The organism is Serratia sp. MMO-28 (genome assembly GCF_037199905.1).
GTDB lineage: Bacteria > Pseudomonadota > Gammaproteobacteria > Enterobacterales > Enterobacteriaceae > Chania > Chania oryzae.
This window is the reverse complement of the sequence record NZ_JBBCVB010000012.1, coordinates 1-57,671: the sequence shown is the minus strand read 5'-3', so window position 1 is coordinate 57,671 and position 57,671 is coordinate 1. Positions and strand designations below refer to the sequence as shown.

The 57,671-nt window shown below is 54.5% G+C and carries 53 protein-coding genes and 1 pseudogene (1 of these 54 running past the window's edge); 29 read left to right on the top strand and 25 right to left on the bottom strand.

Going from position 1 to position 57,671, the window contains the following annotated elements; genetic code table 11:
- On the bottom strand, window positions 1-416 hold the beginning of the coding sequence (astA, locus tag WG891_RS12475; RefSeq protein WP_076941678.1) for an arginine N-succinyltransferase. 619 nt of this gene lie to the left of the window's left edge; 416 of the gene's 1,035 nt are visible here — the first part of the coding sequence; it begins with the start codon at window positions 414-416; its stop codon lies off the left edge, out of view.
- Window positions 417-526: 110 nt separating this feature from the next.
- Entirely contained in the window at window positions 527-1,741 is a 1,215-nt protein-coding gene (locus WG891_RS12470; protein WP_337263018.1) for an aspartate aminotransferase family protein, read from the bottom strand.
- Window positions 1,742-2,404: 663 nt separating this feature from the next.
- Here WG891_RS12470 and WG891_RS12465 point away from each other — a divergent pair.
- On the top strand, window positions 2,405-3,379 hold the full coding sequence (locus tag WG891_RS12465) for an alpha/beta hydrolase (RefSeq protein ID WP_337263017.1): 975 nt from the start codon (window positions 2,405-2,407) through the stop codon (window positions 3,377-3,379).
- A gap of 1 nt (window position 3,380) precedes the next feature.
- Here the strand turns inward: WG891_RS12465 and WG891_RS12460 are convergent, their stop codons facing one another.
- Window positions 3,381-4,799 carry an aminotransferase-like domain-containing protein gene (locus WG891_RS12460; RefSeq protein WP_337263016.1) on the bottom strand — a complete coding sequence of 473 codons (1,419 nt, stop codon included), beginning with the start codon at window positions 4,797-4,799 and terminating at the stop codon, window positions 3,381-3,383.
- Between the two features lie 145 nt (window positions 4,800-4,944).
- Between WG891_RS12460 and WG891_RS12455 the strand changes: the two genes are divergently transcribed.
- Genes WG891_RS12455 through WG891_RS12445 form a run of 3 tightly spaced genes read left to right on the top strand, consistent with a single transcriptional unit; the run spans window position 4,945 to window position 7,504 of the window.
- Entirely contained in the window at window positions 4,945-6,345 is a 1,401-nt protein-coding gene (locus WG891_RS12455) for a cytochrome ubiquinol oxidase subunit I (protein WP_337263015.1), read from the top strand.
- Window positions 6,346-6,347: 2 nt separating this feature from the next.
- A complete protein-coding gene (gene cydB / locus WG891_RS12450; protein WP_337263014.1) occupies window positions 6,348-7,355 on the top strand; it encodes a cytochrome d ubiquinol oxidase subunit II in 1,008 nt (335 codons plus the stop codon).
- Complete coding sequence (locus WG891_RS12445; RefSeq protein WP_337263013.1) at window positions 7,355-7,504, top strand: DUF2474 domain-containing protein; 150 nt, start codon at window positions 7,355-7,357, stop codon at window positions 7,502-7,504. The genes cydB and WG891_RS12445 overlap by 1 nt, the downstream gene beginning before the upstream one ends.
- 31 nt (window positions 7,505-7,535) lie before the next feature.
- Here WG891_RS12445 and WG891_RS12440 read toward each other — a convergent pair whose 3' ends face one another.
- The 3 genes from WG891_RS12440 to WG891_RS12430 form a co-directional block, all read right to left on the bottom strand.
- Complete coding sequence (locus tag WG891_RS12440; protein ID WP_337263090.1) at window positions 7,536-8,555, bottom strand: NAD-dependent epimerase/dehydratase family protein; 1,020 nt, start codon at window positions 8,553-8,555, stop codon at window positions 7,536-7,538.
- Between the two features lie 589 nt (window positions 8,556-9,144).
- Window positions 9,145-10,098, bottom strand: a complete 954-nt coding sequence (gene cbl / locus WG891_RS12435) for an HTH-type transcriptional regulator Cbl (RefSeq protein ID WP_337263012.1) — start codon at window positions 10,096-10,098, stop codon at window positions 9,145-9,147.
- Window positions 10,099-10,402: 304 nt separating this feature from the next.
- Window positions 10,403-11,098, bottom strand: coding sequence for a gamma-glutamylcyclotransferase (locus WG891_RS12430; protein WP_337263011.1), 696 nt, complete (start codon window positions 11,096-11,098; stop codon window positions 10,403-10,405).
- Between the two features lie 356 nt (window positions 11,099-11,454).
- Between WG891_RS12430 and WG891_RS12425 the strand changes: the two genes are divergently transcribed.
- The 3 genes from WG891_RS12425 (at window position 11,455) to WG891_RS12415 (ending at window position 15,162) form a co-directional block, all read left to right on the top strand.
- A complete protein-coding gene (locus WG891_RS12425) occupies window positions 11,455-12,273 on the top strand; it encodes a siderophore-interacting protein (RefSeq protein ID WP_337263010.1) in 819 nt (272 codons plus the stop codon).
- A 422-nt stretch (window positions 12,274-12,695) separates the two neighbouring features.
- The gene (gene chaA, locus WG891_RS12420; RefSeq protein WP_156294284.1) at window positions 12,696-13,802 is read left to right on the top strand and encodes a sodium-potassium/proton antiporter ChaA; all 1,107 of its coding nucleotides are present in this window, start codon (window positions 12,696-12,698) and stop codon (window positions 13,800-13,802) included.
- Between the two features lie 94 nt (window positions 13,803-13,896).
- Complete coding sequence (locus tag WG891_RS12415; protein ID WP_337274581.1) at window positions 13,897-15,162, top strand: MFS transporter; 1,266 nt, start codon at window positions 13,897-13,899, stop codon at window positions 15,160-15,162.
- Window positions 15,163-15,272: 110 nt separating this feature from the next.
- On the opposite strand, the gene WG891_RS12410 is transcribed toward WG891_RS12415, so the two are convergent.
- Complete coding sequence (locus WG891_RS12410) at window positions 15,273-15,617, bottom strand: type II toxin-antitoxin system HicB family antitoxin (RefSeq protein ID WP_241680058.1); 345 nt, start codon at window positions 15,615-15,617, stop codon at window positions 15,273-15,275.
- Complete coding sequence (locus WG891_RS12405; protein WP_176984467.1) at window positions 15,614-15,868, bottom strand: type II toxin-antitoxin system HicA family toxin; 255 nt, start codon at window positions 15,866-15,868, stop codon at window positions 15,614-15,616. Before WG891_RS12405 ends, WG891_RS12410 begins: the two co-directional genes overlap by 4 nt.
- A 488-nt stretch (window positions 15,869-16,356) precedes the next feature.
- Here WG891_RS12405 and WG891_RS12400 point away from each other — a divergent pair, with 488 nt between their 5' ends.
- Complete coding sequence (locus WG891_RS12400) at window positions 16,357-17,400, top strand: Fic family protein (RefSeq protein ID WP_337263008.1); 1,044 nt, start codon at window positions 16,357-16,359, stop codon at window positions 17,398-17,400.
- Here WG891_RS12400 and WG891_RS12395 read toward each other — a convergent pair.
- From WG891_RS12395 to putP, 7 genes and pseudogenes are all read right to left on the bottom strand, one after another.
- Entirely contained in the window at window positions 17,397-17,585 is a 189-nt protein-coding gene (locus tag WG891_RS12395; protein ID WP_337263007.1) for a hypothetical protein, read from the bottom strand. The genes WG891_RS12400 and WG891_RS12395 overlap by 4 nt on opposite strands.
- Before the next feature lie 299 nt (window positions 17,586-17,884).
- Window positions 17,885-18,843, bottom strand: a pseudogene (locus WG891_RS12390) (replication endonuclease); the annotation flags it as partial.
- 180 nt (window positions 18,844-19,023) lie between these two features.
- Window positions 19,024-19,812 carry a phosphate starvation-inducible protein PhoH gene (gene phoH, locus WG891_RS12385; RefSeq protein WP_337263006.1) on the bottom strand — a complete coding sequence of 263 codons (789 nt, stop codon included), beginning with the start codon at window positions 19,810-19,812 and terminating at the stop codon, window positions 19,024-19,026.
- A 646-nt stretch (window positions 19,813-20,458) separates the two neighbouring features.
- Window positions 20,459-21,763: an iron uptake transporter deferrochelatase/peroxidase subunit gene (gene efeB, locus WG891_RS12380; protein ID WP_337263005.1), complete on the bottom strand. Its 1,305-nt coding sequence runs from the start codon at window positions 21,761-21,763 to the stop codon at window positions 20,459-20,461.
- An 11-nt stretch (window positions 21,764-21,774) separates the two neighbouring features.
- Window positions 21,775-22,899 carry an iron uptake system protein EfeO gene (gene efeO / locus WG891_RS12375; RefSeq protein WP_337263004.1) on the bottom strand — a complete coding sequence of 375 codons (1,125 nt, stop codon included), beginning with the start codon at window positions 22,897-22,899 and terminating at the stop codon, window positions 21,775-21,777.
- Window positions 22,900-22,917: 18 nt separating this feature from the next.
- Window positions 22,918-23,763: an iron uptake transporter permease EfeU gene (gene efeU / locus WG891_RS12370; protein ID WP_337263003.1), complete on the bottom strand. Its 846-nt coding sequence runs from the start codon at window positions 23,761-23,763 to the stop codon at window positions 22,918-22,920.
- Between the two features lie 235 nt (window positions 23,764-23,998).
- Window positions 23,999-25,483, bottom strand: a complete 1,485-nt coding sequence (gene putP / locus WG891_RS12365) for a sodium/proline symporter PutP (protein WP_337263002.1) — start codon at window positions 25,481-25,483, stop codon at window positions 23,999-24,001.
- 700 nt (window positions 25,484-26,183) lie between these two features.
- On the opposite strand from putP, the gene putA reads away from it, so the two are divergent.
- The 4 genes from putA to WG891_RS12345 all read left to right on the top strand — a co-directional run bounded on the left by putA (window position 26,184) and on the right by WG891_RS12345 (window position 32,293).
- The gene (gene putA / locus WG891_RS12360) at window positions 26,184-30,155 is read left to right on the top strand and encodes a trifunctional transcriptional regulator/proline dehydrogenase/L-glutamate gamma-semialdehyde dehydrogenase (protein ID WP_337263001.1); all 3,972 of its coding nucleotides are present in this window, start codon (window positions 26,184-26,186) and stop codon (window positions 30,153-30,155) included.
- A gap of 433 nt (window positions 30,156-30,588) precedes the next feature.
- Window positions 30,589-31,257 (top strand): CsgG/HfaB family protein, encoded by a 669-nt coding sequence (locus tag WG891_RS12355; protein ID WP_337263000.1) that lies wholly within the window; start codon window positions 30,589-30,591, stop codon window positions 31,255-31,257.
- 20 nt (window positions 31,258-31,277) lie between these two features.
- A complete protein-coding gene (locus WG891_RS12350) occupies window positions 31,278-31,640 on the top strand; it encodes a DUF4810 domain-containing protein (protein WP_337262999.1) in 363 nt (120 codons plus the stop codon).
- On the top strand, window positions 31,637-32,293 hold the full coding sequence (locus WG891_RS12345; protein WP_337262998.1) for a DUF799 domain-containing protein: 657 nt from the start codon (window positions 31,637-31,639) through the stop codon (window positions 32,291-32,293). The genes WG891_RS12350 and WG891_RS12345 overlap by 4 nt, the downstream gene beginning before the upstream one ends.
- A gap of 191 nt (window positions 32,294-32,484) precedes the next feature.
- Here WG891_RS12345 and tcyN read toward each other — a convergent pair whose 3' ends face one another.
- From tcyN to WG891_RS12315, 6 genes are all read right to left on the bottom strand, one after another.
- Window positions 32,485-33,237, bottom strand: coding sequence for an L-cystine ABC transporter ATP-binding protein TcyN (gene tcyN / locus WG891_RS12340; protein ID WP_076941342.1), 753 nt, complete (start codon window positions 33,235-33,237; stop codon window positions 32,485-32,487).
- 3 nt (window positions 33,238-33,240) lie between these two features.
- Window positions 33,241-33,903 (bottom strand): cystine ABC transporter permease, encoded by a 663-nt coding sequence (tcyL, locus tag WG891_RS12335; RefSeq protein WP_076941343.1) that lies wholly within the window; start codon window positions 33,901-33,903, stop codon window positions 33,241-33,243.
- A complete protein-coding gene (gene tcyJ, locus WG891_RS12330; RefSeq protein WP_337262997.1) occupies window positions 33,903-34,703 on the bottom strand; it encodes a cystine ABC transporter substrate-binding protein in 801 nt (266 codons plus the stop codon). The genes tcyL and tcyJ overlap by 1 nt, the downstream gene beginning before the upstream one ends.
- A gap of 153 nt (window positions 34,704-34,856) precedes the next feature.
- Complete coding sequence (locus WG891_RS12325) at window positions 34,857-35,843, bottom strand: D-cysteine desulfhydrase (protein WP_337262996.1); 987 nt, start codon at window positions 35,841-35,843, stop codon at window positions 34,857-34,859.
- Between the two features lie 202 nt (window positions 35,844-36,045).
- Entirely contained in the window at window positions 36,046-36,555 is a 510-nt protein-coding gene (gene fliZ / locus WG891_RS12320; RefSeq protein ID WP_337262995.1) for a flagella biosynthesis regulatory protein FliZ, read from the bottom strand.
- Between the two features lie 15 nt (window positions 36,556-36,570).
- Entirely contained in the window at window positions 36,571-37,806 is a 1,236-nt protein-coding gene (locus WG891_RS12315) for a FliC/FljB family flagellin (protein WP_337262994.1), read from the bottom strand.
- Window positions 37,807-38,083: 277 nt separating this feature from the next.
- Here WG891_RS12315 and fliD point away from each other — a divergent pair, with 277 nt between their 5' ends.
- The 4 genes from fliD (at window position 38,084) to WG891_RS12295 (ending at window position 41,413) form a co-directional block, all read left to right on the top strand.
- Window positions 38,084-39,490 carry a flagellar filament capping protein FliD gene (gene fliD, locus WG891_RS12310; RefSeq protein ID WP_337262993.1) on the top strand — a complete coding sequence of 469 codons (1,407 nt, stop codon included), beginning with the start codon at window positions 38,084-38,086 and terminating at the stop codon, window positions 39,488-39,490.
- A gap of 25 nt (window positions 39,491-39,515) precedes the next feature.
- Window positions 39,516-39,926 carry a flagellar export chaperone FliS gene (gene fliS, locus WG891_RS12305; protein ID WP_337262992.1) on the top strand — a complete coding sequence of 137 codons (411 nt, stop codon included), beginning with the start codon at window positions 39,516-39,518 and terminating at the stop codon, window positions 39,924-39,926.
- Entirely contained in the window at window positions 39,926-40,288 is a 363-nt protein-coding gene (gene fliT / locus WG891_RS12300) for a flagella biosynthesis regulatory protein FliT (protein ID WP_337262991.1), read from the top strand. Before fliS ends, fliT begins: the two co-directional genes overlap by 1 nt.
- A gap of 309 nt (window positions 40,289-40,597) precedes the next feature.
- Window positions 40,598-41,413 (top strand): helix-turn-helix transcriptional regulator, encoded by an 816-nt coding sequence (locus tag WG891_RS12295; protein WP_337262990.1) that lies wholly within the window; start codon window positions 40,598-40,600, stop codon window positions 41,411-41,413.
- A 1,315-nt stretch (window positions 41,414-42,728) separates the two neighbouring features.
- Here WG891_RS12295 and fliE read toward each other — a convergent pair.
- Window positions 42,729-43,043, bottom strand: a complete 315-nt coding sequence (gene fliE, locus WG891_RS12290) for a flagellar hook-basal body complex protein FliE (RefSeq protein WP_337262989.1) — start codon at window positions 43,041-43,043, stop codon at window positions 42,729-42,731.
- A gap of 257 nt (window positions 43,044-43,300) precedes the next feature.
- Here fliE and fliF point away from each other — a divergent pair, with 257 nt between their 5' ends.
- The 13 genes from fliF (at window position 43,301) to fliR (ending at window position 54,300) form a co-directional block, all read left to right on the top strand.
- Window positions 43,301-44,983: a flagellar basal-body MS-ring/collar protein FliF gene (gene fliF, locus WG891_RS12285; protein WP_337262988.1), complete on the top strand. Its 1,683-nt coding sequence runs from the start codon at window positions 43,301-43,303 to the stop codon at window positions 44,981-44,983.
- Window positions 44,980-45,972 (top strand): flagellar motor switch protein FliG, encoded by a 993-nt coding sequence (gene fliG / locus WG891_RS12280; RefSeq protein ID WP_337262987.1) that lies wholly within the window; start codon window positions 44,980-44,982, stop codon window positions 45,970-45,972. The genes fliF and fliG overlap by 4 nt, the downstream gene beginning before the upstream one ends.
- Window positions 45,965-46,663: a flagellar assembly protein FliH gene (fliH, locus tag WG891_RS12275; RefSeq protein ID WP_337262986.1), complete on the top strand. Its 699-nt coding sequence runs from the start codon at window positions 45,965-45,967 to the stop codon at window positions 46,661-46,663. Before fliG ends, fliH begins: the two co-directional genes overlap by 8 nt.
- A complete protein-coding gene (gene fliI, locus WG891_RS12270; RefSeq protein WP_337262985.1) occupies window positions 46,663-48,024 on the top strand; it encodes a flagellar protein export ATPase FliI in 1,362 nt (453 codons plus the stop codon). The genes fliH and fliI overlap by 1 nt, the downstream gene beginning before the upstream one ends.
- A gap of 18 nt (window positions 48,025-48,042) precedes the next feature.
- The gene (fliJ, locus tag WG891_RS12265) at window positions 48,043-48,489 is read left to right on the top strand and encodes a flagellar export protein FliJ (RefSeq protein WP_337262984.1); all 447 of its coding nucleotides are present in this window, start codon (window positions 48,043-48,045) and stop codon (window positions 48,487-48,489) included.
- Window positions 48,486-49,655 carry a flagellar hook-length control protein FliK gene (locus WG891_RS12260; RefSeq protein ID WP_337262983.1) on the top strand — a complete coding sequence of 390 codons (1,170 nt, stop codon included), beginning with the start codon at window positions 48,486-48,488 and terminating at the stop codon, window positions 49,653-49,655. Before fliJ ends, WG891_RS12260 begins: the two co-directional genes overlap by 4 nt.
- A 170-nt stretch (window positions 49,656-49,825) precedes the next feature.
- Window positions 49,826-50,314, top strand: a complete 489-nt coding sequence (fliL, locus tag WG891_RS12255) for a flagellar basal body-associated protein FliL (protein WP_337262982.1) — start codon at window positions 49,826-49,828, stop codon at window positions 50,312-50,314.
- Window positions 50,315-50,320: 6 nt separating this feature from the next.
- Window positions 50,321-51,325, top strand: a complete 1,005-nt coding sequence (fliM, locus tag WG891_RS12250; RefSeq protein WP_337262981.1) for a flagellar motor switch protein FliM — start codon at window positions 50,321-50,323, stop codon at window positions 51,323-51,325.
- A complete protein-coding gene (fliN, locus tag WG891_RS12245; protein WP_337262980.1) occupies window positions 51,318-51,734 on the top strand; it encodes a flagellar motor switch protein FliN in 417 nt (138 codons plus the stop codon). The genes fliM and fliN overlap by 8 nt, the downstream gene beginning before the upstream one ends.
- On the top strand, window positions 51,734-52,138 hold the full coding sequence (gene fliO, locus WG891_RS12240) for a flagellar biosynthetic protein FliO (RefSeq protein WP_337262979.1): 405 nt from the start codon (window positions 51,734-51,736) through the stop codon (window positions 52,136-52,138). The genes fliN and fliO overlap by 1 nt, the downstream gene beginning before the upstream one ends.
- Window positions 52,135-52,869 (top strand): flagellar type III secretion system pore protein FliP, encoded by a 735-nt coding sequence (fliP, locus tag WG891_RS12235; RefSeq protein WP_337262978.1) that lies wholly within the window; start codon window positions 52,135-52,137, stop codon window positions 52,867-52,869. Before fliO ends, fliP begins: the two co-directional genes overlap by 4 nt.
- 376 nt (window positions 52,870-53,245) lie before the next feature.
- Window positions 53,246-53,515, top strand: a complete 270-nt coding sequence (gene fliQ / locus WG891_RS12230; protein WP_337262977.1) for a flagellar biosynthesis protein FliQ — start codon at window positions 53,246-53,248, stop codon at window positions 53,513-53,515.
- 2 nt (window positions 53,516-53,517) lie between these two features.
- Window positions 53,518-54,300, top strand: a complete 783-nt coding sequence (gene fliR / locus WG891_RS12225; RefSeq protein ID WP_337262976.1) for a flagellar biosynthetic protein FliR — start codon at window positions 53,518-53,520, stop codon at window positions 54,298-54,300.
- Between the two features lie 58 nt (window positions 54,301-54,358).
- Here fliR and flgL read toward each other — a convergent pair whose 3' ends face one another.
- The 3 genes from flgL to WG891_RS12210 form a co-directional block, all read right to left on the bottom strand.
- Window positions 54,359-55,321, bottom strand: coding sequence for a flagellar hook-associated protein FlgL (flgL, locus tag WG891_RS12220; protein ID WP_337262975.1), 963 nt, complete (start codon window positions 55,319-55,321; stop codon window positions 54,359-54,361).
- A gap of 18 nt (window positions 55,322-55,339) precedes the next feature.
- A complete protein-coding gene (flgK, locus tag WG891_RS12215) occupies window positions 55,340-56,992 on the bottom strand; it encodes a flagellar hook-associated protein FlgK (RefSeq protein WP_337262974.1) in 1,653 nt (550 codons plus the stop codon).
- A gap of 469 nt (window positions 56,993-57,461) precedes the next feature.
- Window positions 57,462-57,671, bottom strand: a 210-nt coding sequence (locus WG891_RS12210; protein ID WP_337262973.1) for a hypothetical protein, incomplete at its 5' end; no start/stop codon positions are given.

Genomic DNA, 57,671 nt, shown 5'->3' with positions numbered 1-57,671 from the left:
AGTTTGCCGTTCTCGCCGTGACGATAGTCAGGATCGAGGAACAGCGTGCACAATTCCGAATGACCGGTATGATCGTTGCTCAAAAATAGCGTCGGCACCGATTTATACACGTTAAGCTGTTTTGACGCGTGTACCTGCGTACCCACGCGGAAACTGTACCAGGGCTCAGACAGCCCCACCGCCACTTCGATGGCGCTGACGCCAACCACCTGTTGGCGTTCGGTATCTTCCAGGGCAAACAGGTAACACTGTTCACTTTTCGGCAGTTCGCCTTGCCAGGTTTTTAACGCCCGCTCAATACGTGCCGACAGCGTGTCCTCATTCTGCGGCAGGGAAGTCAAACCAATACCGGATTTACCGGCAAGCGTCAGTAAGTCAGCCAAATCGCGACGCGCTATAGGGCGGATAATCATCATGATGCGAACCTCGAAAGTCATCTACCCCGCGTTTTCCAAGCTATCGGAATAGTCATTATGGCTTGGAACCCGCTGGGTATCGGCTGCACCACCCGGGTGCAGCCGCTTTATTAACTGCAGATCCGCGCGACAGCACGCGCGAATCGCGCCAGCCCCTCTTTAACATCCTGTTCTGGGATGATCAGCGAAGGGGTGAAGCGCACCACGTCTGGGCCGGCGATCAGGGCAATCACCCCTTCCTCGTTGGCCAGTTGCGTGATCTGTTTAGCCTTACCCGCATAATCCTTGCTTAATACACAGCCAATCAGCAGACCGCCACCGCGGATTTCCGCAAAGATCGGATACTGTTGATTGATTTTATTCAACCCATCGATAAACCACTGGTGACGCTGTTTTACCCCGTCCAACACGTCTGGCGTGTTGATCAGCGAGAACACCGCACCGGCTACCGCCGTTGCCAGCGGGTTGCCACCGTAGGTGGTGCCGTGCGTACCGACGCCCAGCGTTGGTGCCAGTTTATCGGTGGTGATCATCGCCCCGATCGGGAAACCGCCGCCCAGCGCCTTGGCGGTGGTCAGCACATCCGGCACCACGCCATATTGCATATAGGCATACAGATGCCCGGTGCGGCCCACGCCGGTTTGTACTTCATCAAAAATCAGCAACGCACCGTGGCGATCGCACAGCTCACGCAGCCCCTGCAGGAACAGCGGATCGGCGGGCAGTACCCCGCCCTCGCCCTGGATCGGTTCGACGATCACCGCGCAGGTGCGCTCATTAATCACGGCCGCCGCCGCGGCCAGATCGTTAAACGGCGAATGCAGGATCCCGCCAGGCAGCGGCGCAAAATCCTGCGAATACTTCGGCTGGCCACCGGCTGAAACGGTAAACAGCGTGCGGCCGTGGAAAGCATTGTTGAACGCCACAATCTGGTTCTTTTCGCTGCCGCTGTGGTCCAGCGCATATTTGCGCGCCAGCTTCAGCGCAGCTTCGTTGGCTTCTGCCCCGGAGTTGCAGAAAAACACTTTTTCAGCAAAGGTGGCATCGATCAGCTGTTTTGCCAAACGCAGCACCGGTTCGTTGGTATAACCATTGCCCAGGTGCCACAGCTTGCCAGCCTGTTCAACCAACGCCGCTTTAACCTGCGGGTGCGCGTGCCCCAGCGCGTTCACGGCAATGCCACCGGCAAAGTCGATATAACATTTGCCCTGCTGATCCCAAACGTGCGATCCCTCTCCGCGCACCAGAATAAAATCAGCGGGTGCGTACACCGGGATCATCCAGTCATCAAAAGACTGGCGGGTAACTGCGATTGGCTGTTCCATAATGACCTCATGACTTCAGCAAAGGCTGAATTTTGACTGTAAGGGCCGTTCCTGCGCCGGAAGTAATACAACACGACAAAAAACCGTCTTACTGGCGATATTCTCTGGCCGACGATAATGCTCCTTATCAACGGCCATTCAGCTACAAATCTGTTACATAAAATCGGTTTTTCGCTATATCTGTCGCATTTAGCACCCCGGAACGGGGAATAAATGTTAACGAGTAGTTAAAATACATGTCGCTTCATAAAGAGTGTAGAGCAGCTATCGTGCCAAATTGGGTTTTTCAGCGCTTTTTGGAATTTTTTTCGGTAAAACAAACAGTTATATTGCATAAATATGCAATATTTATGCATTGGTAATGAATAATGGTAAAAATACGGAATGAAATCATCGTTGGCCGCGAAATCCTATTCAATCGTAAAATTCTTCTGTTTTTCTGATCGTGCTCGCAAAAATAATTTGGCCTGCTAGCGGTTTTCTCACAGCGCCGCACCACTTTGGGACATTAAGCGCACTCAATTGAGGCAAACCAGCGCGCACATCAGCAATGACGTGGCCTGACACATTTTTTACTCACTCGTTACCAGACAAAATAAGCACATTGGCTACACTTTGATTGCGCCAGTTCACGCTTCCCTCCGCCACCCTTGAGGTTCCAGCATGTCTAAAAAAACCTTTGATCCTAGCCAGCCGCTTGCGGAACAGCACACTGCCGCCTTTTTGCAGGCACTGAATACCCGTATGAGCAAACCCATTGAGCATATGAAGCCGAAAGAGGCACGCAAGGTGCTGGAAGCGCTGCAGCGCAGCGTCGAGGTGCCGCTGCGTGACGTTGAGATTGAGGAAAAGGTTATCCGTGTCGCAGGCAACGATCTCCTGCTGCACATCGTGCGCCCGCCCAGAGTGAAGGGGAAGTTACCGGCGTTTATGTTCTTCCACGGTGGCGGCTGGGTGCTGGGTGATTTCCGCACTCATGAGCGGCTGGTGCGCGATCTGGTTTACAGCTCCGGCGCAGTCGCCGTGTTCGTCAACTACACGCCGTCACCAGAAGCACATTACCCCAGCGCCATTCATCAGGCCTATGCGGCCACCGCCTGGGTGGCGGAGTTTGGCGAGAAAATCAACGTCGACGGCACGCGTCTGGCCGTTGTCGGCAACAGCGTTGGCGGCAATATGGCGGCGGTGGTCAGCCTGCTGGCCAAAGAGCAGGCTACGCCCGCGCTACGCTGCCAAATCCTGCTGTGGCCGGTCACCCATGCCAGTTTTGATACCGGGTCATATCACCAATTCGCAGAAGGCCATTTCCTGACGCGCAATATGATGAAAGGATTCTGGGACCATTACGCCCCTGATAAAGCCTTGCGCAAGGAGATCCACGCTTCGCCGCTCAATGCCACACTGGAACAACTGAAAGGCCTGCCGCCAGCTCTGATCCAAACGGCAGAGCTGGACGTATTGCGTGACGAAGGCGAAGCCTATGCCCGCATGCTGAACGCCGCGGGCGTGGAGGTCACGGCCACCCGCTACAACGGCCTGATCCATGATTACGGCCTGCTGAACCCGCTGGCCCACGTCCCTGCGGTGCATTCCGCCCTCCACCAGGCAGGGCGAGCGCTAAAACATTATTTAACCTGACTCACCCCACCGGCTCCAGCTCGCGGATGAGTCTGGCTAAGGTCTTGATCGCCGTTTCAAACTTGTCACACCATTCAAAAGAGGCGTTTAAACGGAAGCAATGGTTGAAATGGTTGCCGGTGGTAAACATCCGCCCAGGTGCAATACTCACGCCTTCAGCCAATGCCCGCTGATACAACACCATGGCAGACAGTGCCGGATCGAGCTCGAGCCAGAGAAAATAGCCACCGTCCGGTTGGCTCACCTTGACGGTGGACGGAAAGTGATGGGCGATCGCCTGACGCATCGCACTCTGACGCTGGGCCAGTAAACGGCGCAGGCGGCGCAGGTGAGTATCGTAACCACCGTGCAGCAGATAATCGGCAATCGCCATCTGGGTCGGCACGCTGGTGGATACCGTACTCATCAGTTGCAAACGCTGGATCTGCTGCGCATAACGCCCTGCGGCCACCCAGCCCACGCGGAACCCCGGTGCCAGGCATTTGGAAAACGACGAGCAGTGCAGGATCTGCCCGCCGCTGTCCAGCGCCTTGGCGGGCAGCGGTTGTTCAGCGCTGAAATACAGTTCGCCGTACACGTCATCTTCAATCAATGAGATTTGGCGCTCGCGCAGCAACGTCACCAGCCGCTGTTTGTTCTCCTGCGGCATGGTGGCACCCTGCGGGTTCTGAAAATGAGTCATCAGCCAGCAGGCCTTGATCGGATACTGTTCCAGCGCGTGCTGCAACGCATCCAGATCGATACCGTCCTGCGGGTGGGTGGCAATCGCCACCGCCTTCAGCCGCAGGCGCTCCAGCGCCTGCAACGCGCCGTAAAATGCCGGGGATTCGATCGCCACATAGTCGCCCGGTTGCGTCACCGCCTGCAGGCTGAGGCTCAATGACTCCATGGCACCGGCAGTGATCACAATCTCGTCCGGAGCCACCTGCATGCCACTCAACGCATAACGCTGGGCAATATGGCGGCGCAAGGCATCATTGCCCGGCGGTAGGTTGGCCAGCGAACTGTGCGGGGTGAATTTACGCGCCACGCTGCTCAGCGCTCGCGCCAGCTTCGGTTGCATAAACAGCGTGGCATCAGGAAAAGCGGAGCCAAAAGGCACAATGTCCGGATCTTTACACGCCTGCAACACCTCAAAAATGAAGGCGTTGATATCGACCTGTTCACTCAGCAGCAATCTTTCCTTGCGTATCGGCTGTGGCAAAGGCTGCGGGCGAGCGGCAACGTAATAACCAGACTGTGGCCGGGCGACAATCCAGCCCTGGCTCTCCAACAGCTGGTACGACTGCACCACCGTCATCAGGCTCAATCCTGCGCGTTTGCCGCTTTCACGCAGCGAGGGCAGTTTGTCGCCAGCACGCCACACGCGATTCTGAATTTGCTCGCGGATCTGCTGAGCAAGCTGTTCGTATCTGGTCATTCGCACCCAACTGTTATAGATAAATATAAAATAATTGTCACTATTATAGCCACTGTACTCCGTGCTCTACTGAATACCAAGCGTTGGTTTGGAAAATTAGAGCTATACTGGAGAGGTCGATTTATGTACAGCAGCAGGAGGCGTCATGTTAGGCTTTGACGCGTTGGAATTAGCACGTATTCAGTTCGCCTTCACCGTATCCTTTCACATCATTTTCCCCGCCATCACCATCGGTCTGGCCAGTTATCTGGTGGTGCTGGAAGGATTATGGCTAAAGAGCGGCGATGGTACCTATCGCGATCTGTACCATTTCTGGTCAAAAATCTTTGCCGTTAACTTCGGCATGGGGGTGGTTTCCGGCCTGGTGATGGCCTATCAATTTGGTACCAACTGGAGCTTTTTCTCTGAATTTGCCGGCAGCATTACCGGCCCGTTGCTCACCTATGAAGTGCTGACCGCCTTCTTCCTTGAAGCCGGTTTTCTGGGGGTGATGCTGTTTGGCTGGAACCGCGTCGGCCCTGGGTTGCACTTCTTTGCCACCTGCATGGTGGCACTCGGCACGCTGATTTCCACCTTCTGGATCCTGGCTTCCAACAGTTGGATGCAAACCCCACAAGGGCATGAAATCATCAACGGTGTGGTGGTGCCGGTTGACTGGCTGAAGGTGATCTTCAACCCGTCGTTCCCTTACCGCCTGCTGCACATGACCACGGCGGCGTTCCTCTCTTCGGCCTTCTTTGTCGCGGCTTCCGCCGCCTGGCATCTGCTGCGCGGGCGTGACACCCCTGCTATGCGCAAGATGCTGTCAATGGCCATGTGGATGGCGCTGATCGTGGCTCCGATCCAGGCAGTCATCGGTGATGCCCACGGCTTGAATACGCTGAAGCACCAGCCAGCAAAAATCGCGGCAATGGAGGGCCACTGGGAAAACCGCCCAGGCGAAGCCACGCCGCTGATCCTGTTCGGCTGGCCAGATATGCAACGTGAAGAGACGCGCTTTCAGCTAGCGGTTCCTTACCTCGGCAGCCTGATCCTGACTCACAGCCTGACCGGGCAGGTGCCGGCCTTGAAATCCTTCCCGCCGGAAGATCGCCCTAACGCCACCGTGGTGTTCTGGTCGTTCCGCATCATGGTAGCGCTGGGCATGCTGATGATCCTGGCTGGCGTCTGGAGCCTGTGGCTACGCTGGCGCGGCAGGCTCTATCACTCCAGGCCCTTCCTGCACTTTATTCTCTGGATGGGGCCGTCTGGCATATTGGCCCTGCTGGCAGGCTGGTTTACCACCGAGATTGGCCGCCAGCCCTGGGTCGTCTATGGCTTGTTGCGCACCAAAGACGCCGTCTCTGCCCACGGTGAACTGCAGATGAGCATCAGCCTGCTGGCCTTTATCGTCGTCTACTGCTCGGTGTTTGGTGTCGGTTACTCCTACATGATGCGCCTGATCCGCAAAGGCCCGCAGGAACACGAGGGTGACGAACCCAACAGCAATGGCACGCCGTCTCGTCCGCTGTCGGCGGTCAAAGAAACCTTGGACGACAGGAGCTGAACATGGGTATCGATCTTCCGCTGATCTGGTTTGTGATTATCGTGTTCAGCACCATGATGTACGTGGTGATGGACGGTTTTGATTTAGGCATCGGCATTCTGTTCCCCTGGGTGAAAAACAGCCGCGATCGCGATGTGATGATGAACACCGTCGCCCCTGTTTGGGATGGTAATGAAACCTGGCTGGTGCTCGGCGGTGCGGCACTGTTTGGCGCTTTCCCGCTAGCCTATGCGGTGATCCTCGAAGCGTTGGCTATTCCGCTCACGCTGATGCTGTTTGGCCTGATTTTCCGTGGGGTCGCCTTTGAGTTCCGTTTCAAGGCGAAACCGGAACAGCGCCATATCTGGGATAAAGCCTTTATTGGCGGATCGATTTTCGCCACCTTTAGCCAAGGGGTGGTAGTGGGAGCGATCCTCAACGGCTTTGCGGTAGAAGGCCGTGCCTATGCGGGTGGCGCGCTCGACTGGTTAACGCCGTTTGCGCTGTTCTGCGGGCTGGGGCTGGTAGTGACCTATGCTTTGCTCGGCTGCACCTGGCTGGTGATGAAAACGGCGGGCGATCTGCAAGCACGCATGTATCGTCTGGCGACTCCGCTGTTAATCATTCTGCTACTGGTGCTGTTGGTGGTCAGCCTGTGGACCCCTATCGCACATCAGGCCATTGCCGCCCGCTGGTTCAGCCTGCCAAACCTGTTCTGGCTACTGCCGGTGCCGCTGCTGGTGCTGCTCAGCGCCTGGGGGATCTGGCATGGCGTGCGTCAGGGGGCCCATTATTCGCCATTCCTGCTGACGTTACTGTTGGTGTTTCTCGGCTTGAGCGGCCTAGGGATCAGCCTCTGGCCACTGCTGATACCACCATCCATTACGCTGTGGCAGGCCGCCGCACCGCCGCAAAGCCTGGGCTTTATGTTGGTTGGCGCGCTGTTCATTATCCCAATCATCCTGGTTTATACCTTCTGGAGTTATTACGTGTTCCGCGGCAAAGTCAGCCATGAGGATGGGTATCATTGATGATGAAAAAGACGATGGAGCATAAAGCGCCTTGGTGGCAACGCCTCGGCTGGCTGGTGGTTATCTGGAGTGCCAGCGTGCTGGGGCTATTTCTGGTTGCGACGCTGTTTCGCCTGCTGATGGGCATGGCAGGCATGAGAACGCATTAAAGAAAGCTGGCGGCTCTCTGGAGCCGCTACTTCAGTCCTTCGCCTCCAGAACGCCCTGCTGCTTCAGCCACTGCCCTGTTTGCTCAATCCCCTGCTCCATGCTGTACAGCGGCCGATACCCCAGTTCCTCAATCGCTCGGGTGTTATCCAGCGTCATATCGAAATGGATGGCCGCCATGCCATGACGCGTCAGAAGTGGCTCTTTGTCAGTGATAAACGCCACTATTTCCATGGCACATGCCAATGACAGCAACAGCGGATAAGGCACCGCCTGCACGCGATATTGCCAGCCGAGTTGCTCAATGAGTAACTGCTGCAACACATCCGCCAACGGCTGCGGTTGTTGGTTGGTGATGTTGTAAATACTGCCGGAGGTTAAATGCTCCTTACGGCTGGCCAGATCGAGCGCATGCACTACGTTGAGCACAAAGGTCGGATCCACACACACCCTGCCGCCTTCAGGCAGGCGCAGCACTCCTTTGTCACGCCGCAGCAGAGCCAGGATCCTCGGCACATTCACCCGATCATACGGGCCAAACAGGCCACGAGGCCGCAGGATAAGATAGGTGGTTTGCGGGTAAAGATGCAGCAACGCTGCAATACTCTGCTCGGCGGCAAACTTGCTGGCGGCATAATGGTTGACAAAGTTATCCGCAAACTCACTTTCCGCAATATTGTATCGGTGCTGATAATCAAAATAGACCGCAGACGTTGAAATATAAATGAACCGCCGCACCCCGCAGCGCCCGGCCACCTGAGCCAGTTTATCCGTGACGTAGGTATTGACCTGATAAAACACCGAGCGTCTCCCCCAAGAGGCATATTTGGCAGCACAGTGCCAGACCACCTCACAACCAGCCATCAGTTGCTCGCACTGCTCCACGCCTGCGCGGGTCAAGTCCAGCGCGGTGAACTTCGCGCCCAACGCCACCAACGCCCGCCCGACAGCCTCGTCCCGCCCGGTGGCATGCACCTGGTGCCCGGCAGCCAGTAACCACTCAACAGCGTTGCGCCCCAGCCCACTGGTTGCCCCTGTCACCAGCACCCTCATGGCAGGCATACCGGTAGAGCAAACCGCAGCGCCGACAATGCAGCATAAGGTGATGACAATGCCGCTTTAGCGGCAAAAAATTTAAGCAAAAGTGCGGTATAAGGAAGAGTTTCAGTCGTCATTTTAGGTATTCAGTCTGCTTATCCATAATTCGGCCCAGCGAAAATCGAGCGTTATTTATAAAAAACAATACGCTAACTTTTGCTAACCCCTTGATTGAAATCAGAATAAAAAAAACTGCAAGTATTTTTTACTGATCGATTCCGTTCATTTAACTAATACGGCAAACAACGCCTTTTCTGAGCGCGCGACAGCGTAAATCAACGACGAAAAGAGATCTATAGGTATGCGCTAAGTGTGTTCTTAGTCGAAGAACACACTGCAGCCCCCACAGCTGCAGAGTCAATAAATGTTGACCCCAATGAAAGAATAGTGAAAACAATAACCAGATGGGAAATTTTTTCTTAACAACGCAGATATTAACGGCTGTTGCCAATGCCAGATATCATTGTTTTTACAAAAGCGCTGGGGGGGAACTGGGGCAACTCCGCGCCCCGCACTACGCTCCGTATAGTAAACGCAGCCTGCATCAAATCTGATAATCGATCACCTGTTCCAACTGGGCCGAAAAAACTTTCTCTTTGATTTCCGTCAGCGAAAGCGTAGGGTTACAGAGCTGGATAAACGTCCATGTATAGTTACGTTGTAACTGGCTGCGTTTCAGCCCCAGCCAGACGGTATTGGTTTCAAACAGATGCTCGGCGTTGAGGCAAACCAAGCCACGGTCGCGCTCTTGTTCAAAAGAGATGTCGGCTAACACCCCCACGCCCAATCCCAGTTCAACGTAGGTTTTTATTACGTCGGAATCCTGCGCACTCAGAGCAATATCTGGCGTTAACCCTGCAGCCTTGAAAGCAGCATCCAGCCGCGAGCGCCCGGTGATCCCCTGGCGATAGGTAATCAATGGCAAGGTGCTCAACATCTCCAGCGTTACCTGCGGTTGACGCGTCAATTCATGCCCTTCTGGCACCAGAATGGCATGGTGCCAGCGGTAATAAGGAAAAGCCGCCAGCGACTCATCATTCATCAGGCGTTCGCTGGCGATGCCGATATCCGCCTCGCCGGAAGCCAGCATCGACACGATCTCTTCTGGGCTCCCCTGATTGAGAACCACCCGCACGCGCGGATACAGCGCTCGAAACTCTTTAATGACTCCCGGCAGGCTATAGCGTGCCTGAGTGTGGGTCGTAGCAATATGCAGTTGGCCAGCGTCATTGTTGCTGAAAACATTCGCCAGGCGACGAATATTATTGGCATCGTTCAGGATACGTTCGGCGACAACCAGCAGTTCTTTACCCGGCTCCGTCATGCCTAATAAGCGTTTCCCACGGCGGATAAATATCTCAATACCCAGCTCTTCTTCCAGTTCCCGAATATGGCGGCTGACTCCCGACTGGGACGTAAATAACGTGTTGGCAACCTCCGTCAGGTTGTAGTTGCAACGCGCTGACTCACGGATAATTTTTAACTGCTGAAAGTTCATCCAATACTCTCTTTCCACCTATGTCGTTAACAATATTGATACGGACTCTGCACAGGAGGAACAAATAAGAAATAATCTTTACTTATACCTTTTAATGCTAAATGCCTTTTTTCATGGCTGATTCCCCCTCATGATTTAGCAGCATGAGGATAATGGCTTTATAATCAATGAGGTAGATGTTCACAAGAATAATAGGGTTTAGAGGGCATGCAAAGCCAGGTTATTAAATAGAGGGATTTGTTATATCAGCGATGAGATAAAAACAAGCATGGCACCCTCCTGGGCACCATGCGAAAGGCACAGACTAGGCCGTAGCTTCACTCCCGGCCGAACCAGAGCTGTTCTGTTGTAACCACTGGCGCACCGTGTTGACCAAATCACCGATGCAGTCATCTTTCATGCCGTAGTTTTTTAATTCATTATCCAAGGCGAACAGATACTGCGCATTGGTGCCCAACGGGCCGCTGGCGCTGGCGATCAGCGGTGCAATCACCTGATGGCGGGTATCTTCCTCAAACAACGGGTGCTGCGGGTTCATCACGAACACCAGCGCAGTCACCATTCTGCCATCTTCCAGCGTCAGATCGCACCAGGTTGGCAGGTAGCAACCGGTGATCATCTCGCGTTTCCACAACAACTCCAGCTCTTCACGCAGCGTGTCTTCCGGCAACCGAAACGCCAGGCCTGTGGTTTGCCCACCTTCGCTCAGCGCCAGCATGCGCCCAGGCTGATGCAGAGTGCCACGCCCGGCGGTCAGCCGCAGGCAGAAAGCACGATGCCACCCCTGCAAGGTGGCAGGTTTGACCTCTTCAGATTCAAATACCGGGTTCCACATTAATGAACCGTAGCCAAATATCCACACCGGGCTATTGTCTGGCCGACGCGACAACGTACATGCCAATGATGCCATACGCTGTTCTGGTGTCAGTAACAGCGACTCTTCAATTGTGCCGAATGCCGTTTTGCAATCTGCCTTTTGTAGAAAATCTCGTGTTAACACCTAATACAACCTCCTGGGAATAGGATTGCCCTAATCCCATTTGCCACTACGTCTTTGAAATTGAGTTTGCGGAATTTATTAATTTAATAACCCCGCAGTTATATTAATAACCTTATTCGGTTCTGGCAGAGTAATCAAGTTTACCGGCAGATTTAGTGTGAAAAAGTATTTATCTGTAACAGCGATAATATGAGTCAGCGTAATTTTTACCTCTTTATTCCTCGCTCAAACATTTTCTTAACCGAGGCTACGCATAAAACCCCCTCTTAACTGACAGGTTTCACCCACCACAATCAAACGATTCTCATTATCATATGGAATGGTATACTCGGCGCAGAATGATAAAGGAGAACACCGTGACCACAGAGACCCCACGCAGCCGCGCGCCCTATTTGATCGAAGTCACCCGCCTGCGCGATATTACGCCGCACCTACGCCGTATCACCTTCAGCGCCGCGGATTTGTGCTATTACCCGGCGAATGCCGCCGCTGCACACATCAAAGTGTTTTTGCCACATGCGGGCCAAACCCAGCCGGACCTGCCAACGCTCAGTGACAATGGGCCGGTATGGGCTGCCGATGCAGTGCGCCCGTTGATCCGCACCTATTCCATACGTGCCGTTCGGCCACAGCAGGCTGAAATTGACATTGAGTTCGCATTGCACGATCACAGCGGCCCGGCGGTGAACTTTGCCCGTCAGGCCAAACCGGGCGATAAGATCGGTATCAGCAATCCCGGCGGCCCCAAACCCATGCTGCCAGCTGCAGACTTCTATTGCCTGGCTGGCGATCCGTCGTCGCTGCCAGCGATCGCCGCGCTGCTGGAAAACCTGCCTGCGCACAGTACCGGATGTGCATTTATTCGCGTCGACACACCGGCAGACCTGCTCGATCTGCAAAAACCCACCGGCATTGAGCTACGCTGGATTATTGGCGACACCGAAAAAACCGCAGAACTCATTACCCAATTCTGTGCGCAACCCTTGCCGCAAGCAGGCACCCAGTTCTGGTTGGCCGGTGAAGATCGCCTGGTGGTCGAACTGCGCCGTCACGTGCGCCGCGTGTGGAAATGCGATCGTAACCAGCTTTATGCGGTGCCTTACTGGCATGAAGGGCTAAATGAAGAGGGTTATCATGATAAAAGGCATGAGATCATGGATAATATTGACTCCTGATGGCTAATTTCTGCCTGATTTAATAAGAAAATGTGGTACTAAATCGATTTTATGGCGCTTTAGCATAAAAAAAGTACTTTATTACGTAAAAGTTCGTAAAAAAAACCGCATAAACTGCGGTTTTTTTGCTACGCTTGTCACATAAAGCAACCCATTGCTTTCCCTAGTTAAAACAACATCACATCATTACCCGGCATCATGCGCAGGGTGTATCCTATTATTATTATCCCCTTCGCTTTTCAAGCTGCGGAGGTTGGTAGCCCTCATAGGCTCTAGACCCAGTTTGTCGGGAGCCGCTGAGTGGGTGCCTACCTGTGGCCTGAATCCTTCGGGGTATAACAACTTCTGGATACGCAGAACGGCCACTCTGTGCCAGCTCTGCGATGACGGGGCCATGCAGTTTGAGAAGGAGAATCACCGAAATGAAGTCGCACAACGATCCTGGCCGATCCAAATCCCGCCATACCGAGTATTCATTGATTTTTGCTATTGCGGCACTGGTTGTGCTCAATCTGTGGGGCGGTACCGGCAGTTTTCCGCTGATCGTCGGTATAAATATTGTGGCGCTGGTGGGGATCCTCAGCAGTGCATTCAGCGTAGTACGCCATGCCGATGTACTGGCCCATCGGCTGGGTGAACCCTACGGCTCGCTGATCCTCAGCCTGTCGGTGGTGATTCTGGAGGTCAGCCTGATTTCGGCCCTGATGGCAACCGGCGACGCCGCTCCTGCACTGATGCGTGACACGTTGTATTCGATCATCATGATTGTCACCGCTGGCCTGGTGGGCTTTGCCCTGCTGCTTGGCGGGCGCAAGTTTGCCACCCAGTACGTTAACCTTGGGGGCATCAAGCAGTATCTGATGGCCATTTTTCCGCTGGCGATCATCGTGCTGGTATTGCCCAGCGCGTTGCCGGGCGGTAATTTCAGCGTGGGCCAGTCGCTGCTGGTCGCGGCTATTTCGGCGGCAATGTATGGCGTATTCCTGCTGATCCAGACCAAAACACACCAGAGCCTGTTTGTGTATGAACACGAAGATGACGGTGACGATGGCGATCCGCACCACGGCAAGCCCTCTTCTCACAGCAGCCTGTGGCATGCAGTCTGGCTGGTCGTACATCTGGTGGCGGTTATCGCCGTGACCAAGTTCAACGCCAATCCGTTGGAAGGGTTGTTGACCAAGCTGAATGCACCGACGCAGTTCACCGGCTTCCTGGTCGCGTTGCTGATTCTGTCACCGGAAGGGCTGGGAGCGCTGCGTGCGGTGCTGAACAACCAGGTGCAGCGCGCCATGAACCTGTTCTTCGGCTCCGTGCTGGCGACGATCTCGCTGACGGTCCCTGCGGTCACGATCATCGCCACCCTGACCGGCCAAACGCTGATCTTCGGCCTGCAGGCACCGCATATGGTGGTGATGTTGACGGTGTTGATCCTCTGCCATATCTCCTTCTCAACCGGCAGAACCAACGTGCTGAACGGCACCGCGCACCTGGCCCTGTTTGCCGCTTATATGATGACTATTTTCGCCTGATGCCAGGCTGCGGCCGTAAATAACATCCCCAAATCAGGCGGTGCAGATACTCCGCCTGATTTTTTATATCATCGCAAACCAAAGGATGCCGACTGTGGAGCAGGCAAGCGTGAAAACAGGGACAGACGCGTACCAGGCGCAAACCAAGCGCTATATCTATTTGCTATTTGCCCTGCAGGCGATCGGGGCCTCTTCACCGCCGATTATTATCTCGCTGGGTGGATTGGTGGGCGAAACCTTAAGCAGCAACAAAACCTTATCCACCCTGCCAGTCAGCCTGTTTAACATCGGCCTGGCGTTGTCCGTCTTACCCATCGGCTTCCTGATGGCTCGCATTGGCCGCGTTAATGCTTATACCCTTGGTGCGCTCAGTGCGTTACTCGGCGGTGCCATAGCCTCCTGGGGAGTGATCAGCGGTTCTTTCGGCCTGTTCTGTTTGGGCTGCCTGCTGGCAGGGTGCTATGCGGCATGCGTACAGAACTATCGCTTTGCCATAACGGACTATGTCGCTAGACCAGAACAACCCATGGCGATCTCACGTATTATGCTCGGCGGGCTGCTGGCAGCGCTGATTGGCCCACAGTTGGTGATTTGGACGCAAAATCTCTTACCGGTGCCGCTGTCCGCCAGCTTTCTCAGCCAGTCTTTATTAGCCCTGATCGCCCTGCTGTTTTTATGGCGCATGCGGCGTATGACGGCACAGTTAGCGGCCCAGCAGCGCCATCTTTCCGAGCAACTGCATCAACACGAAACGCTGCTGGCCCCTCCCCGCTCCCTGAGAGAAATTGCCAGCTCATTCCGCTTTATTGCTATCGCGGTGGCAGGCCTGGTCTCTTATGGATTGATGACGTTTATGATGACCGCAACCCCGCTGGCCATGCTGCATAGCGGCCACAGCCTGTCTACCGCAACGCTGGGTATCCAGTGGCATATTCTGGCGATGTATGCGCCGGGATTTGTTACCGGCAGGCTGATGACACGTTTTGACCCGCGTAAAATCTGTGTCACCGGGCTGTTGTTAACGGCCTGTGCCGCTGCGGTTTCCATGGTTGGTAACGAGGTGATCTGGTTCTGGAGCGGGCTCATCCTGCTGGGCGTGGGCTGGAACTTTGGCTTTGTCAGCGCCACGGTGATGCTCAGTTCCTGTTACACCCACCAGGAACGGCTGAAAACGCAATCCCTGAACGACACCTTTGTCTTTGGCACCACCGCATTAGCCTCACTGTTATCCGGGCAGATGCTGCATACCATCGGCTGGTTCTGGCTCAATATCCTGGTATTCATACCGGTGACGATCGCGTTAGGGCTGTTATTTATTCAGTACTTGTCGGAAAGAAACCAACTGGCACCAGCCCAATAAAGGAGAAAGGCCACGCAAGGTGGCCTGAAATATTTATTAGCGTGGCACGCATTGATCACACGTTGAAAATAACCCCAATTCTCCGGGTAATAACAGTTTTTTGCGCGGAATCAGGAGTGTTTTTCGATAACCAGGTCAACGCCTTCATTAAGCAATTCGTTGATGGATTGCCCGGTCGCCTGTGCCGCTACCGCTAACGCCTGATGGCGTTCTGGCGAGAGGCGGGTAGTTACTTTGCCGCTGTAGGCTTTATAGGGTGCAATCCCGTCTTGACGGCACTCGTCCAAAAAGATCGCCAGTGAGGTGGCCCCTTCTTTCTTGAGTTCTTCCACGCTGTAGGCGTAAAAGTCTGCCCCACCATTCAACCCAATAAACTCACCCCGAAACATTTCGATCTCCGGGTCAAAGCTGATCACGGCAATATGGCCGTCGATCTTCAGTGTGTTATTCATCATGGTTTAATTCCTAAACTGTCCAACCAGATCCTGATGGAGTTGACCGCCCCCTTGTCAGTGGTAGGTCTGGGGTGGGGCCGATGAAAGATGCGTTTCTCACCCTTCAGCAGCACCGCGATCCTAGAACCTTCCCTCTCGTGAATCTCCGCCCCTAATGCGGTAAAAAGCGCCTCAATATCAGACCACTTTATAGAACCGTTGACAGGCCGGGCAAACACATCTGACAGCGTTTTTTGGTGTCGTTTGTTCATGGAGTTCATAGTATCACTTTATGACACCATCGCAAGACGTAGAGGATTCATTTCTTATGCTTATCAGGATGACTTGAGGAACAACATAGGCCGAACGCCCTGCCACGCTCTGAGAGCGTCGCTATCGCACCACATCAATGTGATGTGTCACGCTGAGGATTTAGACGCGATGATAAATCGCCGTAACTAGCCGCTGACAGCGATTTTTAAATGACGTAAAACACCGACTGCGCGCAATGCTATCCCCGCCACACCTGCCCGCTTCATGAGTAGGTTTTAATGCAGTTGCATGAGTCAATACAAATCGCTCCAGTACTAGTGTTATTCAACTTTAAGGGGATAGTATTTTGCATGCAAAATCATGCAACCCAAGACAACAACTCCTTTAAAATCAAAATGATGATTTTCATCTCGATAATAAAAAAAAGTTGTGTCGCTTGCCTTTTTTATATAATAGAATAATATAACACTTCTTTGAGTAAATTTAAATGTCAAAGTTCATTACCAAACAACCTAAAAACAATCGTTTTGAAATAACAATCTCAATTTGTGATGATGATATTATACATATCAAAAAAACAAAACGAGGAAAAAAAGAATGTAATTACTTTTGGAATAACAAAACAAAAGAGGTTTTCTGTGGAAATAGTAAACTAAAACTCAAAAAGAACATACCCTCAGTTTCACACCTTCTTAAGTATAAAGAATCCACTTCTGATTTAACTCGAACCGAGATTCAAATAGGTGATTCAATTGGTGTTTTATTCAACACCAGCGTCACACTATTTCTTTTTGGAACTATCGTAGGGGTAGACTTTAGGAAAAAAAACAGATACTTACACGTCCTTCCTCACCACCATGAGTTCCCATACACCGTCGATAAAGTAATAAAAGTAAAATATGAAAGCAAGAAAATATTTCTTTTAAACGACGGTGTAAATCTAAGATATGAAAAAATGGCAATACCTAACTTAACATTTGCAAAATATAATTATGAAGTGGCTTTCGCTGAATTAATTATGTCGTATATGAGGAATTTTAAATTAATTGAAAAATATGCAAGAAACAAAGCATTACCTATTGGAGAGACAACTCTTCAAGAATGTCACCTTGCCTTATTCAACGGAATCTATGACTGGGCAGGGAAATATCGTAACCATCCTGTAGTTGTTGGTGATAAAGAAAGGCCTACTATGGAAGCTGAGGATATTAAGCGTTCTATAAAACTTTGCTTACGAGCATGCAATAGAACCGAACTCTCGAAAATTAAAAACAAAAGCGAATTAGTAAAAAAATTAGTGACATTACATGCGGAACTCGCTTGGATTCACCCGTTTCAGGATGGAAACGGTAGAACTATAAGATTATTTCTTCAGATAATATCTATAACTATGGGTTATGATTTAGCTATTGAGATGTTAGATGGTTCAACAAAGAACAAAAAAGCGTACCATTATGCGGTTAGAAGGGCTATTCATGATGATAAAAGAAACCTGATCGCCCTGTTTAGTAGGGCGATCAATGAAATTTAAACAACCCTAGTCAGATATTGGGACACAGAATTCATTTTAGCCCAGGTGGTGTCATTGACATTCTGCCCCTCCAGCGAAAAAGATGCGCGCAGAGAACGATTAGCACTTTCTTCAAGTTTAGAAGAGGGAACCGTCTTAACAGTACGGTCGCCTCTAACTTGGATAGCGATCATTTTCTTGCTCATTTTAGTCTCTCTTAGTTCGGTTGCTGCAAAAATCCACTACACTTTATGTAGTCTTTTCAGGACATACTTGTCCAACCCCACTCAGCTGCGCACATGTACACTATTGGCATTGGCGCATGTCAGACCGTACATCTTAGCCTTCTCAATCCACTCCATCAACTGTAATTTTAACCCAGAAATGAGTATTTACCACTATCAGAAACAGATAAGCCCACTCCCTTTTGATTTATAGGGAAAGTCGTCCTCTAGACCTTGCCACATACTTTTTGCAATTTATTACGTTTTTTGACCGACCCGCAATTGGCCTTTGATGCTTGCCTACATATCGCCTCTCTCAGCGCCTTAGCGACGTCTGGATCATCCCAACTAACATCCCCGCTCCCAATCAAATTCATCACCGCTGTGACGTACTCAGGCGGTGTAACAGTCAATACTGGCTCCAGTTCTCGCTCAACCTCCCCACAGTTATTGACAGGACTCCGAGGCGCGCCAGAGGCGCTTTTAAAGTCAAAGGCTCAACGTCAACAGCTTTACGGACAATGCGCCATTCTGTTGTACGGGTTTCAAATACATGACCGGCACCAAGATGCGGCGCGAAGATACCGACCACCTTCTGCACCTCTTCGTCATAGGCGTTCGGCTCATCGGCCACCTTGCGCGCCACACGCACCGTCTGAACGTCACGCGGGACGTTTGCACCACCCTGCCCGTCAATGTACGCCGCAAAGTCACCCGCAGAAGCAGCCGCGCGAACCGCTTCGACTCGCTCGTCAAACGTCTCGGCCAAGCTAATCCGGCGTAAACAATCAGCACGGCACTCGCGGTAAGCGCCCATGGTTGGCACACCGAGAGATTTAAACTGCGGAATACGCCACGTAGACGCCCAGGCAGTAACAGCGGCGGCCATATCCCTCAGTGGCTTACCGGTATCGTGATCGATCTCGCCATCAAGCGCATAGCCGTCGATATTTTTGGCAATGTATTTAGCGATGTAGCCAGCGGCCCCGCCTTTGTTCAAGTGCTTACAGTCAAAGCGGTTCTTTGCCGCGCCGCGTTCGTCACCATCTTCTTTCAGTGCATACCGGCGCATGATGTCGATGATCGGCTGGCGCTGCTGGCGTTCGCAAAACAGCATCATATGCCAGTGCGGCGTCCCGTCATGGTGCGGCTCAACAACACGCATACCGTAAACGCTCAGGCCACGGTCTTTAAACGCGGTGCGGATCTTGCTCCAGACTTTCTGCAAGATGCGATTGCCTACAATCCATTAAGGGGGAAAGCAAGCGTAGAGGCGTCCACATAGTGTCCACACTTGAGTTGCTTTTAGAGGTTTACAGATGTCTACAATACAGCTTAACTCTCTGTTTTTAATTGCACTCCACGTAGTCCGGGGCGTAAGAAAGGCCACCGCAGTGGCCTTTCATAAAGTTCAACGATCTCAATCGTAAGCATTAAGCGTGTGCTGGCAAAGTGCCGAGCGGACGCAGTCTTGTTTGTCAAAGCGGATGATGCCCACCATTTCGTCCTCTTCGAAGCGCTCCAACGCGTCGCTAAGGCCGGATATCACGCCGCGCGGTAAATCGCACTGGGTGATATCGCCATTGACGATCACCGTAACGTTTTCACCCAGGCGCGTCAGGAACATCTTCATCTGGCTGGCCGTAACGTTCTGGGCTTCGTCCAGGATCACTACCGCATTTTCAAAGGTACGCCCGCGCATATAGGCGAAAGGCGCGATCTCTACCTTGCCGATTTCCGGGCGCAGGCAGTATTGCATAAACGACGATCCTAAACGGCGCAGCAGCACGTCATACACCGGCCGGAAATAAGGGGCGAATTTCTCAGAGATATCCCCAGGCAAAAAGCCGAGGTCTTCATCCGCCTGCAGAACCGGACGCGTCACTATAATCCGATCCACCTCTTTATGTATTAAGGCTTCTGCCGCCTTGGCGGCGCTGATAAATGTCTTACCGCAGCCGGCTTCGCCAGTGGCAAATATCAGCTGTTTATTTTCTATCGCTAATAAGTAATGACCCTGAGCTTCGGTTCTCGCCTCAATGGTAGAAGTATCTCGGCTGTCACGTGCCATGCCGATAGACTCAACCCCTCCCATTTGCACCAGAGAGGTCACGCTTTCTTCTTCACGTTGACGATGGCTACGTGCGTCACGGCGAATAACGCGTTTAGCTTCACGACGTGCTTTGATCACTGCTTTCTGTCTTCCCATGGTGGCACCTTACAGTTTGTTTCACCTACCGCAGCGGCATCAGATGCCGTACGATTATGTTTCACACACGTATTAGGTTTTGGCTTCCTTTAGAGCCAATATAAGCCGATGAATAACGTGAATACGCGGCAGCAGGGTAATGCACCGTTTCTTCACAGGACAACGCGAGGGTGGGTACGCAATAAGAGAGTGTGTCAGCCAGATTGCGGCGCAAGAAAAGCCAAGAATTGTTGAGAAATTGAGAGTCGGAGGGAGAGCCCTCGTTATAACGAGAAATCAGGGAGGTGATGTTATTTGTCTTTTGTAGCCCAACCAAGGACTTTACCATTAGCGATCCCCGCAGTGATATTTACAGCATTAAGCTGTGCACCGAGTGAAACTACCGCCAGATGATTACAGTATAATGACATTCAAACTTGCCGTGTTACTAAAATGTAAAAATTTTTAATATTCGCTGTTTTCAGATCGTGCAAAAACACTATATCATGCCGCTCATGCCATTCCAGATAAATTTTTTATCACTTTAAATCAATTAGTTATCATTAAAAATCAGCAATGACATTTTGATTGCCAGATTAAAATAGCAGCAAGCAAAAAGGCACAACCTGCGCTGTGCCTTTAGTAGACAGCTCAACATTTCAGCACTTCAGGTTTGCAACAAACCGCTGGCCAAATAATCACCGGCCTCTTTGACACCCGGTAAAACAAAGAAATACCCGCCACCAATCGGCTTAACGTATTCTTCCAAGGCTTCACCATTCAGCCGTTTCTGCACCGTTAGAAACGCTTTTTCCAGGTCGGACTGATAACAGACAAACAGCAAGCCCATTTCTAATTGGCCAGAATTAGAGACACCCAGCGAATAACTGTAGCCACGGCGCAGCATCAGGCTGCTTTGGGTTTGCGGCGTGCGCGGGTTAGCCAGCCGAATATGCGCGTCCATTGGGATCATTTTCCCCTCTGGGTCTTTGGCATAGTCTGGTTCATCATGCTCGTGCTTCATCCCCAGCGGCGCACCGCTGTGTTTTTCTCGGCCAAAGAGGCTTTGCTGTTCCTGCAGAGGGGTACGATCCCAGAACTCCACGTGGAAACGGATAATGCGCACGGCCTGATAGCTGCCCCCCACCGCCCAGGCAGGTTCACCCGCGTTGTCCCCCACCCACACCACCTGATCCATCAACGGCTTATCGCTGGTTTTCGGGTTAGCGGTGCCGTCTTTAAAACCAAGCAGGTTGATCGGGGTCTCTTTGCCTTTACTGCGCGCCGCATGGGCAGAGATAAACCCTTCACGCTTCCAGCGCACGCTGAGCAAGTCCGGTGCATGCTTGATGATATCGCGCAGCGCGTGGATCACGGTTTCATTGGTATTGGCACAGATTTGCAGCAGCAGATCGCCATGGCATAACGCAGCATCCAGCGAATCGTTCGGGAAGCGCGTCATTTTCTGCAAGCGCAACGGTTTATACGCCTGCAGGCCGAAGCGTTCATCAAACAGCGAAGCACCGACAGACAGGGTGATCGTCAGGTTATCCGGGTAAATTTCCGAGCCCATGATGCCAGAATCCAACGGAGGCAGTTTGGGATCGATCTCCGGCGCTTTTCCCCCGCGGGTGAGAAACGCAATGCGCGTGGTCAACAGGCGGAATAAGCGCTCAAGATCCGTTTTATTGGTGGCCAACACGTCGAAGGCCACCAGCATCATAGCCGCCTGCTGTGGGGTGAGAATACCGGCCTGATGCGCACCATAAAACGGCTGTTTCTGCCAGCGTTCATCCTGCGGCTGCGCCAGGGGTTCTTCGGTTTTATTTGCCGCCTGTGCCAAAGAATTCCCACCCAGCACCAAAGCTCCGCCGATCATGCCCAACCCCTGCAGCAAACGGCGGCGTGATGGCGAGGGCGTGCCTTCTTCCTGAGTTAACGGCCCAGCTTCCGGGCCGAAATGATGACTCATAATACGCCGCCTTAATCCAGACCCAATACGCCGCGCAACTGCGCTAAATCTTCCGCCAGCGCGGTGATCGGCCCTTTCATGGCATTACGATCCGCAGCGGTCAGCTTCTCGTAAGATTCATAACCCTCTGCGGTTTTATACTTCGCCAGCACGCTATCCACCGTTTTAAAGTTGGCATCGATCTTTGCCAGCAATGGCTGATTGGCTTTTTCCAGCAGCGGCCGCAGCAGATTGACGATCTTCTGCGCGCCATCCACGTTGGCCTGGAAATCCCACAGGTCGGTACGGCTGTAACGGTCTTCTTCACCGCTGATCTTGCTGGCCGCCACTTCTTCGATCAGGCCCGCAGCACCGCCCACCACTTTGCTCGGCGGGAAGGTCAGTTCGCCAATGCGTTTTTGCAGTTCAAGCGTGTCGCTATAGAGACGCTCGGCATAGTGCCCCATGCCTTGAGTGCTGTTATCAGCGAACAGCGCTTTTTCAAGACGGTGGAAACCGGTGAAGTGCGGATCTTGCGCCTTGTTCTCATAGTCGTCTTCACGGGCATCAATGCTGCCATCCAGATCGGAGAACAGTTCAGCAATAGGTTCGATACGCTCATAATGCTGGCGGGTTGGCGCATACAGCTTGCGCGCCTGCGCCACATCACCAGCCTTGATCGCCTCGGTGAACAGTTTGCTCTGCTTGACCAGCCCTTCCACCTCTTTGGTAACGTAGACTTTATATTCAGCAATCGGGCCGACCAGATCCAACGCATTCGGTTTGCCATCGGTTGCTGCAGCGGCGGCGGTCACCGTCAGCTTGCCTTTCGGGTTGCTTAACAGGCCACAGGTCATGTCATATTCACCCGGTTCCAGGTTAGCCGTCATTTTCTGGCTGAAGCCCGGCGCGATATTTTCACGCTCCTCCACCACCATTACCCCTTTAAGGATTTCCCACTCCAGGTTCTTCTGGCTGGCGTTGTGCACCACAAACTGGGTCTTCCCTGCCGCAACGGTCAACTGCATGGGCTCACACTGCTGGTCATTAACGGTGACTTTCACCTGCGGCACGTCCGCCGCCAACGCATTGAGGCTGAATGCCAATGCCGGAGTGGCTAACCACAGAGCCTTACGGCGGAATAACGGAGTAGACATATGAGATCCCCTATGAAATCAATGATGAATTTTATGTTGCGCCGGGAACACTGCGGGCCCCGTACGCTGCGGGCGGAAAAAGAAAACCAATGCGGGGATCAGATAAAGGAAATAGACCACCACTTCGCTGACGCTTGGCGCTTCCTGGTAACCGAACATCCCCTCCAGAAGCGTCCCAAGCAGCGAATGCGTCGACAGCGTATTGCTGAGATCGAAGGCGATCGCCTGGAAGTGATTCCACAGGCCCGCTTCGTGGAAAGCGCGGATCGCCCCCGCCGCCAACCCGGCCGCGACGAACAGAATAAACAGGCTGGTCCATTTGAAGAACTTAGCCAGATGCAGCTTCACGCCGCCCCAGTAGATCAGCATACCGACCACGATGGCGCTTCCTAACCCCAGAAGCGCACCGATCGGCGCTGCGCTGCCGACATCCTGCTGGAACGCCGCCAAGAGGAAAAACACCGACTCCAGCCCTTCGCGGGCAACGGCAAAAAACACCATCGCCACCAGCGCCCAGCCTTGGCCCTTGCCGGAGTTGAGCGCGTGATCGATCGCCCCTTCCAGATGCACCTTGACCGACTTGGACACCTTCCGCATCCAGAACACCATATAAGTGAGGATGCAGACTGCCACTATCGCGACCAGCCCTTCGAACAGCTCTTGCTGCTTTTGCGGGAATTCGCCGGTGGTTTGATTGATGAAGATGCCCAATGCCAAACACAGCGCAACGGCAACGATCACACCTATCCACACGATGCCGAGCCATTGGCCCCGTTGAGTACGCTTCAGATAGCTGGCGATCAGGCTGACGATCAGCGCGGCCTCCAGCCCCTCACGGAACATGATAAGAAAGGGAACGAACATAAATAAGTAACCCCTGAAAAGGTGCTGGCACGCGAGCAACCCAGCCGCAAGCAATGTAAAGAAAAGTAAACAAGAACGATAGTGATTATCATTATTGAAAAAAGAAATACAAGAGAGGGGCGCGTGATTTTTACTAATCAAATGTCGCCAGTTGTTACAGCAGGGAGAAAAGCAGGCCAGGAAGGGAGTGATGTTGCAGCCTCCTCCCGATCGTCAGGAGGAGGCTAAACAGGCATTACACCGTTTTAAACTCGGCTTCAGCCAGGTCAAAACGCTCGGTCATGGTCGCCGAAGGCTTGCGCCCCATCAGGCTGACCAGCACGATGGCGATGCTGCCAAACAGGAAGCCAGGGATGATTTCATACAGGTCCAGCCAGGCATACTGCTTCCAGACGATCACGGTGATCGCCCCCACCAGCATACCGGCCAGAGCGCCGTTGCGCGTCATGCGTGACCACATGACCGAGATCAGCACCACCGGGCCAAACGCAGCACCGAACCCTGCCCAGGCATAGCTAACCAGGCCCAATACACGGTTTTCCGGATTGGCGGCCAGCGCGATCGCGATCAGTGCCACCAGCAGCACCATGGCACGCCCCACCCACACCAGCTCACGTTGGCTGGCACCTTTACGCAGGAAGGCTTTGTACAAATCCTCGGTAATCGCGCTTGAACACACCAGCAACTGGCAGCTCAGGGTACTCATCACCGCCGCCAGAATCGCCGACAACAGAATGCCCGCGATCCAAGGGTTGAACAGCAACATGGCCAGCTCAATAAAGACCCGCTCGCCATTCTGTGACACATTCCCCGCCTGTTCCGGGTTATTGGCAAAATAGGCGATGCCGAAGAAACCGACCGCAATGGTGCCGGTCAGGCACAGGATCATCCAGGTCATACTGATCCGGCGTGCGCTGCGGATAGTGCGGTGGGAATCTGCCGCCATGAAGCGCGCCAGAATATGCGGCTGGCCGAAATACCCCAGCCCCCAGCCCATCAGCGACAGAATGGCGACAAAATTCAGCCCTTTCATCATGTCAACGTTGGCCGGGTTTTTAGCGGCAATCACCAGCATCGACGTGTCGATCCCGCCAACGGCGAAAATCACGATCACCGGCGTGAGGATCAGCGCAAAAATCATCAGGCTGGCCTGCACGGTATCGGTCCAGCTCACCGCCAGGAACCCGCCGATAAAGGTGTAAAGGATGGTGGCTGCCGCACCGGCCCACAGCGCCGTGCCGTAGCTCATGCCGAAGGTGCTTTCAAACAGACGCGCACCGGCCACAATGCCCGAGGCACAGTAGATGGTGAAAAACACCAGAATGACGATGGCGGAAATCACCCGCAGCAGCTTGCTGTTGTCTTCAAAACGGCTGGTGAAATAGTCTGGCAGCGTCAGGGCGTTATTGTTGGCTTCGGTATGCACGCGCAACCGGCCAGCCACCAGCTTCCAGTTCAGGTAAGCGCCAATCGTCAGGCCGATGGCGATCCAGCTTTCTGAAATACCGGACAGGAAGATCGCCCCCGGCAGGCCCATCAGCAGCCAGCCGCTCATATCGGATGCCCCGGCGGAAAGCGCGGTCACCACGCTACCCAGGCTGCGGCCGCCCAGAATATAGTCATCAAAGTTGTTGGTCGCCCGGTAGGCGAGTAAGCCGATTAACACCATCCCAAAAATGTACACCAGGAAGGTCACCAGCATCGGTGTGCTCATTGTCATTCAACTCTCCACTTTTATTATTCCCTTTATCTTTCAGACGGCCACGTATTGGCAGGCAGCTGAAATGCATCGGGTATTTTTATGTCATGTATTTCACCCGCCAAGTGCCGGAACGTGGCGCATTGCGATAGGCAGCGGGTAAAGATAGTTTCTGCCCGGCATGGTCTATACCTAAATAATTCGAGTTGCATGCAGGCGGCCAGTTCGAGAGCCGCCAGGAGCATAGAAAACTCTGCGACGGGTGCGAGCAGACGTAGCCAACACCGATGCAACTTGAAGTATGGCGTGTATAAACGCGGGCTATCCTAGATGAGGCCCCCCGCAGCCAACAAGATATTTAACAATAAAGTTACACAAAGTTCACCCTGCGTCACATTTAACCACCCAATAGGTTGCACTCATCCATCATAAAATGAGTTGCACCTCTCCATTATCCCTGTTTAATGCAGGGAAATACGGCCCTGGATAACCGGCAGCCGCAGATGCCCGCAAGATCCGTACCGTAGTTCGATGTTAAAAAACCGATTGAAATCACACTTCAATCACGGCCCTGATTTAACAAGGTTGCACAAAGTTGCAACATGCTGGATATTGTCCGCATTAATAACACAACCTAGCTACGAACCTATCCCAGCAGGCTTATCTGCACGCTCTCTGTATGCCTGATGGGATAGGTTCTAAACACAGGAGTTGGACTGGCATGGGCACTACCACTATGGGCGTGAAGCTTGATGAAGCCACACGTGACCGGATTAAAAGCGCGGCACAGCGCATCGACCGCACGCCGCACTGGCTAATCAAGCAAGCCATTTTTAATTACCTCGAGCGTCTCGAAAGCGGTTCCGATCTTCCCGAACTGCCTGCGCTCGCCGCCGCCGGGCTGGCCGAAGCGGACGACATTATGCCGCAAACCCATGAAGAGTCCCACCAGCCATTCCTGGATTTTGCCGAACAGATCCTGCCGCAGTCCGTCACCCGCGCTGCCATTACCGCCGCCTACCGCCGCCCGGAAACCGAAGCGGTGCCGATGCTGCTGGAACAGGCGCGTCTGCCTGCCGATCAGGCCCAGGCGACCCACAAGCTGGCGTATGGCATCGCCGAGAAGATGCGCAACCAAAAAACGGCCAATGGCCGTGCTGGCATGGTGCAAAGTTTACTGCAGGAGTTTTCGCTGTCTTCACAAGAAGGCGTGGCGCTGATGTGCCTGGCGGAAGCGCTGCTGCGTATCCCAGACAAACCGACGCGCGATGCGTTGATCCGCGACAAAATCAGCAACGGTAACTGGCATTCGCACCTTGGCCGCAGCCCATCGCTGTTCGTCAACGCCACGACTTGGGGCCTGCTGTTTACCGGCAAGCTGGTGTCTACCCACAATGAAACCAACCTGTCGAGTTCGCTGAACCGCATTATCGGCAAGAGCGGCGAACCGTTGATCCGCAAAGGCGTGGATATGGCCATGCGCCTGATGGGCGAGCAGTTTGTCACCGGTGAAACCATCGCTGAAGCGCTGGCCAACGCCCGCAAGCTGGAAGATAAAGGGTTCCGTTATTCTTACGACATGCTGGGCGAAGCGGCGCTGACCGAGGCCGACGCGCAGGCGTATCTGGTGTCTTATCAGCAGGCGATCCACGCCATCGGCAAAGCCTCTAACGGCCGCGGCATCTATGAAGGCCCAGGAATCTCGATCAAGCTTTCAGCTCTGCACCCGCGCTACAGCCGGGCACAATACGATCGCGTAATGGACGAGCTGTATCCGCGCCTGCTGTCGCTGACATTACAGGCACGCCAGTATGATATCGGCATCAACATTGACGCCGAAGAAGCCGATCGGCTGGAGATCTCGCTCGATCTGCTGGAAAAGCTGTGCTTTGAACCACAATTGACGGGCTGGAACGGCATTGGCTTCGTGATCCAGGCTTATCAGAAGCGCTGCCCGTTTGCCATTGATGCGGTGATTGATATGGCAAGCCGCAGCCGTCGTCGCCTGATGATCCGCCTGGTGAAAGGCGCCTACTGGGACAGCGAGATCAAACGTGCCCAGATGGACGGCCTGGAAGGCTACCCGGTTTATACCCGCAAGGTGTATACCGACGTTTCCTATCTGGCCTGCGCCCGTAAGCTGCTGGCCGTACCGAACCTGATCTACCCGCAGTTTGCCACCCACAACGCCCATACCCTGAGCGCCATCTATCATCTGGCCGGTAATAACTACTATCCGGGGCAGTATGAGTTCCAGTGCCTGCACGGCATGGGTGAACCGCTGTACGAACAGGTGGTTGGCAAAGTGGCCGACGGCAAACTGAACCGCCCTTGCCGCATTTACGCCCCGGTAGGCACGCATGAAACCCTGCTGGCTTATCTGGTGCGTCGCCTGCTGGAAAACGGGGCTAACACCTCATTTGTTAACCGTATCGCCGATGCCACACTGCCGTTGGATGAACTGGTGGCCGATCCGGTCAGCGCCGTTGAAGTGCTGGCGGCCAGCGAAGGCCAGATCGGCCTGCCGCATCCACGCATTCCGTTGCCGCGTGAACTGTACGGCGACAAACGCGTCAACTCCAACGGTTTGGATCTCGCCAACGAACATCGCCTGGCCTCGCTGTCCAGCGCGCTGCTCACCAGTGCCGCACAGCCATGGCGCGCCGAACCTATTATCGATGCCGCGCTGGATCAGGGCGTGGAACAACCGGTGCTCAACCCAGCAGAACCGGGGGATATCGTCGGTTACGTGCGTGAAGCCACCGCGGGCGAGGTCAGCCGGGCGCTGGACGCCGCGGCCGCGGCCGGGCCAATCTGGTTTGCCACCCCTCCGGCTGAACGCGCGGCCATTCTGGAGCGCGCGGCTGAACTGATGGAGGGCCAGTTGCAGAACCTGCTGGGCATTCTGGTGCGTGAAGCGGGCAAAACGTTCAGCAACGCCATCGCCGAAGTGCGTGAGGCGGTTGATTTTCTGTACTACTACGCTGGCCAGGTGCGTGACGACTTTGCCAACGACAGCCATCGCCCGCTCGGCCCGGTGGTGTGCATCAGCCCGTGGAACTTCCCGCTGGCGATCTTCACCGGCCAGGTTGCTGCCGCGCTCGCCGCAGGCAACAGCGTGCTGGCCAAACCGGCGGAGCAAACGCCGCTGGTGGCCGCGCAGGCGGTGCGGATCCTGCTGGAGGCCGGAATACCGCAGGGTGTCTTGCAGTTGCTGCCAGGCCAAGGTGAAACCGTGGGATCGGTATTGGTTAACGACGCCCGCGTGCGCGGCGTGATGTTCACAGGCTCTACCGAAGTCGCCGGTATTCTGCAACGCAGCATCGCTGGCCGCCTGGATCCGCAAGGCCGCCCAACGCCGTTGATCGCCGAAACCGGTGGCCTGAACGCCATGATCGTCGACTCTTCCGCACTGACCGAACAGGTAGTAACCGACGTGGTGGCTTCGGCCTTCGACAGCGCGGGGCAGCGCTGCTCTGCACTGCGCATCCTGTGTATTCAGGAAGATGTGGCGGAACACACGCTGCAAATGCTGCGCGGAGCCATGGCCGAATGCCGCATGGGTAACCCAGAGCGCCTGTCGACCGACATCGGCCCGGTCATCGATATTGAAGCCAAAACCGGTATTGAGCGCCATATTCAAGCCATGCGCGCCAAGGGCCGCAAGGTTTATCAGGCCGCCAAAGGCAACGGGCAGGACGAGAAAGAGTGGGCACGCGGCACCTTTATCAAACCCACGCTGATCGAACTGGACAGCTTCGATGAGCTGCAGAAAGAGATCTTTGGCCCAGTGCTGCACGTGGTGCGTTATCAACGTGCCAATCTGGATAAGCTGGTTGAGCAGATCAACGCCGCTGGCTATGGCCTGACGTTAGGCATTCATACGCGTATTGATGAAACCATCGCCCGCGTGACCGGCAGCGCCAAGGTCGGCAACCTGTACGTTAACCGCAATATGGTCGGCGCGGTGGTTGGTGTGCAACCGTTTGGTGGCGAAGGCCTGTCCGGCACCGGCCCGAAAGCTGGTGGGCCGCTCTATCTGTACCGTCTGCTCGCTAGCCGCCCAATGGATGCAGTGCAGCGCACCCTGAACCGCCAAGATAGCGAACGCCCGCAGGAAGCAACGGCGCGCCCGGCTCTACTGGCACCGCATCAGGCGCTGGAGCAGTGGGCCGTGGCCGAAAAGCAGCACGACCTGGCGGCGCTGGCGCAACAGTATGCCGAACTGGGCCAAGGTGGGATCGTGCGGCCTCTGCCGGGGCCGACCGGGGAGCGCAATACTTACGCTCTGCTGCCGCGTGAACGCGTGCTGTGCCTGGCCGATAACGATGCCGATGCGCTGGCTCAGTTGGCGGCAGTATTGGCCGTGGGCAGCCAGGTGCTGTGGCCGGAAGCAGAGTTGCAGCGCACGCTGTTCCGCCGCCTGCCCGCCGCCGTGCAGGCGCGCATCAGCTTCAGCAAAGACTGGCAGCAGGATAAGGTGGCGTTTGATGCCGCGATCTACCACGGCGATGCCGATCAGCTACGCACCCTGTGCGAGCACATCGCTCAGCGCAGCGGTGCCATTGTCTCGGTGCAGGGCTTCGCCCGCGGTGAAACCCATATTCTGCTCGAGCGCCTGCTGATTGAACGTTCATTGAGCGTCAACACCGCCGCCGCAGGGGGCAACGCCAGCCTGATGACGATTGGCTAACCTGTGCAAATAAAGCAGCGTCATTAATTTTCAGGATGAATAAATAGAAATCCCCAGAAGCTCAGCAAACTGAGTGACTGGGGATTTTTAAAAGATATTTATCCCGCTATACCCAAAATAATTCGAGTTGCTTGTAGGCGGCAACTGAGCGAAGCCCCAGGAGCTTACTCAGGTAAGTGACTGGGGTGAACGAAGGCAGCCAACACCCAAGCAACTTGAAGTATGAAGGGTATATACGGTAGAAATCTCATAGTAAAGTGTGCAGCCTTATCCTTTACGAAACGTGTTTCTGTTAGGATACGCGGCGTGAATCTATCTCACTGAGAAAAGCGCTCTGATACTTCACTTAAATATACATTAGATAAATACCTATCCTGTAATTATACATGAAGGTTATTTCCTGAATTCGTCATCATGGAGAGATTTCATTCCGATGAAAAAATCACTCATTGTGTGTTCTATTACCCTTACTACCCTCTTGGCGGGTTGTGCTACCGAATCTTCGCGTTCGCTCGAGGTGCCAAAGGTTGCCTCCTACAATACGGCGTATCAAGGCGTGCGTAGCCCGATCGCCGTCGGCAAATTTGATAACCGTTCCAGCTATATGAACGGGGTGTTCTCCGATGGCGTTGACCGCTTGGGTAACCAGTCAAAAACCATCCTGATCACCCATCTGCAGCAGACTGGCCGTTTCAACGTGCTGGATCGCGCCAATATGGATGAGCTGAAAGCCGAAGCGGGTATCAAGGGCCAACAGCAAACCCTGAAAGGTGCAAACTATGTGATCACCGGTGATGTTACCGAGTTCGGTCGCAAGGAAGTGGGCGATCAGCAACTGTGGGGCATTCTGGGCCGCGGTAAATCACAGGTCGCTTATGCCAAAGTCAACCTGAACGTGGTTAACGTGCAAACCTCTGAAGTCGTTTACTCCAGCCAGGGCGCAGGAGAATACACCTTGTCGAACCGCGAAGTGATCGGTTTTGGTGGCACGGCAAGCTACGACTCAACCCTGAACGGCAAAGTGCTGGATCTGGCCGTGCGCGAAGCGGTTAACAACCTGGTTGCAGGGATCGAAAGTGGTGCCTGGCGCCCAACCAACTAACGGATTATAAAAAAAGAATCATGATGATTAATAAAAAAATTGGTGGAGTGCTGCTGGCAGCAACTCTGTTAGGCGGCTGTGCTGCGCCACAAAAACCTCTTTACAACTGGGATGGTTACCAGAAAACGGTATACCAATATTATCAGCAGGACGCTTCTAGCCCGGAAGAGCAGATCGCCGCGTTAAAAGAAAGCCTCGAAAAATCCCGTGCGAAAGGCCAAGCTGTTCCACCGGGCTTACATGCTCATCTCGGTATGCTGTACGTTAAAACCGGGCGCACCGAACTGGCGATGGCTGAATTCAACACTGAAAAATCCCTGTTCCCGGAATCAGCGCCGTTCATGGATTTCCTGATGAGCAAAGATAAAGGGAGTTTCAAATGAAACGTGCATTAGGTCTTTTGGCTGCGGTTGCAGTACTGCTGCTGGCGGGTTGCGCCAAGAAACCCGCTTATGACTACACCGCCTTCCACGCAAGCAAGCCAAAATCGATCCTGGTTTTGCCGCCAACCAGCCAATCTCCTGACGTCAAAGCCAGCCACAGCGTGCTGTCTACCGCGACCTTACCGCTGGCAGAAGCGGGTTACTACGTGCTGCCGGTCGCCGTGGTGGAAGAAACTTTCCAGCAGAATGGGTTGACCAATGCCAACGATATCCGCGCGGTCAGTACTCAGAAGCTGCATAAGATCTTCGGTGCTGACGCCGTGCTGTATCTGGATGTCACCCAATACGGCACCAGCTATATCGTGATCGGCAGTGAAACCCGCGTCACCGTGAATGCCAAACTGGTCGATCTGCGCACGGGTAAGCAGTTGTGGGCGGGCAGCGCCACTGCCTCCAGCAACGAGAACAACAGCAATTCGGGCGGTGGTCTCGTCGGGATACTGATTACTGCGGCGATAAACCAAGTTGTAGATACCATCAGCGACAAAGGCTTCGATATTGGTGCGATTGCCAATACGCGTCTCCTTTCCGCCGGGGAAGATGGTGCCATCCTGTATGGCCCGCGATCGCCTAAATACGCCAATCAACGTTAATCAACCTCAGGCAGCCATTTGGCTGCTTGTTGGCGCAATTATTCTCACCGGGCATAAAGCGGGCTGCATTGAAAAGATCAGCAGTGCAAAAGACGTGGTCTGTGAGCTTTCTGACGCTTTTAATTAACAGTAAAACGCCCCCAACCATCAGGAAGGGGGCGCTTCATTTCCTACCAGATTAAAACTACTGGCTACTGATTCAGAAACTTATCCAGAAACTGTTTGGTACGCTGATGCTGCGGGTTGGCGAACAGCTCTTTCGCCGGCCCCTGCTCCACAATGCGGCCATGATCCATAAAGATGGCGCGATCGGCAACGTCACGGGCAAAGCTCATTTCATGCGTCACAATCACCATGGTGCGTTTCTCTTCTGCCAAGGCGCGGATGGTGTTGAGCACCTCACCCACCAGTTCAGGATCGAGCGCCGAGGTCGGTTCATCAAACAGAATCACCGCCGGTTGCATCGCCAGCGCGCGAGCAATCGCCACGCGCTGCTGCTGGCCACCGGAAAGACGCTTGGGGTAAGCCTGCTCTTTGCCACTCAGCCCCACCTTCGCCAACAGTGCACGGGCGCGTTCTTCTGCGCTGGCTTTCGCCTCGCCTTTGACGATCACCGGCCCTTCAATGATGTTTTCCAGCACCGAGCGGTGCGGAAACAGATTGAAGCTCTGGAAAACAAACCCCACCTGCTGGCGCAGAGCACGCACCTGCTGCTTCTGCTTGCTCAGCGGGCGCGCACCGTCAATCTCGATATCCCCTACGCGGATGGTGCCTGATTCAGGCACTTCCAGCAGGTTGATACTGCGCAGCAAGGTGGTTTTGCCAGAACCGCTTGGCCCGATAATCGCCACCACTTCGCCGGAGTTCACCTCGAGATCGATACCGTGCAGCACCGTGTTCCCTTTGAACTGTTTGACCAACTGCTTTACTTCAATGGCACTCATCGGTTACTCCTGATCCTGACGGTTAACATGCGCTTCCAGGCGATTTTGCAGCGCAGAAAGCAAGGTTGCCATCACCCAGTAGATCAGCGACGCCGCCAGATACATCGCAAACACCTCCAGCGTGCGTGAGGTAATTAACTGCGCCTGCCGGAACAGTTCTGGCACCTGAATGGTTGCTGCCAGCGATGTATCCTTGACCAGCCCGATAAAACTGTTGCCGAGCGGCGGTAACGCGGTGCGTGCCGCCTGCGGCAGGATCACCCGGCGCATTGTCTGCCATGGCGTCATACCGATACTGGCTGCCGCTTCCCATTGCCCTTTGTCGATCGACGAGATCGCCGCACGCAGGGTTTCCGAAGTATACGCCGCGGTATTCAGTGAAAGACCAATCAGCGCCGCCGGGAACGGATCCAGCTCAATGCCAAACTGCGGCAGACCGTAATAGATCATAAACAGTTGTGCGATCAGCGGAGTGCCACGGAACAGCGAGACATAAATGCGGGATAACCAGGATACCGGCCACAATGGCGAAAGGCGCATCAGCGCCAACAGAAAACCAAGCATTAACCCCAGTGCCATGCCCCCCAAACTGAGCTGGAGAGTCAACAGGGCACCCTTTAATAAAAATGGCGCTGAATCCAGCGCCAGTTGGATACTCTCATGCATTATTTAGTTACGTCCGCGCCAAACCATTTTTCTGAGAGCTTCGCCAACGTTCCGTCTTTCTGCATCTCAGCAATCGCCTGATTGATGGCAGCCAGCAGTTCCGGATTGTTTTTACGCACCGCAACACCCGCTTCCTGACGGGAGAAAGCGGAACCGGCAACCGCCAGCGTATCGCTGGTTTTCTTCACCAGATCCAGCGCGGCCAGGCGATCGACCAGAATGGCATCAATACGGCCGACGCGCAGATCCTGATATTTGGTTGGGTCATCATCATAGGTGCGCACATCAACACCCTGCACATTTTCACGCAGCCATTGCTCGTAGTTAGTACCCAGACCAACCCCGACCTTCTTGCCTTTCAGATCGTCAGCCTTGGCGATCGTGCCTTCGTTGCCTTTCTTCACCAGCGCCTGAATACCTGAAACGGTATAAGGCGTTGAGAAGTCATATTTTTTCTTACGCTCTTCGGAGATCGTGACCTGGTTGATCACCACGTCAATACGTTTGGACTCCAGCGAAGCCAGCATCCCGTCCCATTTGGTTGGATTCAGCTTGGCCTTCACGCCCAGGCGCTCAGCCAGCGCATTGGCGAAATCCACTTCAAAGCCGGTGAGTTTACCGTCTTCCCCCTGGAAGCTGAATGGCGGGTAAGTCCCTTCCAGCCCAACAATCAGCGTACCGCGTTGTTTGACCTGGTCGAGCAGGTTATCGGCCGCATAGGTTTTGACGTTCAACCCGGTGACCAACGCAACGGCCATCACACCCAACAGGCATTGACGACGAATTTTAGAAAAGACCATAGACACCCCATCTGCTGTTTATCTTTTTTGATATCAGTACTTTAGCAGCCCTTATGGCTGCATAAAGGAATATAAATTAATAAATATAGTTCAAAGTGGAATATATCAACATTCTGTACAAACCGGATATACCCCTATGAGGTATAGCTCATCTCACACCTGTGGGTGATAGGCAAACAGCGCCGGAGCCCCGCCGGTGTGAATGAACAGGATCGGGCCTTGATCGCGGAAACGCTTCTGGGCGATCCCGTCAATCAGGCCAGCCATGGCTTTGCCGGTATAAACCGGATCCAGCAGCACCCCTTCCTGCTGTGCCAGCAGATGCACTGCCGCCATGCCTTCATCATTTGGCATCCCGTATTGCGGTGCAAAATAATCGTCCCACAAGGCGATCGGGGCCAATGCCTCAACGCCCAGCGAACAGGCCAGCGCTTTCTGAATCTGCTCAACCTTCGGCAACTGATCGATCACTTTGCGCGAAACGGTCACGCCAATCAGCTCACTGTCTGGCAGCAACTGCTGCAGGCCAACGGCCAAACCGGCGTGGGTTCCGGCACTGCCAGAAGCCACAACGACCGAACTGAAAGCGATATCGCTGCTCTGCGCAGCAATTTCCAAGGCACATTGCACATAACCCAGTGCCCCCAGAGCGTTAGAGCCGCCAACCGGAACCACATAAGGCCGGAACCCTTGTGCTTCCAGGCGCGTTGCCAAATCCGCCAGCTGTGTCTGTGGATCGTGCAAAGCATCACACATCACCACCTCAACGTTGAACAGATCGAGCAACAGGCGGTTACCGTTACTGAGGTAGTTTTCTGCTTTAGTATCAATAGGGTTTTCCAGCAGCGCCACGCAGTGTAGGCCCAATTTGGCCGCCACGGCAGCCGTCTGGCGTACGTGGTTTGACTGGATAGCGCCGGCGGTCACCAGCGTATCGGCACCAAGGCGCAGGGCATCGGCAGCCAGAAACTCCAATTTCCTCAGTTTGTTACCGCCCATCGCCATCGGCGTGACATCGTCACGTTTGATGTAAATGTCGCGACCGAGATAATCAGAAAGGCGAGATAACTTTTCGAGCGGCGTGGCTGAGCCAACCAAATCCAAGCGCGGAAACTGCGCCAGTTGCTGTTGCAGATTCACAACTTTCCCCCAGGGAATAAGAATAACGACGTCCAAGTGATAGATTTATCAGATGTGCCCTAAATAATCACTCTTTATTCGTGACGGGAGATAATGCGCTAATGAACCGATCGGAAATGGAATAAGGAATGAGCCAGGTAACAGGTGAATGCTGCCAAAGCCCACCGGTGATATTGAAGCGTGGGCTTTAAGCTATCAGAGGTCAGTAACTTTTTTGCCAGGCCAGGTACTGATCGTATTTACGCAGCGCAATGCGATAGTTAGCATGTGCCGCCGAGGGAACATCGTCAATAATACGCTGGTGGCTGATTCCGTCGGCAAACTGCTCAGCAGGGTAATTGTGCGCCACCAGCATTTCATCCAGCCGGCGCAGGCGCACGACGTATTCCCGGATAGTGCTGTGGTTCATCTCGGTCTGTTCAAACAGATACTGTTTAAACGCCATAATATCGAAGTAGCTGGGGGCACTGTTATAAGCGATCTCACTGCAGAAACGGCACAGCGCCGTCAGTTCGCTTTGTACGTTGAGCCACACCTGCTCATCAATCGGCTGATCCATACGGGCAATGGTTTCTTTGCTGATGATTCTCCCACGGAATACCAGCGCCATACGATCGAGCACCTTGGCACACTGAGAACAGTGGGTCTGGCTGTGTTTATAATCTTTCAGGTAGCGGCTAAGCGGCCGTTTCTTGGATGGTATTCTTGACATATCTTGCAATCCGTTTCAGTAATCAGGTTGAAAGGCTGCAGGCCGAATCAACGTCAAACTGTTGGCGCGGCTCATGTTGGACACTTCGGTCGCATAGTCAGCATCCTGAATACGGGACTGGGAAGATGACAGATTGTTCACGGTGCTGTTCAGGTTATTGATCACGGAATCGAAACGGTTCTGTACCGCACCCAGAGAAGAGCGCAGTGAGTCCACCTGTGACAACGCGTTATCCAGCGTCGCCAGCGGATCGGTGGTTTTTGGCTCGGTGGACTGCTGAGCGCCTTTGGTCACTTTACCTGAGGCATCAACAGAAGCTTTGAAGTAAGCGTCGTTACCGTCCGCATCTTTACCTTTGACGATGTAACCGGCTTTACCCGCAGCATCGGTATAGCTATGCAGCGCATCGGTGCCGCTCAAGCCGCTGACGGCGGTGGTGCCCACTTTCACCTGAGTGGCTTCAGCCATTCCAGTGGTTGAGTTAGACGTGGCTGCAGTCGAGTTCCATGTCACTTTACCGTCAGCAGCAACAGTTGCATCATAGATACCGCCGTCGGTTGATTTTACGAAGTAGTTAGTGCCGCCTGAGCCATCATCGGCAGAATACAGTTTGCCATCACTGGTTTTTGGCGTACCGTTAGTATCCGCCTGGATAGCCGGTGCCCCCATCTTGTCGACGTTGGTCAATGCCGTCGCACCCACCTTGCTGGTATCAATCCCATCGGCAACGCTGAATTTATCCAGGCCCAGCGTTGCGGCATTGATATTTTCCAGGTTGATGTCAATGGTTTCACCATCGTTAGCACCCACCTGAATGGTCAGCTTCTGATCGCTGCTCAGCACTTTCACGCCGTTGAAATCGGTCTGTGCGGAGATACGGTTGATTTCGTTCAGACGCTGTGAGATTTCATCCTGGATAGACTGCAAATCACTGGAAGAGTTGGAGCCGTTCTGCGCCTGCACGGTCAAACGACGGATGTTCTGCAGGTTATTGTTCACTTCGTTCAGCGCACCTTCGGTCGTCTGCGCCAGAGAAATACCGTCGTTGGCATTACGGGAAGCCTGGGTCAGCCCCTTGATATTCGCGGTGAAGCGGTTTGAGATCGCCTGACCTGCGGCATCGTCCTTCGCGCTGTTAATACGCAGACCGGAAGACAGACGCTCAATCGCCGTCCCCAGAGAAGATTGAGATTTATTCAGGTTATTCTGCGCCATCAGCGACAGGCTGTTGGTATTAATGACTTGTGCCATAGTGTGCTTTCCTTACGAATCAGTTGCGATATTCGCATTCACAGTTAAAGGGTTCGAGTTTATTTCCCCACGGCGTCAACCACCGTCCCCTCAGGTATCGGCGCTCCCCTGACAACCTTTAGATATTTTTCTCTCTTTTTTACTTTTCGCCAATGGCGCAAATAACGCTGTTTTTCTCTCTTCTACTGCGCCATCGTTTTTTGGATTTTCCCGTAAACTTTTCTGCTACTGAGCCGATAACGCCAAGAATAAGTCATTGACCTTAGGAGAATCACGAATGGCATCGATTAGTTCATTGGGCATCGGTTCAGGGATGGACCTTAATAACTTGCTGGATAAACTGAGTAAAGCAGAACAGCTGCGCCTGACGCCCTATACCACCCAGCAAACCAGCTATAACGCAAAACTGACCGCATACGGCACCTTGAAAGGGGCATTGGAAAAATTCGACAGCCTGAGCAAAGATCTGGCCAAACCTGATTTCTTTAACAACACCACCGCCAGCGCACACGACCAATTCAGCGTCACGACCAACGCTAAATCGGTACCGGGCAACTACAGCATTGATGTGATCCAACTGGCTCAGCCGCAAACCCTGACCTCCAAGGCCGACATCGCGGATCAAACCGCCGCATTGGGGACTCAAGGGGCAGCCGATCGCTCGCTTTCCATCACCGCGGGGAACCCCGCCAAAAGCGTTAACATCCCGCTCAGTGACAATCAAACCTCGCTGGTGGAACTGCGCGATGCGATTAACACTGCCAATGCTGGCGTCAATGCCACCATCATGCGCGTCGGGGACAATGAATATAAGTTGGCAATCAGTTCGTCTACCCCCGGTGAAAACAGCAAGATCACCCTGCAGGTTAATAACGACGATAAGCTGGGTGACGTGCTCAATTACGATCCGGCCAAGGGAGCCGCTAACCCGATGTTTGAATCGGCCAAGGGGCTGGATGCTAAAGTCAAAATCAACGGCACCGAAATTACCCGCAGCACCAACTCTATTGCCGATGCTCTACAGGGGGTAACGCTCGATCTGAAATCCACCACCAAACCTGGGGAGCCGCAAAACCTGATTATTAGTGCGGATAAAAATGGTTCCGCCGATAAAATCAAGAACTGGGTGGATAGCTATAATTCCCTGCTGGACACGTTCAATTCTCTGACGAAATACACTCCGGTCAAAAGTGGTGAAAACCAGAACAGCAAAAACGGCGCGTTACTCGGCGATAACACGCTGCGTGGCATTCAGTCATCGATTAAAAGTGCCCTGAGCGCCGCGCAGGATAACCCTGAACTGAAAGGCTTGGGCAATCTCGGCATTACCACCAACAGCAAAACCGGCAAACTGGAACTCGACAGCGACAAGCTGAAAAAAGCGCTTGATGAAAAACCACAGCAGGTGGCGAACTTTTTTGCCGGTAACGGTAAAGATACCGGCATGGCCACCGAGATCCACAATGAAATACAGAACTACATCAAAGCGGACGGCGTGATTGAAAGTTCAACCAAGAGTATCAACACCAATCTTGACCGTTTGAATACGCAGATCACCCGCGTCAGTGAAAGTATTCAAAGCACCATCGAACGTTACAAACAGCAATTTGTACAACTGGATACCATGATGTCGAAATTGAACGGAACCAGCAATTATTTAATCCAGCAGTTCTCAACTAAATAAGCGCTTTTAAACAGGTAAATATCGCATGTATAACCGTAGCGGAACTCAGGCTTATGCCCAGGTTAGTCTCGAAAGTGGCGTAATGAGTGCTAGCCCGCATCAGTTAATCGTGATGTTATTTGACGGGGCGCTCAGCGCCCTGCTTCGCGCACGTATACTGATGAATCAAGGGAATATCGTTGACAAGGGGCAAGCCATCTCAAAAGCGATTAATATTATCGATAACGGCCTGAAGAACGGGCTTAATCATGAACAGGGCGGAGAAATTGCCGATAATCTTGCCGCATTATATGACTATATGAAACGCCGTCTGATGCAGGCCAATCTGCATAACGATGTGGCAGCTATTGAGGAAGTCACCAAGTTGCTGGAAAACATTGCTGACGCCTGGCGCCAAATTGGCCCGAATTATCAACCTGCACAGGACGTCGTGTAATGGAACAACAACTGTTATCTGCCTACCAACAAATTTACAACCTGAGCAAACAAATGATCGCCCTGGCACAATCCCAGCAATGGGATACCCTGATCGAGCTGGAAATGGCCTACATCAGCGCCGTTGAAAAAACCGGTGACTTCGTTGCTGTCACGGGCTCACCTATGGCATTGCAGGAGATTCTGCACCACTGGCTGCAGCAGATCCTGGACAATGAAGCCGAGTTGAAACGGTTATTACAACTGCGTATGGATGAATTAAGAGTCTTGATTGGGCAATCCACACAACAGAACGTTGTCAACAACACCTACGGTCAATTCTATGACCAAGCACTGTTACTGGGAGAACCGCAACCCAGATGAATCTTAATCGACATTAACTCGTTTAAGCAAGAAATAATACGACATGCTATTATTAGCATGCTGCATAATGAGATCGATATTTAGCATTTGAATAACTCAAATGACATATCGTGCATGAGCCTAAAAATTCACGCATGGCCTTTTTTATGGATAACTCTCCTCCCGATATGGATATTTTCTGTTCAACAGGAAATTGACTTGTGCCCCATATTTTACTGAATAGTTACCCAAGGCAGATGGAAAAATGTTGCCCCCGCGCAACGCAAAGCGTAAAGATATTCTCAGATCACGACTATGAAATGAATATCAATGGCACGCATAATTAATCTTTATCCCGGAATCGGTGCATCGGCACACCTCATTCAGCATTCTGAACTGCTCCTTACGTCCCTCTATTTTGAATACACTCACCTGTATCTGATACAGCAAGGCCAGACACGCGTGCGGTGGCAACAAGGGGATGCGGTGGCACATGCCGGTGAATTGCTGATCGTCAACAGCGGCCAGACGGTGGATATTATCAACACCCCTGCGGACAATGGCACCTTCAGTTGCCAACTGCTGATTTGCGATCCTCTGCTGTTCAGTACCCTGTTCTGTGCGGTTGATCCCCCACCGCCTGCACCATTCAGTGGTGTCTTGGCATTAAACACCTTGCCTGGCGCGTTTTTGCACAGCTTTGAAGCCACAGCCCAAGCTCTGACGCTCGACACACGTCTCCCACCGGCCATTACCCGTCACAAGATGCGCGAGATCCTGATCTGGCTGGCCCACCTGGGCATCCGTTTTGCACCAAACGAGATCACACGCCTGACGCAACGCGTGCGTCACTGCCTGGCTACCGATCCACACAGTATCTGGACAGCCGCAAAAGTGGCAGAGAGTTTATCGATGAGTGAAGTGATGTTGCGCCGTAAGCTGTCGGCGGAAAATATCGCCTTGCGCGATCTGATGATCGACGTGCGCATGAGCAGCGCGCTCGCCTTGTTGCAGGCCACTGACTGGCCTATTTCCGCTATTGCGCAGCATGTGGGTTACGAAAGCTCGTCACGTTTTGCCGAACGTTTCCGTAAAAGATTTGGCTTTGCCCCCACGGCAATACGCGGGCATCAACGGATGATGTAAATCTGCCATCTTCCTATCCACTGCAGGGCCAGGAAAAGTAAACCGCAGAACACATGGGGGTCGGAGCTAAAACCGCAGGTTATCGATCCAAATATCAGGCAGAGTGGCCACCTCAGGTGGCCCCGGGTGTTAGCTGGATTTAACCAATATAATTGTCAATATGATTAACGCAATCAGCATAATAAAGCTGAAAAAACGCCACCTCGTCTCACTTTTCGAACTCATTATATTACCTGCATCAAGATATTAAAAACACGTTTAATCATTTCCCGCTGGCTAATTATAGCCCTGCGGCCCCTATAAAAACAGACATCTATCACGTAAAACCTTATTTGCTCTCCTAAAAAATACGCTTCACAATGGTTTCATTGAAAACAGAAACCACAGACAGATAATTGAAATAGCGTTAAATCTGCCAATAACCCCTTGGCAAGAACCTGAGATCTCAAACGGATTGTGTGAACATTCACGTAGAAGAGAGAGGAAAATCAACCATAACGCGCCTGCTCGACAGCTAATAAACCAATACCTCTTCATTTTCACCAACAAGATTTCCCTAAAGGAATAATCTGTGAAAAAAGGTGCTTTTTGGATACTATTTATGGGATGGCGATCTCGCATCCGTAAGTGTTCCAGCCCCAGCCAAGGCAGCGCTACTGCCAGCATTGTGGTAAAAACCCGCCTATTCTCTAGGCAAGAATTCTGATTGCCCTCTCCCAGCAATCTCATCACATACATATCTTTAATGTTTTAATCTTAGAGTTAGTTTAATTATATATATTAATCTTAAATTTAAATAACAGTAATCATCATATTTGTGAAATTAAAATTAAGACAAAACCCTATAAAAAATAAGAATAAAATTATTTTGCGCCGATTCAATTGACAGCCAAGTCAATTCGCTCAAATATTAGATTCCCTAATCTATTATCACGGAGAGCGGTAAGATGGAGTTTTTGGTGGCATCCCTGATGGCCTTGTGTGTGTTTTCATTCAGGAAACATTCTAATATCATTGACGCGAAAAAAATTGGGGTCTCGCGCAAGAAACATCGGCGACGTTCAAGACACAGAGCTTCATTAATTTATTAATCAGTACATTGAGCATCGATATCATCCCTAAATAAAAGTTTTAAAATTTTATTCATCGTTCCCTGAGCTTAGTAGAACCGATACCGGCTCAGAGTATGCAAAGCAGGTGATATCTGTCATCTTTCGCGTTGCAAGCAGAGTTGTTGTTGCAACCGCTTGCTAACCCGAGCGCCAGGGAATACGTTTGATTATTGTTCAATTAGCGCTATTTTGACGCTTTTCGGCTACACCGGCATGTTCATAATCTCTTGGTAAGCAGCTACCAGCTTATTACGCACCTGTACGCCCAATTGCAGCGAAACCGACGATTTCTGCAAGTCGACCATCACGTCATTCAGGCTGCTACCCGGCACACCTAAAGCGAAATCCTGCGCCTGCTGGCGCGCGCTCTGCTGGGTGGCGCTGATTTTACCGAGCGCAGCCTGCAACTCACTGGCAAAGCTGGCATCTTGCACCGAATGGCCGGGTGCCACACCGCCAGCCTGTAGCGCCGTGGCCTGCAACTGCTGCACTACCCCTTCAATACCCTGAATTGCCATGGGACCCCATTTCATTTACGCCGTACATTTTCCGATGCTGTACAACCTACCACAGCATTTTCCGTTTAAAGCGCTTAATTAGCTGCAAAAGACCCGGCTTATCGAGCCATCACTCTGGGCCTCGAGCGCAAATAATGGCGTGTCCAAAAACGGCAATCCCTTTTGTGAGCCCGTAAAGAACTGTGTATCAGGGAGTCAGTTTTGTTACTACACATCGCTAGTTGTCATACCAAGAACCGGCCAGGCAAGGGGCCAGCATGAGTGCCTCGACCAACGCCAGCGAACCTCAGCATAGCGGCCTTCAGGCTATGTGGAGCCGCCTGCGTGCCAACCCGAAAATGCCACTGCTGATCGCCGCCTCTGCGGCAATCGCCATCGTGGTAGCGCTGCTGTTATGGGTGAAAAGCCCGAATTATCAGGTGCTGTATAGCAATCTCAGCGATCGCGACGGCGGGGCCATCGTCACGCAACTGACGCAGATGAATATCCCCTACCGCTTTACCGAGAACGGTTCTGCGCTGCTGATCCCGGCCGAGAAAGTGCACGAAACCCGCTTGCGCCTGGCCCAACAGGGGTTGCCAAAAGGCGGTGCCGTCGGGTTCGAATTGCTCGATCAGGAAAAGTTCGGCATCAGCCAGTTCAGCGAACAGATCAACTATCAGCGCGCGTTGGAAGGTGAACTGTCACGTACCATCGAGTCATTGGGGCCGGTGCAAAATGCCCGCGTACACCTGGCACTGCCGAAGCCTTCGCTGTTCGTGCGCGAACAAAAGCCACCTTCTGCTTCGGTGACCCTGGCTCTGCAAACTGGCCGCGCGCTGGATGATGGCCAGATCAATGCCATCGTGTATATGGTTGCCAGCAGCGTTGCCGGCTTGCCCCCTGCCAACGTGACCATCGTCGATCAGGCTGGCCGTCTGCTGACCCAGTCCGACGGCAGCGGGCGCGATCTCAATGCAGCACAGCTGAAGTATGCCAACGAGGTGGAAAACCGCTATCAACACCGGATCGAAGCCATCATTGCGCCAATCGTCGGCAGCGCCAATGTGCGTGCTCAGGTTACCGCACAGATTGATTTTGCCACCCGCGAACAAACCGACGAGCAGTACCAGCCAAATCAGACCCCCGATAAATCTGCGGTGCGCTCACGGCAGTTCAGCCAGAGCGAGCAGCTTGGCGGGCAACAGATTGGCGGCGTACCAGGGGCCCTTTCCAATCAGCCCAGTGCACCGGCAACGGCACCGATCGAAACGCCTAAGCCTGCAGCCACGGCCGCGCCCTCGAATACGCCAGCCAGCGTCAATACCAGCACGGCAAGTGCTAACAGCCACCTGCCGCAGAATACCCGCCGTGATGAAACCACCAACTATGAGGTGGATCGCACCATCCGCCATACCCAGCAGAAGGCGGGAGCGGTAGAGCGCCTGTCGGTGGCCGTGGTGATCAATACGCTGGGTACGGATAAAGACGGCAAGCCGGTGCCCATGAGCAAAGAGCAGTTGGCGCAGGTGGAGGCGCTGGTGCGTGAAGCGATGGGCTATTCCAGCAGCCGTGGCGATACGCTGAACGTGGTGAATACGCCATTCAACGACGTGGAACCCGGCGGCAGCGAACTGCCGTTCTGGCAGTCCCAGGCGTTTATCGACCAGCTATTGAATGCGGGCCGTTATCTGCTGGTGCTGCTGGTGGCCTGGCTACTGTGGCGCAAACTGGTGCGCCCACAGCTGCAAAATCGCCAGGTGACCCTTGCCGCCGTCCAGGCGCCGGTCAGCCCGCAGGCCGACGTGAACCACCCCAGCCACGAGGAGCTGGCGCTGCGTAAAAAATCTCAGCAGCGCGTCAGTACCGAAGTCCAGAATCAACGGATCCGCGATCTGGCCGATAAGGATCCGCGCGTGGTCGCTCTGGTGATCCGCCAATGGATGAGTAACGAACTATGAGCCTGACAGGTACCGAAAAGAGCGCCATCATGCTGATGACGCTGGGCGAAGACCGTGCCGCCGAGGTGTTCAAACACCTCTCCTCCCGTGAAGTGCAGCAACTGAGCGGCACTATGGCCACAATGCGCCAGGTATCACACAAACAGCTGGGGCAACTCCTCACCGAGTTTGAAGATGATGCCGAACAGTTTGCTGCCCTGAGCGTTAACGCCAATGACTACCTGCGCTCAGTGCTGATCAAAGCGCTGGGGGAAGAGCGTGCGGCCAGCCTGCTGGAAGACATTCTCGAATCGCGCGAAACCACCTCCGGTATGGAAACGCTCAACTTTATGGAGCCGCAGAGTGCCGCCGATCTGATCCGCGATGAACATCCGCAGATCATCGCCACCATTCTGGTGCACCTGAAGCGCGGCCAGGCGGCGGATATTCTGGCACAGTTCGACGAGCGCCTGCGCAATGACGTGATGCTGCGGATCGCCACCTTCGGCGGTGTGCAACCCACCGCACTGGCGGAACTGACCGAAGTGCTGAACAACCTGCTGGATGGGCAAAACCTCAAGCGCAGCAAAATGGGCGGAGTCCGCACCGCCGCTGAAATCATCAATCTGATGAAGACCCAGCAGGAAGAGGCGGTAATGGGAGCCATGCGCGAATACGACGGCGAACTGGCGCAGAAGATTATCGACGAGATGTTCCTGTTCGAAAACCTGGTCGACGTGGACGATCGCAGCATTCAGCGTCTGTTGCAGGAAGTGGAAAACGAATCGCTGCTGATCGCCCTGAAGGGGGCCGAACAACCGCTGCGCGAGAAGTTCCTCAAGAACATGTCACAACGCGCCGCAGACATCCTGCGCGACGATCTGGCCAACCGTGGCCCGGTGCGCCTGTCGCAGGTGGAGAACGAACAGAAAGCGATTCTGCTGATCGTACGCCGCTTGGCGGAAAGCGGCGAAATGATCATCGGCGGCGGCGAGGACACCTATGTCTGATCGTCTCAACACCCTGCCCTGGCAACGCTGGTCCCCCAAGGATCTGGCCGCTCCCGCGCCATTACCTGAAGCGGAATTGCCGCCGGAAATGGAACTTATACCGCTGGATGACAGCGTTGACGAGCAACAACGGCTGGAGATGCTGCGCCAACAGGCGCAGCGGCAAGGCCAGCAGTTGGGTTATAACGAAGGCCAGCAAAAAGGCTACGCAGCCGGTTTTCAGGCCGGGCTGGAAGAAGGCCGCCAGCAGGGCATCCTCGAGGGCCAACAGCAGCAACAGCCGTTAACGGAACAATGGAAACAGTTGATCGCCGAGTTTCAGCACACGCTGGATGCGCTGGATAGCGTGATTAGCTCACGCCTGATGCAACTGGCCTTAACCGCCGCCAAACAGGTGATCGGCCAGCCGCCGGTCTGCGACGGCACCGCCCTGCTCGCCCAGATCCAGCAGTTGATCCAGCAGGAGCCGATGTTCAGCGGCAAGCCGCAGCTACGCGTGCATCCCGATGATTACCCCAAGGTGGAACAACAGCTTGGCGTAACGCTCAGCCTGCATGGCTGGCGTTTGCTGGCCGATGGTCAGCTGCACCCTGGCGGTTGCAAGGTCAGCGCCGACGAAGGCGATCTGGATGCCAGCCTGGCAACACGCTGGCATGAGCTCTGCCGCCTGGCCGCTCCGGGAGAAGTGTAATGACCGTGCGCCTTGGCCGCTGGCTGAACGCGCTGGACGCGTTGGAAAAGAGTATTGTCCGCGCCCCAACGGTGCGCCGCTATGGTCGGCTGGTCCGCGCCACCGGCCTGGTGCTGGAAGCCACCGGGCTGCAACTGCCGCTGGGGGCAACCTGCCTGATCGAACGCCATGATGCCGGTGCCATACAGGAAGTGGAAAGTGAAGTGGTCGGGTTTAACGGCCAGCGGCTGTTCCTGATGCCGCTGGAAGAGGTTGACGGCATCGTCCCCGGCGCTCGCGTTTATGCCCGCACCGCAGCGGAAGGGCAAAGCGCCAGTAAACAGCTGCCCCTCGGCCCGGCGCTACTGGGCCGGGTGTTAGACGGTGGCGCCAAACCGCTCGACGGCCTGCCGCCGCCAGACACCGGCTACCGGGCTCAACTTATCACCGCCCCGTTCAACCCGCTGCAACGTACGCCGATTGAGCAGGTGCTCGACGTTGGCGTGCGCACCATCAACGGTTTACTCACCGTCGGGCGCGGCCAGCGCATGGGGCTGTTCGCCGGTTCTGGCGTCGGCAAGAGCGTGTTGCTTGGTATGATGGCGCGCTATACCCAGGCCGACGTGATTGTCGTCGGCCTGATCGGCGAACGTGGCCGTGAGGTAAAAGATTTTATCGAAAACATCCTGGGCCCCGAGGGCCGGGCCCGCTCGGTGGTGATCGCCGCACCGGCCGACGTCTCCCCGTTGCTGCGCATGCAGGGGGCCGCCTATGCCACCCGAATCGCCGAAGACTTCCGCGATCGCGGTCAGCATGTGCTGCTGATTATGGACTCCCTCACGCGCTATGCCATGGCACAGCGTGAGATCGCGTTGGCGATCGGCGAGCCACCGGCCACCAAAGGTTATCCCCCGTCGGTCTTTGCCAAGTTGCCAGCGCTGGTGGAGCGCGCCGGTAACGGCATCAGCGGCGGCGGTTCGATTACCGCTTTCTACACGGTGCTGACCGAAGGCGACGACCAGCAAGACCCGATTGCCGATTCGGCCCGGGCCATTCTTGACGGCCACGTGGTGTTATCGCGGCGCTTGGCGGAGGCCGGGCACTATCCCGCCATCGATATCGAAGCCTCAATCAGCCGGGCGATGACGTCGTTGATCGATGAAGAACATTACCGCCGGGTACGGCAATTCAAGCAGATGCTGGCCAGTTACCAGCGTAACCGCGATCTGATCAGCGTCGGAGCCTATGCCGCAGGCAGCGATCCCTTGCTGGATCGCGCCATAACGCTGTATCCCCAGATGGAAACCTATCTGCAGCAGGGCATCTTTGAACGCAGCGGTTACGACGATGCCTGCCAGCAATTACAACAACTGATCGTTTAACCAAGGAGCGTGAGCGCGATGAAAACACCATCACCTCTGATTATTCTGCGCGATCTGGCGCAGGATGCGGTGGAACAGGCCGCACAGCAACTCGGGCAGGCACGCCAGGCACAACAGGCGGCAGAACAGCAGCTCAGCATGCTGCTCAACTATCAGGATGAATACCGCCACAAACTGAATACCACCCTGTGCGATGGCATGGGTTCTGCCCGCTGGCAGAATTATCAGCAGTTTATCGGCACGCTTGAGCAGGCGATTGATCAACACCGTCATCAACTGTTGCAGTGGAATGAGAAGGTGAGCCACGCCGTCCGGCTCTGGCAGGATAAACAGCAGCGGCTGAACGCCTTCGACACCCTGCATACGCGCGCCTTGAGTGCTGAGCAGGTGCTGGAGAACAAGCGGGATCAAAAACTGATGGATGAATTCGCACAACGCAGCGCACAAAGGAACCTGACCCAATGAATCTGAATCTTCTGTCTGGTCTGCTGGCAGCGAGCGATAACCTGGCGACCGGGGAAGCCGCTGTGCCGCTGAGCGATAGCGAGCTGTCTTCGGCCTTTGCACAACTGCTCGGTGCGCGCTTTACACCCGCCGGGAAACCAAACGGCAAGCTCACGACGGCACAGTTACAGGCCGCGATGCCGGAGGCCCCCGCGCTGAGCCACCACCCACTCAGCCCGCAGCTGGAAAAAGCCGGGTTATTGGGCCTGGCAAAACCGCAGGAGGTGTTGCTTGACGCCAGCACTCTGGCTGATCAAACAGCGCCCTCGTTAGCGGAAAAGCCGGATGAAAGCCCATCCGCTCCCCTGCAGGCCCTGTTCGCTATGCTGCCCGCCGTACAAACACCACGGCCCAACGGTTCAGAAACGCTGGCTGATGCACGCGATGCAAAGAGCACAGATTTGCTGAGCGTGCAGAGCGATAAGCCCAGTGAACCTGCGCCAAGCGTAGCCCAGCAGAAACCACAGGCTGCCCTCACCGATAAAACCCCGCTGGCGGCGAAAACCGACACCGCCACGCTCATCCCCGATAGCACCGCCGGGCGCGCGGTTCCCCCCGGCAAACTCACCGTCGAGCCAGCGCAACCGGTAGCGACGGCTGGCCATGGCACCCCAACCGCGGTTGCCAGCCCGCTACCCCCTGCGGCGGCGTTCAACACGACGGCAAGCGCAGCACTAACGCCACAATTACAGGCACCGCTCGGCAGCCCAGAATGGCAACAGGCGCTGGGCCAACAGGTGCTGATGTTCCAGCGCAACGGCCAGCACAACGCTGAACTGCGCCTGCATCCGCAGGAATTGGGTGCACTGCAGATCACGCTAAAGCTCGACGACAATCAGGCACAGTTACATATTGCCTCGGCACACGGCCAGGTGCGTTCGGCAGTGGAAGCCGCGCTGCCCCAGTTGCGGCAGGCGCTGGCGGAAAGCGGTATCAACCTGGGGCAGAGCAGCGTCGGTAGCGAATCGCTGCCGCAACAATCGCCGCAGCAGCACTCACAGGGCGGTGGGCAACCTGGGTATCGCGAACAACCGGGTCATTCGGAATCTCCGCTGGAAAACCTTACTCCCCCGGCCACCTTGCACGCTATGGCCCGTGCGGTCGATGGCGTTGATATTTTCGCCTAAACGCCCGGTCTGACACACTTTTTCCCGCCTATTCTGGCTATTGCCCAGCAGGATAAGCGGGATAATCCCGTCATAGGTCATACGTGCGGCTTTTGCACAGGATACCCGAAGAACTCCACACGATGGCGATGTGAGAAACTCAGGGTATACAACAGGAATGAAATTACGTCATGTCTGAGAACTCCCTTCCAGCAGTAGCGAAAAAGCGCTCGTTTCTGGTGATCCTACTGGTGCTGCTCGCCCTCGGTGCCAGTGGGGCCGCAGGCTACGCTTGGTGGCTGATGCAACAACCGAAAGACGGTGAGTCTGCCGCGGCGGCGGAAAAACAGCCCCCGGCTGCACCGGTGTTTATGCCGCTCGACACCTTTACCGTCAATCTGGTGACGCCGGATAACAACCCTGAGCGCGTGCTGTATATCGGCCTGACGTTGCGCTTGCCCGATGAAGCCACGCGCCGCCAGTTAAACGACTTTCTGCCGGAAGTGCGCAGCCGCCTGCTGATGCTGCTGTCACGCCAGGAAGCCAGCCATCTGGCCAGCGAGGAAGGCAAACATCAACTGGTAGTGCAGATCAAAGAAGCCCTCGGCGCGCCGCTGGTCAGCGGGCAACCTAAGCCGGTGATCAGCGACGTGCTGTTCACTGCCTTCATACTGCGGTAATCCTCGATGGGCGACAATATTCTTTCACAGGCCGAGATCGACGCCTTACTCAACGGTGAAGCCGAAGGGGATCAGCCCGCTGCAGCCAAGGGCAGCGAGAGTGAGATCAAACCTTACGATCCCAATACCCAGCGGCGCGTGGTGCGGGAAAGGCTGCAGGCGTTAGAGATCATCAACGAGCGTTTTGCCCGGCAGTTCCGCATGGGGTTATTCAACCTGCTGCGCCGCAGCCCGGATATCACCGTCGGCCCGATCAAGATCCAGCCGTACCATGAGTTTGCCCGTAATCTGCCAGTGCCGACCAACCTGAATCTGGTGCATCTGAACCCGCTGCGCGGCACGGCGCTGTTCGTGTTTGCCCCAAGCCTGGTGTTTATCGCCGTCGATAACCTGTTCGGCGGTGATGGCCGTTTCCCCACCAAAGTGGAAGGGCGGGAATTCACCCCCACCGAACAACGGGTGATCAAACGCATGCTGCGCCTGGCGCTGGATGCCTACGGTGATGCCTGGAGCGCCATCTACAAGCTCGACGTGGAGTACGTGCGCGCCGAAATGCAGGTCAAATTCACCAATATCACCACCTCGCCGAACGATATCGTGGTCACCACGCCGTTCCAGGTGGAGATTGGCGCACTGAGTGGTGAATTCAATATCTGTATCCCGTTTGCCATGATCGAACCCCTGCGGGAACTGCTGACCAACCCACCGCTGGAGAATTCACGCCAGGAAGACAGCCATTGGCGAGAAACGCTGGTGAAACAGGTTCAGCACTCGGAGCTGGAGCTGATTGCCAACTTTGTCGATATCCCTTTGCGTTTGTCAAAAGTGCTGAAACTGCAGCCGGGCGATGTGTTACCGATCGATAAACCGGAGCGCCTGATCGCCCACGTCGACGGCGTGCCGGTGCTCACCAGCCAATACGGCACCCTGAACGGGCAATACGCCCTGCGCGTTGAACATCTGATTAACCCTATTTTGCATGCTCTGAGTGAGGAACAGCCCAATGAGTGATCCTAAACAACCGTCTGGCGAACAACCGGGATCCGTAGACGATCTGTGGGCTGATGCGTTTAACGAGCAACAGGCCGCAGAGCCCGGCAGCGCGACCACCGAAGGCGTATTCAAATCGTTAGAAGCACAGGAGGCGCTCGGCAGCCTGCAGGATATCGATCTGATTCTGGATATTCCGGTCAAGCTGACCGTGGAACTGGGCCGCACCAAAATGACCATCAAAGAACTGCTGCGTTTATCGCAGGGTTCCGTGGTGGCGCTGGACGGCCTGGCCGGTGAGCCGCTGGATATCCTGATCAACGGCTATCTGATCGCTCAAGGCGAAGTGGTGGTGGTCGCCGATAAGTTCGGCGTGCGTATCACCGACATCATCACCCCTTCCGAGCGCATGCGCCGCCTGAGCCGCTGATGAACGCCCACGCCGCCGTGCCCACCCAAAGCACTCAGCAGCAGCCGGCCGCCGCGCTGCCTACCGGCTCAACGCTGATGCAGGTCAGCAGCGCGCTCGGCGCAATTTTGCTGCTGATTGTGCTCGCAGGCTGGCTGTTCCGCCGCCTGGGGTTTGCGCCCCACGCGCACGGCAATAAATTGCTCAACCTGAAAGCCAGTTGCCAGGTGGGGCAACGTGAACGGGTGGTGGTGGTTGAGGTGGATAACACCTGGCTGGTGCTGGGGGTCACCGCTCAGCAGATCACCCCGCTGCATACCCTGCCAGCGCCGCCCAAAGACAGCACGGCAGAAGACAACGTACCGCCCGCGGATTTCCGCCAGATTATGCAAAACGTGCTGAAACGCCCGGGGAAATCGGTATGAACCCCTTCCCACTGCTTGCCGCGGCTTTGTTGTTACTCAGCCCTGCCGCTTCTGCCCAGTTACCTGGCCTGATCAGCCAACCTTTGGCCAACGGCGGCCAAAGCTGGTCGTTGCCGGTGCAAACCCTGGTGTTGCTGACCTCTCTCAGCTTCCTGCCCGCCATACTGCTGATGATGACCAGCTTCACCCGGATCATTATCGTGCTGGGGCTGCTGCGTAACGCGCTGGGTACTCCTTCCGCCCCGCCGAATCAGGTGATGCTGGGGCTGGCGCTGTTTCTGACCTTCTTCATCATGTCGCCGGTATTCGATAAGGTCTATCAGGATGCTTATCTGCCATTTAGCCAAGATAAGATCAGTATGGAAGTGGCGGTCGATAAGGGCTCGCAGCCGTTACGTGAATTTATGCTGCGTCAGACGCGGGAAACCGATCTGGCGCTGTACGCCAAGTTAGCTAACCTGCCACCGCTGGCCGGGCCGGAGGCGGTGCCAATGCGTATCCTGTTGCCCGCCTATGTCACCAGCGAGCTGAAAACTGCTTTCCAGATTGGCTTCACCGTGTTTATTCCGTTTCTGATTATCGATCTGGTGGTCGCCAGCGTGCTGATGGCGCTGGGGATGATGATGGTGCCACCCGCGACAATCTCATTACCCTTCAAGCTGATGCTGTTTGTGCTGGTCGACGGCTGGCAGTTGCTGCTGGGATCGCTGGCGCAGAGCTTTTATGGCTAAGCCGGCGCCCCCCCTCACCCCGGCCCTCTCCCACAGGGAGAGGGGGCGCTCTGTTCAGCATTGTGGTGGGGGTTTTAACCAGGCTCCCCCAAGACGGCTGACCAATTCCCCCTCCTTCGGGGAGAGGGTAGGGTGAGGGGGAACCCAGAGCACCGGGCTAAAGCCCTCACCCGGCACTCCCAACAGGAAGAGAAGACGTTCTGTTCAGCATTGTGGTGGGGTTTTAACCAGGCTACCCCAAGGCGGCTGACCAGTCCCCTCTCCCTCGGGGAGAGGGTTAGGGTGAGGGGTTAGCAAAGGGCTGCAGAATTATGCAATCTGGCGCTCAACTGACCGGCACTTCATAAAACGGGGATTTTCATAGTGGAGGATAACGATGACACCTGAATCCGTAATGGCACTCGGCACCGAGGCAATGAAAGTCGCTCTGGCGCTGGCCGCCCCGCTGCTGCTGGCGGCGTTGATCAGCGGCCTGGTGGTCAGCCTGTTGCAGGCCGCCACGCAGATTAACGAAATGACGCTGTCTTTTATTCCCAAGATCCTGTCCGTGGTCGCCACCATCATTATTGCCGGGCCGTGGATGCTGAATCTGCTGCTGGATTACATGCGCCTGCTGTTCAGCAATCTGCCGAACCTGATTGGCTGACCATGCTCACTTTCGACAGCGCACAGCTCAGCGTCTGGCTCAGCCAGTATTTCTGGCCGCTGCTGCGCGTGCTGGCGCTGATCGCCACCGCGCCGTTATTCAGTGAAAAACAGATCGGCAAACGGGTCAAAATCGGCCTCGCCGGGCTGATCGTATTGCTGATCGCCCCTACGCTCCCCAGCAGCACCGTCGCCATTTTTTCCACCAGCGGCCTGTGGCTGGCGGTTCAGCAGGTGCTGATTGGCGTGGCACTCGGGCTGACCATGCAGTTCGCCTTTGCCGCCGTGCGCCTGGCCGGTGAGGTGATCGGCATGCAGATGGGCCTGTCGTTCGCCACCTTCTTCGATCCTGCCGGTGGCCCCAACACGCCGATCCTGGCTCGCTTGCTGAACCTGCTGGCCATGCTGCTGTTCCTGAGTTTTGATGGCCACCTGTGGCTGATTTCCCTCTTGGCAGACAGCTTTTACACGCTGCCGATCCAGGCGCAGCCGCTGAATGGCAACGGTTTTTTGGCGCTCACTCAGGCAGGTTCGCTGATTTTTATCAACGGTATGATGCTGGCGCTACCGCTGATCTGCCTGCTGCTGACGCTGAATCTGGCGCTCGGTTTGCTCAACCGCGTCACCCCGCAGCTTTCGGTGTTCGTCATCGGTTTTCCGGTCACCATGACCATCGGCATTCTCACCATCGGTATGATGATGCCGATGCTGGCTCCGTTCTGTGAACATCTGTTTGGCGAGTTTTTTGAGCGGCTGGCGCAGGTGATTGGCGAGATGAAACAGTAAAAAAGGATACGGCACCGGGTTGTGTAGGAAGAAGTGCCGTACCAAAACGAAAACGCAATTAACGATTGATCTGGAACAACGACATCCCCTGCATATCGCTGAAGGTTTTATACGATGCCTGTAACGCCGCCTGCTGCATGTAGTACGTCGAGATCGCCTCCACCACATCGGCGTCAACCAGCGCGCTCAGTTGGTTCTGATGATAGGTATTGCTTTCAATACCGATACTGTCCAACACGTCCAGCTCCTGCAGTTGGGTGCCCAGTACCGCACTGGTGCTCAGCACATTGTTATAGCTGTTATCCAGGCCACGCGCGGCCTTATCCAGCGCGGCCGTGACCTGTTCACGGGTGGCTTCGTCAGCGCCCTGTAATGGGGTTTTCAGGGCATTGAGCGCCATATCAATGCTGTTAAACACATTGGCTTCTGAAGGGCTGCCGTCCGGCTCGGGTTTGATATTGCTGGTTAACGCCATAAAGATCCCGTTACCGTTATGGCCGATGACCATAGTGCGGTTAGCATCAACCTTCTGTTCGATCGGTGAATGGCTGCCCCGATACGTCACCGCGCCCCCCTGCTCTGTAAACGGCGGTTGATCGTTGGCGTAACCGGCAAAAATATAGCGGCCATTGCCATCGGTACTGTTCGCCTGGCTCAGCAACTGATCTTTCAACCCCTGCAACCGGGTGGCCAGTGAATCACGATCGTTGTCGCTGAGCGTACCGTCGCCGGCGTTGACGATCAGCGTTTTCATATCTTTGATGCCGTCTGCCGCGCTGCGCAGCACGGTTTCTTCCAATGAAATATTCTGGCGGGCGAAAGTTCGCGCCAGCGCATACTGGCTATTTTCGGAGATCGCCTGAGAGAGCATCACCGCCTGTGATGCCGCTAACGGATCGTCCGACGGCGTCAGAACCCGCTTGCCGCTGGAGAGCTGTTGCCCGGCCTGCATCCACAGTGACTGGTTGTTGGTGACCCCCGACAGGTTCTGTTGGTAGATCATACTGGTGCTCATGCGCATGGTGTCGTTTCCTCAAAATCAACGAATATTCAGCAAGGCGTCAAACAGGGCGCTAGCGGTCTGGATCACCTGCGCATTCGCCATGTAATACTGCTGAAAACGCAGCAGTTCACCGTATTCCTCATCCAGATTGACCCCGGAAATAGATTGCTGCTGGGCTTCCAGCTGTTTGACGATATTGCCCTGCGAGACATTGTTGCTCTTGGCCACTGCGGTCTGGCTACCCACGCTGCTTACCAACCCGGCATAGGCACCGCTCAGCGTCGCTTTGCCTTCCACCACCTTTTGGGTTTGCAGATCGAGCAGCTTCTTAGCGTTATCGTTATCGCCTTTACCGCCGTTTTCTGCTCCCGCTGCCGCCAGTTGCGCCGAGTCATTAATCGCCACTTTCAGGCTGCCCGCCACATCGCTGACCGGTTTGATGGTGAAGCTGTCGTTCTTTTGCGCGCTGCCGCTAATGCCGATCTGCAAGCCGTCAAAGCTTAACGTCGGTTTGCCATCGGCATCGGTTCCCGCCGTGGCAGGCACCTTGACGTTGTCAGCAAGGCGCGTCACCTGCCAGTTGCTGCCGTCAAATTCCATACGGTAATCGCTGGCTTTAACGTTGCTGGTGTCGGTAAACGCCACCGATAAAGAAGCATCCCCAGTGTTGTGCATATTATTGACTGCGCGGCCGCCCGAGAAACTGAAGAAATCCTCGCCCGGTTCGCCGTTGATATCAAAGCCCGCCCGGTGCTGCTGGTTGAAGCTGTCCGCCAGAGCCAACGCAATCTGCCCTAGCTGATTGCGGGCGCTATCCAGCGATTCACTGCGGAATTTCAACACCCCGCTGACGCTGCCGCTGGCGATCTGGCTTTCAGGAATTTCACTGATACCGTTGCCGCGGTTGTAGCCCAGCGTCAAACGCGCAGAATCGGTGCTCGAAGGCACTGCGGCAACCTGATATGTCGTGCTGCCCTGCACCAGCGTCAGGCCATTGGCAAAGCTAACGGTGTAGGCATCACCATCCTGCTGAGTAACCTGTACGCCGACGATTTTGTTCAGTTCGGTGACCAGTTGATCGCGCTGATCCAGCAGCGCATTGGGTTCAGCACCGCCGCTGCTGGCGCGCAACTGGGTGATTTCGTCATTCAGCCTGGCGATCTGCTGGCTGTAGTTATTGATCTGTATGGCGCTGTCGCTCAGTTGCTGATTAACGCCCGACGCCATATCGCGCAGGTATTTGTCGGCATTATTGAACTGATTCACCAGCCCGTTGGCTTTACCCAGCACGGTCTGACGCGCGGCATCATCACCGGCATTGCTGACCACGTTCTGCAGGCTTTTGAAAAAATCCTCCATGCCGGTCGCCAAGGTGTTGGTTTTGTCCGCCAGCAGGTTGTCGATCTGCGAGATTTTTTCAAAATAGCTGTTCTGGGCCGCGCCCTGGCTTTGTGCGCCACGCAGTTGCGTCATGATGAACTGGTTGTATTCACGGTTAACGCTGGTCACGGTCGCCCCGTTACCGATAAAGCCGTTCATGGTACCGAGGCCACCGTTTTGCGCCAGAATCGCTGTCTGGCGGTTGTAGCCAGCCACATTGTAGTTGGAGATGTTGTTACTGACGGTGCTGAGCGCCACCTGCGCCGCATTCAGGCCACTCATCGCGGTATTGATTAAGCTGTTGGACATGGGGGTTCCTTATGCTGCGCCCGCTGGATTCAATGATTCTGCTGAGCGCTGCCGCTCAGCCTGTATGGGTTATCGGCGTTAAAGGCAAAAACTTGAGGGGATCCTGATCTCAAGGTTGTCGCTTAAACACCGCGTTTTCGTCTATGTAAGCAAGGTGTAATGCGAATTGCCGTAAACAGAGCGCAATTCTATGAAACGACAGTGAACGGCAATTGCAGGGCCCAAGGCGGGGCCCTGCACCCGCGCCAACGCTTAACATGGCCTGCCCGCTGCGCGGGTTCCTTCGCTGCGCCCCCGTCGCCGGGCGGGTCGGCTCAATTCACATCCCTGTTCATATCGCCTCAACCGGCCATCCATGGCCGGTTGCCCCTGGCAACGGTGTCTTGCTCAGCAGGCCATGATGCGCTCAACGTCAACACCCGAATTTGTGATCACCGGGCAACATCAACATGGGTGTTGATAAAAGAACTTAAAACAATGAAATCGGTGAGGTGAGCACCGGTGTTGACGCCATTGAGGGCGCTGAACGCAGACGCAGCGCATAGGCGAACGCGCCAAGGACGGTGCGTTCAGGCGAGACAGGCAGGGATAATGAGATGGACGCTCCTACCACGGCATCGCAATGTGCCACAATTTGAGTGTCTAATCTCAACAGCAGGAGCGTCCAAATGAAAGTATC

Coding starts and splice junctions, on each gene's coding strand:
- fliO (WP_337262979.1), top strand. CDS start 51,734: ATGAACGCCCACGCCGCCGTGCCCACCCAAAGCACTCAGCAGCAGCCG.
- WG891_RS12295 (WP_337262990.1), top strand. CDS start 40,598: ATGGCACGCATAATTAATCTTTATCCCGGAATCGGTGCATCGGCACAC.
- fliR (WP_337262976.1), top strand. CDS start 53,518: ATGCTCACTTTCGACAGCGCACAGCTCAGCGTCTGGCTCAGCCAGTAT.
- putA (WP_337263001.1), top strand. CDS start 26,184: ATGGGCACTACCACTATGGGCGTGAAGCTTGATGAAGCCACACGTGAC.
- WG891_RS12405 (WP_176984467.1), bottom strand. CDS start 15,868: ATGAACAAACGACACCAAAAAACGCTGTCAGATGTGTTTGCCCGGCCT.
- cydB (WP_337263014.1), top strand. CDS start 6,348: ATGGGTATCGATCTTCCGCTGATCTGGTTTGTGATTATCGTGTTCAGC.
- WG891_RS12470 (WP_337263018.1), bottom strand. CDS start 1,741: ATGGAACAGCCAATCGCAGTTACCCGCCAGTCTTTTGATGACTGGATG.
- tcyN (WP_076941342.1), bottom strand. CDS start 33,237: ATGAGTGCCATTGAAGTAAAGCAGTTGGTCAAACAGTTCAAAGGGAAC.
- phoH (WP_337263006.1), bottom strand. CDS start 19,812: ATGGGAAGACAGAAAGCAGTGATCAAAGCACGTCGTGAAGCTAAACGC.
- WG891_RS12440 (WP_337263090.1), bottom strand. CDS start 8,555: ATGAGGGTGCTGGTGACAGGGGCAACCAGTGGGCTGGGGCGCAACGCT.
- fliH (WP_337262986.1), top strand. CDS start 45,965: ATGTCTGATCGTCTCAACACCCTGCCCTGGCAACGCTGGTCCCCCAAG.
- efeU (WP_337263003.1), bottom strand. CDS start 23,763: ATGTTCGTTCCCTTTCTTATCATGTTCCGTGAGGGGCTGGAGGCCGCG.
- fliT (WP_337262991.1), top strand. CDS start 39,926: ATGGAACAACAACTGTTATCTGCCTACCAACAAATTTACAACCTGAGC.
- efeO (WP_337263004.1), bottom strand. CDS start 22,899: ATGTCTACTCCGTTATTCCGCCGTAAGGCTCTGTGGTTAGCCACTCCG.
- flgK (WP_337262974.1), bottom strand. CDS start 56,992: ATGTCCAACAGCTTAATCAATACCGCGATGAGTGGCCTGAATGCGGCG.
- WG891_RS12455 (WP_337263015.1), top strand. CDS start 4,945: ATGTTAGGCTTTGACGCGTTGGAATTAGCACGTATTCAGTTCGCCTTC.
- fliF (WP_337262988.1), top strand. CDS start 43,301: ATGAGTGCCTCGACCAACGCCAGCGAACCTCAGCATAGCGGCCTTCAG.
- fliJ (WP_337262984.1), top strand. CDS start 48,043: ATGAAAACACCATCACCTCTGATTATTCTGCGCGATCTGGCGCAGGAT.
- chaA (WP_156294284.1), top strand. CDS start 12,696: ATGAAGTCGCACAACGATCCTGGCCGATCCAAATCCCGCCATACCGAG.
- WG891_RS12395 (WP_337263007.1), bottom strand. CDS start 17,585: ATGAGCAAGAAAATGATCGCTATCCAAGTTAGAGGCGACCGTACTGTT.
- fliD (WP_337262993.1), top strand. CDS start 38,084: ATGGCATCGATTAGTTCATTGGGCATCGGTTCAGGGATGGACCTTAAT.
- WG891_RS12260 (WP_337262983.1), top strand. CDS start 48,486: ATGAATCTGAATCTTCTGTCTGGTCTGCTGGCAGCGAGCGATAACCTG.
- fliI (WP_337262985.1), top strand. CDS start 46,663: ATGACCGTGCGCCTTGGCCGCTGGCTGAACGCGCTGGACGCGTTGGAA.
- fliS (WP_337262992.1), top strand. CDS start 39,516: ATGTATAACCGTAGCGGAACTCAGGCTTATGCCCAGGTTAGTCTCGAA.
- putP (WP_337263002.1), bottom strand. CDS start 25,483: ATGACAATGAGCACACCGATGCTGGTGACCTTCCTGGTGTACATTTTT.
- WG891_RS12350 (WP_337262999.1), top strand. CDS start 31,278: ATGATGATTAATAAAAAAATTGGTGGAGTGCTGCTGGCAGCAACTCTG.
- WG891_RS12355 (WP_337263000.1), top strand. CDS start 30,589: ATGAAAAAATCACTCATTGTGTGTTCTATTACCCTTACTACCCTCTTG.
- WG891_RS12445 (WP_337263013.1), top strand. CDS start 7,355: ATGATGAAAAAGACGATGGAGCATAAAGCGCCTTGGTGGCAACGCCTC.
- WG891_RS12465 (WP_337263017.1), top strand. CDS start 2,405: ATGTCTAAAAAAACCTTTGATCCTAGCCAGCCGCTTGCGGAACAGCAC.
- efeB (WP_337263005.1), bottom strand. CDS start 21,763: ATGAGTCATCATTTCGGCCCGGAAGCTGGGCCGTTAACTCAGGAAGAA.
- WG891_RS12410 (WP_241680058.1), bottom strand. CDS start 15,617: ATGATGAATAACACACTGAAGATCGACGGCCATATTGCCGTGATCAGC.
- cbl (WP_337263012.1), bottom strand. CDS start 10,098: ATGAACTTTCAGCAGTTAAAAATTATCCGTGAGTCAGCGCGTTGCAAC.
- fliL (WP_337262982.1), top strand. CDS start 49,826: ATGTCTGAGAACTCCCTTCCAGCAGTAGCGAAAAAGCGCTCGTTTCTG.
- fliM (WP_337262981.1), top strand. CDS start 50,321: ATGGGCGACAATATTCTTTCACAGGCCGAGATCGACGCCTTACTCAAC.
- flgL (WP_337262975.1), bottom strand. CDS start 55,321: ATGCGCATGAGCACCAGTATGATCTACCAACAGAACCTGTCGGGGGTC.
- fliP (WP_337262978.1), top strand. CDS start 52,135: ATGAACCCCTTCCCACTGCTTGCCGCGGCTTTGTTGTTACTCAGCCCT.
- WG891_RS12460 (WP_337263016.1), bottom strand. CDS start 4,799: ATGACCAGATACGAACAGCTTGCTCAGCAGATCCGCGAGCAAATTCAG.
- tcyL (WP_076941343.1), bottom strand. CDS start 33,903: ATGCATGAGAGTATCCAACTGGCGCTGGATTCAGCGCCATTTTTATTA.
- fliG (WP_337262987.1), top strand. CDS start 44,980: ATGAGCCTGACAGGTACCGAAAAGAGCGCCATCATGCTGATGACGCTG.
- tcyJ (WP_337262997.1), bottom strand. CDS start 34,703: ATGGTCTTTTCTAAAATTCGTCGTCAATGCCTGTTGGGTGTGATGGCC.
- WG891_RS12315 (WP_337262994.1), bottom strand. CDS start 37,806: ATGGCACAAGTCATTAATACCAACAGCCTGTCGCTGATGGCGCAGAAT.
- fliE (WP_337262989.1), bottom strand. CDS start 43,043: ATGGCAATTCAGGGTATTGAAGGGGTAGTGCAGCAGTTGCAGGCCACG.
- fliZ (WP_337262995.1), bottom strand. CDS start 36,555: ATGTCAAGAATACCATCCAAGAAACGGCCGCTTAGCCGCTACCTGAAA.
- fliN (WP_337262980.1), top strand. CDS start 51,318: ATGAGTGATCCTAAACAACCGTCTGGCGAACAACCGGGATCCGTAGAC.
- WG891_RS12400 (WP_337263008.1), top strand. CDS start 16,357: ATGTCAAAGTTCATTACCAAACAACCTAAAAACAATCGTTTTGAAATA.
- WG891_RS12345 (WP_337262998.1), top strand. CDS start 31,637: ATGAAACGTGCATTAGGTCTTTTGGCTGCGGTTGCAGTACTGCTGCTG.
- fliQ (WP_337262977.1), top strand. CDS start 53,246: ATGACACCTGAATCCGTAATGGCACTCGGCACCGAGGCAATGAAAGTC.